At 73.4% G+C, this 44,697-nt stretch carries 43 protein-coding genes; 20 read left to right on the top strand and 23 right to left on the bottom strand.

Going from position 1 to position 44,697, the window contains the following annotated elements; all coding sequences use genetic code 11:
• Positions 1-384 (top strand): oligopeptide/dipeptide ABC transporter ATP-binding protein (locus AB0M03_RS32290; protein WP_363498101.1); only part of this gene is annotated, 384 nt, incomplete at its 5' end.
• The gene (locus tag AB0M03_RS32285; RefSeq protein WP_363498098.1) at positions 374-1,477 is read left to right on the top strand and encodes a dipeptide ABC transporter ATP-binding protein; all 1,104 of its coding nucleotides are present in this window, start codon (positions 374-376) and stop codon (positions 1,475-1,477) included. The genes AB0M03_RS32290 and AB0M03_RS32285, both read left to right, overlap by 11 nt.
• Before the next feature lie 81 nt (positions 1,478-1,558).
• Here AB0M03_RS32285 and AB0M03_RS32280 read toward each other — a convergent pair whose 3' ends face one another.
• The 10 genes from AB0M03_RS32280 to AB0M03_RS32235 form a co-directional block, all read right to left on the bottom strand.
• A complete protein-coding gene (locus AB0M03_RS32280; protein WP_363498095.1) occupies positions 1,559-2,647 on the bottom strand; it encodes a dipeptide ABC transporter ATP-binding protein in 1,089 nt (362 codons plus the stop codon).
• Between the two features lie 19 nt (positions 2,648-2,666).
• Positions 2,667-3,737, bottom strand: a complete 1,071-nt coding sequence (locus AB0M03_RS32275) for an ABC transporter ATP-binding protein (RefSeq protein WP_363498092.1) — start codon at positions 3,735-3,737, stop codon at positions 2,667-2,669.
• Between the two features lie 65 nt (positions 3,738-3,802).
• Complete coding sequence (locus AB0M03_RS32270) at positions 3,803-4,789, bottom strand: ABC transporter permease (protein ID WP_363498089.1); 987 nt, start codon at positions 4,787-4,789, stop codon at positions 3,803-3,805.
• A 140-nt stretch (positions 4,790-4,929) separates the two neighbouring features.
• Positions 4,930-6,699, bottom strand: coding sequence for an ABC transporter substrate-binding protein (locus AB0M03_RS32265; RefSeq protein WP_363498086.1), 1,770 nt, complete (start codon positions 6,697-6,699; stop codon positions 4,930-4,932).
• 103 nt (positions 6,700-6,802) lie between these two features.
• Positions 6,803-7,846: an ABC transporter permease gene (locus tag AB0M03_RS32260; RefSeq protein ID WP_363498083.1), complete on the bottom strand. Its 1,044-nt coding sequence runs from the start codon at positions 7,844-7,846 to the stop codon at positions 6,803-6,805.
• Between the two features lie 488 nt (positions 7,847-8,334).
• Complete coding sequence (locus AB0M03_RS32255) at positions 8,335-10,059, bottom strand: ABC transporter family substrate-binding protein (RefSeq protein WP_363498081.1); 1,725 nt, start codon at positions 10,057-10,059, stop codon at positions 8,335-8,337.
• A gap of 306 nt (positions 10,060-10,365) precedes the next feature.
• Complete coding sequence (locus AB0M03_RS32250) at positions 10,366-12,792, bottom strand: peptidoglycan binding domain-containing protein (RefSeq protein ID WP_363498078.1); 2,427 nt, start codon at positions 12,790-12,792, stop codon at positions 10,366-10,368.
• Positions 12,793-13,112: 320 nt separating this feature from the next.
• On the bottom strand, positions 13,113-13,568 hold the full coding sequence (locus AB0M03_RS32245) for a DUF6113 family protein (protein WP_363498075.1): 456 nt from the start codon (positions 13,566-13,568) through the stop codon (positions 13,113-13,115).
• The gene (gene mshB / locus AB0M03_RS32240) at positions 13,565-14,452 is read right to left on the bottom strand and encodes an N-acetyl-1-D-myo-inositol-2-amino-2-deoxy-alpha-D-glucopyranoside deacetylase (protein WP_363498072.1); all 888 of its coding nucleotides are present in this window, start codon (positions 14,450-14,452) and stop codon (positions 13,565-13,567) included. The genes AB0M03_RS32245 and mshB overlap by 4 nt, the downstream gene beginning before the upstream one ends.
• Before the next feature lie 65 nt (positions 14,453-14,517).
• Positions 14,518-14,712 carry a DUF2304 family protein gene (locus AB0M03_RS32235; RefSeq protein ID WP_030275935.1) on the bottom strand — a complete coding sequence of 65 codons (195 nt, stop codon included), beginning with the start codon at positions 14,710-14,712 and terminating at the stop codon, positions 14,518-14,520.
• A 299-nt stretch (positions 14,713-15,011) separates the two neighbouring features.
• Here AB0M03_RS32235 and AB0M03_RS32230 point away from each other — a divergent pair, with 299 nt between their 5' ends.
• From AB0M03_RS32230 to AB0M03_RS32210, 5 genes are all read left to right on the top strand, one after another.
• Positions 15,012-17,138: a prolyl oligopeptidase family serine peptidase gene (locus AB0M03_RS32230; protein ID WP_363498069.1), complete on the top strand. Its 2,127-nt coding sequence runs from the start codon at positions 15,012-15,014 to the stop codon at positions 17,136-17,138.
• A 126-nt stretch (positions 17,139-17,264) separates the two neighbouring features.
• Positions 17,265-18,230 carry an ABC transporter ATP-binding protein gene (locus tag AB0M03_RS32225; protein WP_363498067.1) on the top strand — a complete coding sequence of 322 codons (966 nt, stop codon included), beginning with the start codon at positions 17,265-17,267 and terminating at the stop codon, positions 18,228-18,230.
• On the top strand, positions 18,227-18,949 hold the full coding sequence (locus AB0M03_RS32220; RefSeq protein WP_363498064.1) for an ABC transporter permease: 723 nt from the start codon (positions 18,227-18,229) through the stop codon (positions 18,947-18,949). Before AB0M03_RS32225 ends, AB0M03_RS32220 begins: the two co-directional genes overlap by 4 nt.
• An 8-nt stretch (positions 18,950-18,957) precedes the next feature.
• The gene (locus AB0M03_RS32215) at positions 18,958-20,199 is read left to right on the top strand and encodes a histidine kinase (protein WP_363498061.1); all 1,242 of its coding nucleotides are present in this window, start codon (positions 18,958-18,960) and stop codon (positions 20,197-20,199) included.
• Positions 20,196-20,801 carry a response regulator transcription factor gene (locus AB0M03_RS32210; protein WP_363498058.1) on the top strand — a complete coding sequence of 202 codons (606 nt, stop codon included), beginning with the start codon at positions 20,196-20,198 and terminating at the stop codon, positions 20,799-20,801. Before AB0M03_RS32215 ends, AB0M03_RS32210 begins: the two co-directional genes overlap by 4 nt.
• 18 nt (positions 20,802-20,819) lie before the next feature.
• On the opposite strand, the gene AB0M03_RS32205 is transcribed toward AB0M03_RS32210, so the two are convergent.
• Entirely contained in the window at positions 20,820-21,692 is an 873-nt protein-coding gene (locus tag AB0M03_RS32205) for a transglutaminase-like domain-containing protein (protein WP_363498055.1), read from the bottom strand.
• Between the two features lie 37 nt (positions 21,693-21,729).
• On the bottom strand, positions 21,730-22,659 hold the full coding sequence (locus AB0M03_RS32200; RefSeq protein ID WP_363498052.1) for a GNAT family N-acetyltransferase: 930 nt from the start codon (positions 22,657-22,659) through the stop codon (positions 21,730-21,732).
• A 214-nt stretch (positions 22,660-22,873) separates the two neighbouring features.
• Between AB0M03_RS32200 and fdxA the strand changes: the two genes are divergently transcribed.
• Positions 22,874-23,200 (top strand): ferredoxin, encoded by a 327-nt coding sequence (fdxA, locus tag AB0M03_RS32195; RefSeq protein ID WP_030275917.1) that lies wholly within the window; start codon positions 22,874-22,876, stop codon positions 23,198-23,200.
• Positions 23,201-23,226: 26 nt separating this feature from the next.
• A complete protein-coding gene (gene dapC / locus AB0M03_RS32190) occupies positions 23,227-24,372 on the top strand; it encodes a succinyldiaminopimelate transaminase (RefSeq protein ID WP_363498049.1) in 1,146 nt (381 codons plus the stop codon).
• A gap of 69 nt (positions 24,373-24,441) precedes the next feature.
• On the opposite strand, the gene AB0M03_RS32185 is transcribed toward dapC, so the two are convergent.
• Both AB0M03_RS32185 and AB0M03_RS32180 read right to left on the bottom strand, forming a co-directional pair.
• Positions 24,442-25,182, bottom strand: coding sequence for a hypothetical protein (locus AB0M03_RS32185; protein WP_363498046.1), 741 nt, complete (start codon positions 25,180-25,182; stop codon positions 24,442-24,444).
• 312 nt (positions 25,183-25,494) lie between these two features.
• Complete coding sequence (locus AB0M03_RS32180; protein ID WP_363498043.1) at positions 25,495-26,508, bottom strand: hypothetical protein; 1,014 nt, start codon at positions 26,506-26,508, stop codon at positions 25,495-25,497.
• Positions 26,509-26,630: 122 nt separating this feature from the next.
• Here AB0M03_RS32180 and dapE point away from each other — a divergent pair, with 122 nt between their 5' ends.
• Together dapE and AB0M03_RS32170 are read left to right on the top strand one after the other, a co-directional pair.
• Positions 26,631-27,707, top strand: coding sequence for a succinyl-diaminopimelate desuccinylase (gene dapE, locus AB0M03_RS32175; RefSeq protein ID WP_363498040.1), 1,077 nt, complete (start codon positions 26,631-26,633; stop codon positions 27,705-27,707).
• A 63-nt stretch (positions 27,708-27,770) separates the two neighbouring features.
• Positions 27,771-28,583: a TIGR00730 family Rossman fold protein gene (locus AB0M03_RS32170; protein ID WP_363498037.1), complete on the top strand. Its 813-nt coding sequence runs from the start codon at positions 27,771-27,773 to the stop codon at positions 28,581-28,583.
• A gap of 10 nt (positions 28,584-28,593) precedes the next feature.
• On the opposite strand, the gene folP is transcribed toward AB0M03_RS32170, so the two are convergent.
• Positions 28,594-29,406 (bottom strand): dihydropteroate synthase, encoded by an 813-nt coding sequence (gene folP / locus AB0M03_RS32165; protein WP_363498113.1) that lies wholly within the window; start codon positions 29,404-29,406, stop codon positions 28,594-28,596.
• Between the two features lie 159 nt (positions 29,407-29,565).
• On the opposite strand from folP, the gene AB0M03_RS32160 reads away from it, so the two are divergent.
• Together AB0M03_RS32160 and AB0M03_RS32155 are read left to right on the top strand one after the other, a co-directional pair.
• Positions 29,566-30,045, top strand: a complete 480-nt coding sequence (locus AB0M03_RS32160) for a DivIVA domain-containing protein (protein WP_363498034.1) — start codon at positions 29,566-29,568, stop codon at positions 30,043-30,045.
• Positions 30,042-30,635, top strand: coding sequence for a DNA-3-methyladenine glycosylase I (locus AB0M03_RS32155; protein WP_363498031.1), 594 nt, complete (start codon positions 30,042-30,044; stop codon positions 30,633-30,635). Before AB0M03_RS32160 ends, AB0M03_RS32155 begins: the two co-directional genes overlap by 4 nt.
• Here the strand turns inward: AB0M03_RS32155 and AB0M03_RS32150 are convergent.
• Positions 30,620-31,420, bottom strand: a complete 801-nt coding sequence (locus AB0M03_RS32150; protein WP_363498028.1) for an enoyl-CoA hydratase-related protein — start codon at positions 31,418-31,420, stop codon at positions 30,620-30,622. The two genes, AB0M03_RS32155 and AB0M03_RS32150, sit on opposite strands and share 16 nt — an antisense overlap.
• A 320-nt stretch (positions 31,421-31,740) precedes the next feature.
• Here AB0M03_RS32150 and AB0M03_RS32145 point away from each other — a divergent pair, with 320 nt between their 5' ends.
• Positions 31,741-31,908: a DUF3117 domain-containing protein gene (locus AB0M03_RS32145; protein ID WP_014137929.1), complete on the top strand. Its 168-nt coding sequence runs from the start codon at positions 31,741-31,743 to the stop codon at positions 31,906-31,908.
• A 121-nt stretch (positions 31,909-32,029) separates the two neighbouring features.
• On the opposite strand, the gene AB0M03_RS32140 is transcribed toward AB0M03_RS32145, so the two are convergent.
• On the bottom strand, positions 32,030-32,686 hold the full coding sequence (locus AB0M03_RS32140; protein ID WP_363498110.1) for an O-methyltransferase: 657 nt from the start codon (positions 32,684-32,686) through the stop codon (positions 32,030-32,032).
• 186 nt (positions 32,687-32,872) lie between these two features.
• Here AB0M03_RS32140 and sigE point away from each other — a divergent pair, with 186 nt between their 5' ends.
• The 4 genes from sigE to AB0M03_RS32120 all read left to right on the top strand — a co-directional run bounded on the left by sigE (position 32,873) and on the right by AB0M03_RS32120 (position 36,200).
• Positions 32,873-33,706, top strand: a complete 834-nt coding sequence (sigE, locus tag AB0M03_RS32135) for an RNA polymerase sigma factor SigE (protein WP_363498025.1) — start codon at positions 32,873-32,875, stop codon at positions 33,704-33,706.
• The gene (locus AB0M03_RS32130) at positions 33,703-34,737 is read left to right on the top strand and encodes a zf-HC2 domain-containing protein (RefSeq protein WP_363498023.1); all 1,035 of its coding nucleotides are present in this window, start codon (positions 33,703-33,705) and stop codon (positions 34,735-34,737) included. Before sigE ends, AB0M03_RS32130 begins: the two co-directional genes overlap by 4 nt.
• Before the next feature lie 140 nt (positions 34,738-34,877).
• Positions 34,878-35,297: a sec-independent translocase gene (locus AB0M03_RS32125; protein WP_363498020.1), complete on the top strand. Its 420-nt coding sequence runs from the start codon at positions 34,878-34,880 to the stop codon at positions 35,295-35,297.
• 225 nt (positions 35,298-35,522) lie between these two features.
• Positions 35,523-36,200: a hypothetical protein gene (locus tag AB0M03_RS32120; RefSeq protein ID WP_363498017.1), complete on the top strand. Its 678-nt coding sequence runs from the start codon at positions 35,523-35,525 to the stop codon at positions 36,198-36,200.
• A gap of 114 nt (positions 36,201-36,314) precedes the next feature.
• On the opposite strand, the gene AB0M03_RS32115 is transcribed toward AB0M03_RS32120, so the two are convergent.
• The 4 genes from AB0M03_RS32115 to AB0M03_RS32100 form a co-directional block, all read right to left on the bottom strand.
• Positions 36,315-37,475 (bottom strand): P-loop NTPase, encoded by a 1,161-nt coding sequence (locus AB0M03_RS32115; RefSeq protein ID WP_363498014.1) that lies wholly within the window; start codon positions 37,473-37,475, stop codon positions 36,315-36,317.
• Between the two features lie 98 nt (positions 37,476-37,573).
• Positions 37,574-38,194, bottom strand: a complete 621-nt coding sequence (locus AB0M03_RS32110) for a DUF1003 domain-containing protein (RefSeq protein ID WP_363498011.1) — start codon at positions 38,192-38,194, stop codon at positions 37,574-37,576.
• Positions 38,187-39,461, bottom strand: coding sequence for a CBS domain-containing protein (locus tag AB0M03_RS32105; protein ID WP_363498008.1), 1,275 nt, complete (start codon positions 39,459-39,461; stop codon positions 38,187-38,189). The genes AB0M03_RS32110 and AB0M03_RS32105 overlap by 8 nt, the downstream gene beginning before the upstream one ends.
• Before the next feature lie 276 nt (positions 39,462-39,737).
• On the bottom strand, positions 39,738-40,277 hold the full coding sequence (locus AB0M03_RS32100) for a hypothetical protein (protein WP_363498005.1): 540 nt from the start codon (positions 40,275-40,277) through the stop codon (positions 39,738-39,740).
• A 178-nt stretch (positions 40,278-40,455) separates the two neighbouring features.
• On the opposite strand from AB0M03_RS32100, the gene AB0M03_RS32095 reads away from it, so the two are divergent.
• Positions 40,456-41,358, top strand: a complete 903-nt coding sequence (locus tag AB0M03_RS32095; protein WP_363498107.1) for a DMT family transporter — start codon at positions 40,456-40,458, stop codon at positions 41,356-41,358.
• A gap of 7 nt (positions 41,359-41,365) precedes the next feature.
• On the opposite strand, the gene corA is transcribed toward AB0M03_RS32095, so the two are convergent.
• The gene (corA, locus tag AB0M03_RS32090; protein WP_363498002.1) at positions 41,366-42,478 is read right to left on the bottom strand and encodes a magnesium/cobalt transporter CorA; all 1,113 of its coding nucleotides are present in this window, start codon (positions 42,476-42,478) and stop codon (positions 41,366-41,368) included.
• A gap of 426 nt (positions 42,479-42,904) precedes the next feature.
• Between corA and AB0M03_RS32085 the strand changes: the two genes are divergently transcribed.
• On the top strand, positions 42,905-43,534 hold the full coding sequence (locus AB0M03_RS32085; protein ID WP_363498104.1) for a suppressor of fused domain protein: 630 nt from the start codon (positions 42,905-42,907) through the stop codon (positions 43,532-43,534).
• A gap of 173 nt (positions 43,535-43,707) precedes the next feature.
• On the opposite strand, the gene AB0M03_RS32080 is transcribed toward AB0M03_RS32085, so the two are convergent.
• Positions 43,708-44,556, bottom strand: a complete 849-nt coding sequence (locus AB0M03_RS32080; RefSeq protein ID WP_363497999.1) for a PHP domain-containing protein — start codon at positions 44,554-44,556, stop codon at positions 43,708-43,710.
• Positions 44,557-44,697 lie beyond the last annotated feature (141 nt).

The following is a 44,697-nucleotide window of genomic DNA, read 5'->3' as shown; positions in this document are numbered from 1 at the left end:
GGCCTGATCCTGATCACCCACGACCTCGGCGTGGTCGCCGACGTGGCCGACAAGATCGCCGTGATGTACGCGGGCCGGATCGTCGAGACCGCCCCGGTCGACCAGCTCTACAAGAGCCCGGCGCACCCCTACAGCCGCGGCCTGCTCGACTCCATCCCGCGCCTGGACCAGAAGGGCCAGGAGCTGTACGCGATCAAGGGGCTCCCGCCCAACCTGCTGCGGATCCCCAAGGGCTGCGCCTTCAACCCGCGCTGCCCCCGGGCCCAGGACATCTGCCGGCGGGAGGAACCCGAGCTGTTCGATGTCACCGCCGACGACGGCACGCCCCTGCCGGGGCGGGGCAGCGCCTGCTTCTTCTGGAAGGAGACCCTCCATGACGTCTGACGGGGCCGGCGCGGTGGACGCCGCGGTGCCGCAGGAGGCCGCCTTCGCGAAGGACGTGCCCCGCGGCGAGCCGATCCTGCAGGTCCGGGACCTGGTCAAGCACTTCCCGCTGACGCAGGGCATCCTCTTCAAGAAACTGGTCGGCGCGGTGAAGGCGGTCGACGGCGTCTCCTTCGACCTGATGCAGGGCGAGACGCTGGGCATCGTCGGCGAGTCCGGCTGCGGCAAGTCGACCCTCGCCAAGGTCCTGATGAACCTGGAGCCCGCCACCAGCGGCTCGGTGCGGTTCAAGGGCGAGGAGATCTCCCACCTCACGGGCGCCGCCCTCCATCGCGTGCGGCGCAACATCCAGATGGTGTTCCAGGACCCGTACACCTCGCTGAACCCCCGCATGACGGTCGGCGACATCATCGGCGAGCCCTTCGAGATCCACCCCCAGGTGGCGCCGAAGGGCGACCGCCGCAAGGCGGTGCAGGACCTGCTGGACGTGGTGGGCCTCAACCCGGAGTACATCAACCGCTACCCGCACCAGTTCTCCGGCGGCCAGCGCCAGCGCATCGGCATCGCCCGCGGCCTCGCGCTCAAGCCCGAGGTCATCATCTGCGACGAGCCGGTCTCCGCCCTCGACGTCTCCGTCCAGGCGCAGGTGATCAACCTGCTGGAGCAGCTGCAGAACGACTTCAACCTGTCGTACATGTTCATCGCCCACGACCTCTCGATCGTCCGGCACATCTCCGACCGGGTCGGCGTGATGTACCTCGGCAAGATGGTCGAGATCGGCTCCGACGAGGAGATCTACGAGCACGCCACCCACCCGTACACCCAGGCGCTGCTCTCCGCCGTCCCCGTCCCCGACCCGGCCGCGCGGGAGGACCGGGACCGCATCGTGCTGACCGGCGACGTGCCCTCCCCGGCCAACCCGCCCTCCGGCTGCCGCTTCCGCACCCGCTGCTGGAAGGCGCAGGAGAAGTGCGCCATGGAGATCCCGCTGCTCACCGTCCGCCCGTGGCTGGAGGGATGGGCCGCGCACGAGTCCGCCTGCCACTTCGCGGCGGAGCGGGAGGCCGAGGAGAAGCCGGGCGGCACACCCTAGGGCGGACGCGGAAACGGCGGCGGGCCCCCTCCACCACGGGTGGGAAGGGGGCCCGCCGCCGCTGTACCGGCCCTGCGGCCGTCAGAGCTGCTTGGTGTCCCGCTGCTCCGGGACGGCGGCCTTGGCCGGGGCCTCGGGCGCGTCCTCGGGGAAGTGGCAGGCGGTCAGGTGGCCCTCGCGGTTGCCGGAGAGCTGCACCAGCGGCGGCTCCTCGGTCGCGCACTTCTCCTGCGCCTTCCAGCACCGGGTGCGGAACCGGCAGCCGGACGGCGGGTTGATCGGCGACGGCACGTCACCGGTGAGGCGGATGCGCTCGCGGGCGTCGTCCGGGTCCGGCTCGGGGACGGCGGACAGCAGTGCGTGGGTGTACGGGTGCCGCGGGCTCTCGTACAGCGACTGGCGGTCGGCGATCTCCACGATCTTGCCGAGGTACATGACCGCGACCCGCTGCGAGAAGTGCCGGACGACCGCGAGGTCGTGCGCGATGAAGAGGAACGCGATGCCGAGGTCCTTCTGCAGCTGCTGCAGCAGGTTGACGACCTGCGCCTGGATGGAGACGTCCAGGGCGGAGACCGGCTCGTCGGCGACGATCAGCTTCGGGTTGAGCGACAGCGCCCGGGCCACGCCGATGCGCTGGCGCTGGCCGCCGGAGAACTCGTGCGGGAAGCGGTTGTAGTGCTCCGGGTTGAGGCCGACGGTCTCCAGCAGCTCCTGGACCCGCCGCTGGACGCCGCCGGGCGGGTTGATCCCGTTGATCTCCATCGGCGCGCTGATGATCGAGCCGACGGTGTGCCGCGGGTTCAGCGAGGAGTACGGGTCCTGGAAGATCATCTGGATCTCGGACCGGATCGGCGCGAGCTCCTTGCGGGAGGCGTGCGTGATGTCGCGGCCCGCGTAGCTGATGGAACCGGCGGTGGGCTCCAGCAGGCGGGTGACCAGACGGCCGGTGGTCGACTTGCCGCAGCCGGACTCGCCGACCAGGCCGACCGACTCGCCGGAGTGCACGGTCAGGTCGATGCCGTCGACGGCGTGGACGGCGCCGACCTTGCGCTTGAACAGGAAGCCGTCCATCACCGGGAAGTGCTTCTGCAGGCCGGAGATGCTCAGCAGCGGGTCGGCGGAGGCCGGTGCGGCCGGCGCGGACTTGTCGAGGGTCAGCTCGTTGCTCATGGTGTTCTGCCCGTCCCTGTCAGCCGAGCCGCGGCTGGATCTGATCGATGAAGATGTCCTGCTTCTGGGCCGCCGTCAGGTGGCAGGCGGTGGCGTGACCGGCCTCCGGCAGGAGGGCCGGGCGCTCGGTGGTGCAGCCTCCGCCGACGACCTTCTCGCGGTGGTCGCAGCGCGGGTTGAACGGGCAGCCGGACGGCAGGTGGATCAGGCTCGGCGGCGTGCCGCGCACCGGCCGCAGCGGGACGTCGACCGGGCCGGTCAGGTTCGGCATCGAGGAGAGCAGGCCCCAGGTGTACGGGTGCTGCGGGGTCTTGAGCACCTCGCGCACCGTGCCCCGCTCCACCGCGCGGCCCGCGTACATCACCATGATGTTCTGCGCGGTGCTGGCGACCACGCCGAGGTCGTGGGTGATCAGGATGATGGCGGTGCCCATCTCCTGCTGCAGGTCCTTGAGCAGGTCGAGGATCTGCGCCTGCACGGTGACGTCCAGCGCGGTGGTCGGCTCGTCCGCGATGACCAGCTTGGGGTTGCAGACCAGCGACATCGCGATCATCGCGCGCTGGCGCATGCCGCCGGAGAACTGGTGCGGGTAGTCGTCCACGCGCACGTTCGGCTGCGGGATGCCGACCTTGGTCAGCATCTCGATGGCGCGGTCCCGGGCCTCCTTCTTGGAGGCGCCGGTGTGCTTGCGGTAGGTCTCGCCGATCTGCTTGCCGATGGTGTGGAACGGCGACAGCGCGGTCAGCGGGTCCTGGAAGATCATCGACATCGTCTTGCCGCGGAGCTTCTCCAGCTCCTTGGTGGACGCGCCGACCAGCTCCTGGCCGGCCAGCTTGATCGAGCCGTCGATCTCGGTCTTCTCCGGGTTGTGGAGACCGAGGATCGCCAGGTTGGTGACGGACTTGCCGGACCCGGACTCGCCGACGATGCCGAGCGTGGTGCCCGGTTCCACCTCGAAGGAGAGGTTGTCCACGGCCCGGACCACGCCGTCCTCGGTGCTGAATCGGACCGAGAGGTCGCGGACTGAGAGGAAGGCGGTGCTGCCGCCGCTGCCGGCGGCCGCCTCCTCGGGCTTGGCCTGGGTGGTCATGGACTGGGCTCCTCGGTGCGGTACGTGAGGTCGGGAACGGCTGGTTCGGCCAGGGGTGCGGCCGGTCAGGCCAGGCGGATGCGCGGGTCGATCAGGGCGTACACGGCGTCGACCACGATGTTGAAGATCACGATGAAGGTGGCGGCCACCATGGTCACACCGACCAGCATCGACAGGTCGGAGTCGATGAACGACCGGATGGCCAGCTCGCCCAGGCCGTGCAGGCCGAACGTGCTTTCCGTGATGATCGCACCGCCGAGCAGCACGCCCAGGTCGATGCCGAAGACGGTGACGATGGTGCCCATCGCGCCGCGCCACGCGTAGCGCATGAAGACCGAGGTGCCCGACATGCCCTTGGCGCGGGCGGTGCGGACGTAGTCCTCGGTGAGCTGCTCGACCATCGAGGAGCGCGTCATACGGGTGTAGTTGGCCGTCCAGATCAGCGAGAGCACGATCCACGGCACGAGCAGGCCGCTGAACCAGCCGATCGGGTCCTCGGTGATCGGCACGTAGGTGGGCAGGTCCAGCAGGTCGGTGCTGTAGACGAGCGCCCAGAGCGCGAGCGGGCCGGCGACGTAGATCTGCATCGACGTGGCGACCAGCGAGGCGGCACTGGCGATCTTGTCCGCCGCCTTGCCCTGCTTGTGGGCGGCCAGCATGCCGGTGCCGATGCCGAAGATCAGGAAGACCACGGCCGAGCCGACGGTCAGCGACAGCGTGGTCGGGAAGCGGTCCATCAGGGTGTCGAGGACCATGTCCTTCTTGACGAAGGACCAGCCGAAGCACGGCGCGTCGCAGTGCGGGACGTCGCCGCCCGGGTACGTGTGGCCGACGAAGATGCCTGACAGCCAGTTCCAGTACTGCATGGGGACGGACTGGTCCAGCCCCATGCTGTGCTTGATCAGGGTGAGGTTCTCGGGCGAACAGACCTTGCCGCAGAACAGCCGCGCCGGATCCGCCGGGATGGCGAAGAAGAGCGCGAAGGTGACCATGCTGATGATCAGCAGGATGACGAGGGCGCCGAGGGATCGGCGGACTAGGAATCGGAGCATGGGGTCGGGCTCTCCTGATCGGGGCGCCGGCTGCGGGTGCGGTGGCTTGCAGGGGCGGGGTAGGGCTGAGGGGGGCCGGACCGGTGGGGCACCGGCCGTTCGGCCGATGCCCCACCGCGGCTACTGCATTGTGCCGATGACTACTTGACGTAGATGTTCAGCGGCGACTGCAGACCGAACAGCGTGTCGTACTTCACGCCGCCCAGGCCGGAGCCGTACAGGCTCAGCGAGCGCTGGTACACGTCCGGGATGGAGACGGCCTTCTGCTGGAGCTTCTTGTCCAGGGCCGCCCACGCCTTGCCCTGCTCGACCGGGTCGGCGATCTTGACCGCGGCGTCGATCGCGGCGTTGACCTCCGGGTCGTTCAGGTGCGCGTAGTTGGAGGCACCGTCCGCGATCGCGCGGCCGTCCCACACCGGCTGCAGCGAGGTGTAGCCGGTCGGCCAGTCGGCGCCCCAGCCGCCCCAGTACAGGTCGTACTCGTTGTTCACGAGGCCGATGGCGTCGTAGTAGGTCTTGGCGTCGAGCGGCTTCGGGACGAACTTGAAGCCGGCCGCCTCCAGGCCGACGCGGATCGCCTCGGTGACCTTCTGCTGCAGCGGGGTGTTGTTGTAGGCGTAGACGATGGTCTGGCCCATCGCGTTGGCCTCGGTGAGCAGCTTCTTGGCCGCCTCCGGGTCACCCTGCGGCTTCTTGAGCGTGTCGAAGACGTCGCTCTTCTCGTAGCCCAGGACGGTCGGGCTCATGTAGGTGGTGGCGTAGTCGCCGTAGCTGGTGCCGCCCTGGAGCTGACGGGTCTGCTGGTGCGGGAACGCCCGGATCAGTGCTTCGCGGACCTTCTGGTCCTTGATGCGGGTGTTGTTGATGTAGTAGTAGTCCACGTACGGCGACAGGCCCTCGAGCGTGCGGGGCTTGAGCTTCTCGTCGGCCTTGACCTGGTCGATGAAGCTGGGGTGGACCTGGTTGTGGAAGCTGAAGGCGAGCTTGTCGGCACCGTTGTCCGCCATGAAGCGCTCGGTGGACTGCTGCGACTGGACGCCGAACTCCATGTGCCACTTGTCCGGGTAGGCGTTCCGGATCGGGTCGGTGGCCGGGTCCCAGTTGGGGTTGCGGACCAGGTCGAGCGACTTGTCGGTGACGTGCTCGGCGATCTGGTACGGACCGGACGAGAACGGCTTCTTGTCGTAGGCGTCCTTGGTGTCCTGGGCCTTCGGCACGACACCGTAACCCGTCATCGCCAGGGTGAAGTTGGCGTCCGGGTGGGCGTCCTTGAAGGTGAAGACGACGGTCTTGGCGTCGGGCGCCTGCACGGCGTCCAGGCTCTTGCCCTCGTACGGACCGGGGTACGCCTCGCGGTACTTGTCACCGGCGAGCCAGGTCTGGACGTAGGTCGGGCCCGACTTCACGAAGGAGGCGAAGGTGCGCTCGATCGAGTACTTGACGTCGGCCGAGGTGATCGGGGTGCCGTCCTGCCACTTCACGCCGTCCTTCAGCGTGAACTTCCAGGTCTTGCCGCCGTCGGTGGTGGTGCCGGTGTCGGTGGCGAGGTCGCCGACCAGCTTCTGGGTGCCGTCCGGCAGGTACTTGTAGCCCGTCAGCTGACGGGTGAACAGCAGCGAGACCTCGCTGTTGTAGTTCATGTAGATCTGGGCCGGGTCCAGGTGCGAGAAGTCGTCGCGGTCGATCATGTTGACCGTGCCGCCCTTCTTCGCGTTCGGCTCCGCGGCCGCCGGGCCCTTGGAGTCCTCGGCGGTGCCGACCGAAATGCTGGCGGCCTTCACCGGCTCCTTCGAGGCACCGGAGGCGGCGCCGTCGCCGTTGGTGTGGCCGCTGGAGCACGCGGTGGTGACGGTCAGGGCCCCGGCCACCATGATGGCGGCGGCGAGCCGCCGCGACTTGCGAGCGTTCATCTTCATCCTGCCTTGGAAGGTGTCTGCGATTTCAGTTGGGTGCCCGGGGCTGGGGTGCCCATCCCCCCGGAGTCTGTGGGGCTGCTCGGCGCCGCCGGTGGGGTCAGCGGTTGGCCTTCGGGTCGAACGCGTCCCGGACGGAGTCGCCGAGCAGGTTGAACGCGAGGACGAACAGCACCATCGCCAGACCGGGGAAGATCAGGAAGGTGATGTCGGTTCGCAGGTACTGGGCCGCGTCGGCGATCATGCGGCCCCAGTCGGGGGTGGGCTCGGTGACACCGACACCCAGGTAGGACAGGCCGGCCTCGGCGGTGACGAAGGCGGGGAGCGCCAGCGTCGACTGCACCAGGATCGGCGTCCACAGGTTGGGGAGCAGCTCCTTGAAGATGATCCGCGCCGGCGAGGCGCCGGTCACCTTCGCCGCCTCGACGAACTCGCGTTCGCGCAGCGACAGGGTGGTGGCGCGCAGGATGCGGGCCAGCGACATCCAGCCGAGCAGCGAGAGGACGATCGTCACCGCGGTGAAGGACAGCCAGGTCGGCTGCGCCTCGTTGTTGGCGACCAGCAGGCCGGTGACCACCGGCATGGTGGCGATCAGGAAGATCTGCGACGGGAAGGACATCAGGATGTCGATGACCCGACCGATGAGGTAGTCCGTCTTGCCGCCGAGGTAGCCGGCCGCGATGCCCAGCGCCACGCCGATGACGGTGGTGAGCAGGGAGACCGCGAAGGCGATCAGCAGCGAGGTGCGGATGCCGTAGATCAGCAGGATGAACAGGTCGCGGCCCAGGCCCGGCTCGAGGCCGAACCAGAAGTCACCGCTCATACCGCCGTTGGGGCCCATCGGCAGACCGGAGTCGGTCAGCAGGTCGGGTGCGTTCTGGCCGTAGTGGGTGACCGGGTCCTTGCCGTAGACCATCGAGATCACCGGGGCGAGGAGGGCGACCACGACGAAGGTCAGCACGATCACGCCGCTGACCACACCGGTGCGGTCACGCATGAAACGACGCCACATCAGCTTCCCCGGGGAGAGCCCCCGGAAGCCCGGATCTGACGGAGCGTCGGCCGAGGTGTTGGCGGCGAGGTCCGACGTGGACCCGACCAGAACGCTGTCGTCGTCCGTCGTGGCCCCGGTAGGCGTCGTCATGGTGCTAAAGCTCCCGACCGTGGTCTGTGTGCAGCAAGGAGAAAAAGTTGGATGCACGGACTCTTGCAAGTCGTTAATCGAACGTCAAGAGTTCCTCACTCCGCGGATGCCCATTTCTTGCTTCGTGCTGCAATATCAACCACTTCGTAGTGCGAAATGCCTTGACATGGCTCGGATGAGACGGTCATATTCGGACATACGCCATCAAAATCTGTTCACGCGTCCGTAACGTGCTGGATGGGCATCCGATATGTGGACGCAGCGGCGGCGCCGGCCAGTTGTCGATGCGCGTAGACGTGCTGTCCGTTTTGGGCATTCTTTGGCGAAATGCGGCCCGCGTTGAACCGTCCGATAATCGGACACTACCGTTTTACGGTAGCCGGGTCGAATTTTCGGGCATGTCCGTGGTGTGCCGCAGAGCAATTCGCCCCCGCTCTTGGATGGCAAATTCACGCCACTGGCGAGTATTCGCCGTGCATTCTTCTGCGCTACTTCTGGAAGCCGATGTCCTCGTACACCGGATCGGACAGTCCGGGCGCGCCCAGGTTGGCGACCGTCCGCCGGGCCGCGAGGATCGCGGGCCGCTGGTACAGGGGTATCAGGCCGGCGACCCGCCACGCCTCCGCATCGGCACGGTTGATCGCCTCGTAGCCCTCCTTCGCCGTCGCGCTCGACGCTGCGTCAGCGATGGCCCGGTCCAGTGCCTCGCTCCCCACCTGGGAGACGTTCCCGCCGGCCCCCTGCTGGAAGGTACTGGCCAACGACGTCGCCGGGAAGGGGGTACCGGAGATGCTGATCAGCGTCAGGTCGAAGTCGTGCCGGTTCACGTACCGGTCGAGGAACTCCGCGTTGGGCACCTTCTGCACGTCCACCTGGATCCCGGCCAGCGCCAGCATCTCCAGGACCTGCGTGCTCTCCGCCGCGGCCACCGGGCTCGCGTCCGGCACGACCAGACGGAGCGTCAGCGGCTCGCCGCCCCGGCTGCGCATCGCGAAGCCCGGCCGGGGCCAGCCCGCCTGCTCCAGGGCGTCGTCGGCCGCGTCCACGTCGTACTGGCTCAGCCCGCCCGAGTTGTCCCGGTAGCCGTTCTGGCCGGGCACCAGGAAGTGGTTGTTCATCGGCGTGTAGGGCCAGTTGATGCCCTTGAGCCCGGAGCGGGCGATCGCCTCCCGGTCGATCGCCTGCAGCACCGCCCGCCGCACGGCCGGGTCGGACAGCTTCTCGCTGCGCCCGTTCAGCACCAGGGCGCGGATGTTGGGGCCGCCGGCCTGGCGGATCTCCCCGTCGGCGACGGCCGAGGCCTGCTTGTAGGCGGCGGCGTCCGGCCCGATGTCGGCGTAGTCGACGCCGCCCCGGGCGAAGGCGTCGGCCGTGGCGGCCGGATCGGTCACCCGGAAGACGATCCGGTCCAGCATCGGCTTCTGGCCCCACCAGCCGGGGTCGGCCTCCAGGGTCACCGTCCCCTTGGCGCGGTCGATCCCGACCGGCCGGAAGGGGCCCGCGGTGGCCGGGATGCGGTCGGTGTAGGCGGTGTTGAACTCCTCGGCGGTGCCGGTGTACTTCGCCGGCAGCAGCGGGCAGTCCGCGGCGTTGTTGAACATCGCCTGCCACTCGGAGAAGCGGGTCCGGAAGACCATCACCGCCTGGTGGTCGTCACGGCCGCGGACGACCGACTCGACCCGGTCGAAGCCGGTCGTGGAGGCCGTCCGGTAGTCCGGGTCGGAGCCGTTCAGGGCCCGCCAGGTGGCCGCCAGGTCGCGCCAGGTGATCGGGGTGCCGTCGGACCAGTGCGCCTTGGGGTTGAGCGTCCAGGTGACCGTCTGGCGGCCGTCGCGCATCTCGCTGACGGCGCTCAGCAGGTAGGCCTGGTTGGGGGTCTGGGTGCCGCCGGCGTCGGAGCGCCAGAAGGTCGGCAGCAGCGCCTTCATGACCGCGGTGGTGGCCGGCTCGGTGCCGTCGACGTGCAGCGGGTTCCACTGGGTGGGCAGCCGGTCGACGGCCCACTGCAGGGTGCCGCCCTGGCGGAGCGCGGAGCGCGGCCTGGGGTTGACCGAGGTCTGCGTCATCCGCTGGACGCCGCCGTCCGCCACGCGGGCGGTGCCGGCGTCGAGCGCGGACGGGTCCGGATCGCCGCTGCCCGAGCACGCGCACAGCGCGAGCGCCAGGGCGGCCGCCGACGCGGTCAGGGCGAGCGGGAACCGGGGTCTGGTCACGAGGGTCTCCCAGCTGGGCGGTGCGGCGGGGGTGGCCGTCTGCGCGGGATGGGGCGGCTCGGCTGGGGCGACATCCTGCTGACCGGGCGCGCGGATTGTCGACCTGGTCCCGATCAAGGATTGGTAACGCGGGGCGGCAGGGGGTCGTGGCGCGGAGCTTGCCCCGTTTTGCCCCGCCACTGGCGAGTAACCGCCAGGGAACGCCGCGGAGGCCGGGCCCGGACCGGCGGGTGCCGGCGGGCCCGGCCTCCGCGGCCGTGCTCTGCTGGGTCCGGCCAGGATCCGGGCCGGCGGTCGGGGCGGTGGTCAGGCCGGGAAGGTGAAGACCCGCTCCTTGCCGCTCTTGCCGATCACGGTGGCGATGCCGTCCGCGACGTCCTGCGGGGTGATCGGGACCAGGGCGCCGTTCTTGCGGGTCTTGGACTTGTCGAAGACGCCGCCGAGGGCGGCGTCCAGCTTGTCCAGGTCCCAGGTGAGGACGACCTTGCCGGAGGCGTCCGGGGCGAGGGTCAGCGCCTTGCTGGCCGTCACCTTGCCGAAGTCCCACTTCTTGGCGCCGGCCTTCAGCGTCACGTTGCCGGCCAGCACCTGCTTGCCGAGCTCGGCCGCGGCCGCCTTGAGGACGTCCTCGCCGACCTTGGGCTGGGCCGCGGTCAGGGCCAGGGCGACCTCGCCGCCGTCCTGCCCGGCGGCGCGGCTGCGGTACGCGGCCTCGACCGCCTCGGCCGCGGCGGCGGAGTCCAGGGCCTGCCCGGCCTTGCCCGGCACGACCTCGGTCTGGCCCGTCTCGGTGAACCGGACGTAGCCCTCCTTCAGGCCCTGCCCGGACTTGGCGGCCAGCTCGTCCAGCGCGGCCTTGAGCTTCGCCCGGTCGACCTTGACCTCCGGCGCGACCGCCTTGGTGCCGCCGGCCAGCGAGCCGATCACGTCGACCGGGTTGTAGCTGTGCTTGGTCAGGCCGTCGACCGTCGCCGTGGTGTCGAAGCTCAGGCCGGCGGTGGCCGGGTCCAGGCTCAGCGACTGCCCGCCGAGCTTCAGTTTGATCGGCTCCTTGCCGGTCTTGGCCACCGACTCGTCGAGGGCGCTCACCGCCTGGTCGCGGGTGTCGCCGCCGATGTCGGTGCCGAGGACCGTGGTGCCCTTGGGGATGTCGGCCTGGTTGAGCATCAGCCCGGTGCCGTACGCGGCGGCGCCGGCGAACAGCAGGCCGCCGACCGCGTAGCCGGCCAGCTTGCCGCCGCGGCCGCGCCGCCTGGGCGCCGACTCGGAGGAGGCCTTCGGGGCCGGCTCGGAGGCGGGCTCGGGCGTCCGCTCGGCCGCGGGCGCCGGACGGTTCCGGGCGGCGTCCGGGAAGCCCTCGGTGCCGTCGAATCCGCCGCCGAAGCCGTTGCCCGGCCCGCCGGCGGTGAACGGATCGCCCTGCTGCGGCGCTCCGCCGAACGGGTCGCCGGCCGCGGCGGCCGGGTTGCCGGCGAACGGGTCGCCGGCCGGGGCGGTGCCGAACGGGTCCGCGGCCGGGGAGGTGGCGAACGGATCGGTCGCGGGGGAGGTGGCGAACGGGTCCGCCGCCGGGCCGGTGGCCGGCGGGGCGGAACCGAACAGGTTGGCGGTCGGCAGGCCCGGTATCGAGCCGCCCGGACGCGCGTCGTCGCGGATCGGCTCGAAACCGCCGATCTGGGTGTCCTCGGGCTCCTGCGCGGCGGCGCCGGCCGCGCGGCCGGCCGCGAACGGGTCGGCCGGGCCGGAGCGGAACGGGTTCTCCGGCGCCTGGGCGGCGAACGGGTCCGCCGGTGCGCTGCGCGGTGCACCGGCGGCGGGCGCGGCGAACGGGTCCGGCGCGAAGCGGCCGGCCGGGCGCGGGCCCACGGCACCCTCCGGACGGCCCTGCTGCGGGGCTGCGAACGGGTCCTGGGGAGCCGCGAACGGGTCCTGCGGGGCACCGTCGGGCCCGCCGGCGAACGGCGAGGCCGGAGCGCCGGTCGGCCGCGGCGCCGGCCGCTGCTCGCCCGGCTGCGGCGCGCGCGGGCCGGGGGCGGTGGCGCGCTGAGCGGCCTGCGGGGCACCGGACGCCGCCGCGGGCTGCGGGGCCGCGCCCGGGCCGGGCTGGGGGGTCGGGTTCGGACGGCCTGCCGGTGCGCCGGCCGGAGCGCCCGTGGGCGCCGGGGCGGGCCCGGCGTCCTGACGGCCCCTCTGCCGGGGACGGAACCAGGCGCCGGTCGACTCGGACTCGCTCGGGCCGCCCTGCGGCCCCTGACCGCCCTGACCGCCGGGCGCGCCCTCCTGCCACTCCGGCGGGAGCTTCGGCGGGGCCGAGGCGGTGCCGGCCTCCATCACGCCGAGGACGGGCGAACCGCCGCCGCCTTCCGAGCGGTGCCGGGGAGCGCCCGCGTCCGCCGGGGCCGCCGGGGGCTCCTCGTTCTTGACGGGGCTGCGCACCACGATCGGCGGGATCGGCCGGGAGCCGGGGATGTTGATCCGCATCCGGGTGGTGAGGGTGGTCTCGGTCTTCGGGACGTCGTCGGCCGGGGCCTCCTGGCCGCCGACCGCGGCGGCCTGGGAAGCCGTGCCGAAGGGGTCGTCGCTGCGGCCGTGCGCGAAGGCGGCGGCGCCCGGCAGGCCGGTGCCGTACGGCGGGGTGCCCGAAGGGTAGGCGTCCGCCCCGTCCGCCGGGCGGCGGCCGGGGTTGCCCCCGCGGGACTGCGGGTACGCGCTGTCAGATTCGCGGCTGCTCAATGCTGCTCTGCTCCGGGTTCGCGGCCTCGCCGTGGGCGGGGCCGCGGGTTGTGGGGCGTCCCGCCGCGCGCACGGAAGCCACCGCGCTGCGGGCCGGACGAACCCTCCGACACCAGCTTCTTCACGTGTTGGCTGAGACGGCGCCGCCGCCACGCGATTGGGCCGAAGGTACTCTCCCGCCCGGCATCCGCGGCGTCCGGGGCCGTCGTTCCCCGGTCGCACGACCGGAGGCACCCGCACCGGCACCACCTTACTGGGAAGCGCAGAGCGGCGGCCGGGATCAGAAGAACCCGATCTGTCCGATTATTCCGCTATGCGACTTATGCGTGCGGGTCCCTGACAGGCCGTTTCCGATCGTCCGCCGGGGCCCCGAGGCCGAAGCCCGTCCGGGTCGGCAGCGTCGCGCAGACCACCCCGGCCACCGCGCCCGCGAAGATGTAGAGGTACGAGGTCAGCCCGGCCGCGAGCACGAAGTCGCCCTCCGGCCGCGGGGCCATCATGACCATCAGCACGGCGAACCAGCCCGCCAGCGGGATGCCCGCGCCGAGCTTCGTCCCGGTCAGCCGGAGCCCGCCGTAGAAGACGCCGAGCGTCCCGGCGAGGGCCAGCAGCACGCCGAAGGGCGGCCACAGGGCCTGCACGAAGGTTCCGCACAATGCCACCGCCGCCCCCAGCAGGAACAGCACCACGTAGGCGGCCACCCGGAAGCCGCGCGGCGGCAGCGGCTCGGCCAGCCGCTGCGACCGCGTCCCGAGGAGGACCTGCTGCGGCTTCACCCGGCCACCCCGGCGAAGAGGTCCGTCTCCGGCAGCGGCCCGCCGGGCTCGCCGTGCACCAGCTGGTAGTACTCGGTCGCCAGCAGCGGCTGCCCCAGGTCGTTGCTGAGTGCGAAGTGGCTGCCCGCCACGGTGATCTGGGTCTCGTGCGCCCGCATCGCGGCCGCCTTCGCGCCGGCGTACGCGGTGCCGTCGACCACCGCGGTCACCGCCCCGTCGTCCACCACGCCCGGAATGTCGCCGACCGAGGCGGTGCCGGGGAAGGCCGCGGCCTGCGCCGTCTCCTTCAGGGCCCGCTCGATCACCGAGCGCGGCATCCGGTTGTAGTACACCTTGGCGATCCGCCAGGCCCCGCCCAGCTCCGGCCGGTACGCCGGGTCGGCCGCCAGCTCGTAGGCGCGCAGCGCCACCCGGTGCGCCTGGATGTGGTCCGGGTGCCCGTAGCCGCCGCGCTCGTCGTAGGTGACCAGCACCTGCGGCCGCACCTCGCGGACCACCGCGACCAGGTGGCCGGCCGCCTCGTCCACGTCGGCCTGCCAGAAGCAGCCGGGGTGCTCGTTGTCGGCGACGCCCATCATCCCGGAGTCGCGGTAGCGGCCGGGGCCGCCGAGGAAGCGGAAGTCGGCGACACCGACCGCGCGCATCGCCGCGGCCAGCTCGCCGATCCGGTGTTCGCCCAGGGTGTCGTCCCGATCGGCCGTCAGGCGGGCCAGCCCGGGCGGGATCACCTCACCGCCCTCGCCGAGGGTGCAGGTCACCAGCGTGACCTGGGCGCCCTCGGCGGCGTACCGCGCCATGGTGGCTCCGTTCACGATCGACTCGTCGTCGGGGTGCGCGTGCACCAGGAGCAGGCGGCGGGGCGGTCGGTCGGAGGCTGCGGTCATGGCCGCCAGCCTAGTGCCGCATCAGGCGGAGGTTGCCTGACGCGGCACCGGCGACCGGAGGTCCGTCAGAGCTTCAGGCCATTGATCATCCCTGCCACGTTGCTGGTGACCTCCTGGATCGACGGCGCGATCGAGGTGGAGGCCAGGTAGAAGCCGAGGAGCGCACAGATGATCGCATGGGCCAGTTTCAGGCCGGACCGGCGGACCAGGACCACCACGATGACCAGCATCAGCACGGCTGCGGAGACGGACAAAGCCATGACGGCTCACACCCCTTCTCGGGTGCGCCGCCCGGGGCGGGCGGCGGGTCGTGCGGGACGGGCTCTCGATCCGGGGCCGGGAGGGAACGGGACGGTCCGGCTCCGTATCGCGATGAGCAACACATACCCGATCGGTGATGCCGGTATTACGTACCGTGAGGTCTCGAACGGCGGCGCGAGGGTGCTCCGGACGGCCGAACGGCCGGTGGGACGGGGTGTTCCGGGCTTTCCGGAGCGATCGGCGGCCGCTGCTCCGAACGAGTGATCACCGCCCCGGACAGGCCGTAGGGTCAGGTGCCATGACCACCGAGACCCCTGCGGACACCTTCCCGCGGCAGTACGCGCGCACCCAGCGCTACACCGTCGGCGCCCCCCGCTCGTTCGCCGTCGCACCCGACGGCGGACGGGTCGTCTTCCTCCGCTCCGGCTCCGGCCGCGACCGCGCCAACCGGCTCTGGACCCTCGACCCCGCCACCGGCGCCGAGCAGGTCGCCGCCGACCCCGCCGAGCTGCTCGGCGGCGGCGAGGAGCACCTCTCCGCGGCCGAGCGGGCCCGCCGCGAGCGCAGCCGCGAGGGCTCCGCCGGGATCGTCGGCTACGCCCTGGACGCCTCCGGCGCACTCGCCGCCTTCGCGCTCTCCGGCCGGCTGTTCGCCGCCGACCTCGCCGCCGGCACCGCCCGCGAACTGCCCGCCGAGGGCCCGCTGCTGGACCCCCGCCCGGCACCGGACGGCACCCTCGTCGCGTACGCCACCACCGCCGGGGCCCTGCGGGTCACCCGCACCGACGGCGGCGGCGACCGCGCCCTCGCCGAGCCCGGGCCCGGGGCCGACGGGGTGACCTGGGGTCAGGCCGAGTTCGCCGCCCAGGAGGAGATGGGCCGCGACCGCGGCTTCTGGTGGTCGCCCGACAGCCGCCGGCTGCTCGCCGCCCGGGTCGAGGACACCCCCGTTCGCCGCTGGTGGATCGCCGACCCGGCCAACCCCGCCACCGCCCCCGCCGAGGTCGCCTACCCGGCCGCCGGCACCCCCAACGCCGAGGTCGGCCTGTGGCTGGTCGACCTGGACGGCACCCGCACCGAGGTGGTCTGGGACCGCGAGGCCTTCCCGTACCTCGCCCGGGTGCACTGGTCGGCCGGCGGCCCGCCGCTGCTGCTCGTCCAGGCCCGCGACCAGCGCAGCCAGCAGATCCGCACCGTCGACACCGCCGACGGCAGCACCGCCCTGCTGGTCGCCGAGGAGGACGACGCCTGGCTGGAGCTCCACGACGGCGTGCCCGCCTGGACCCCGGACGGCCGGCTGGTGCGGATCTCCGACGCCGGCGGCGTCCGCACCCTGCTGATCGGCGAACAGCCCGTCACCGATGCCGCACTGCACGTCCGTTCGGTCTTCGCCGTCACCGCCGACGCGGTGCTGTTCACCGCCTCCGAGGGCGCCGCCGGCAGCGGCCGCCCGCCGGGCTGGACCGGCCTGTTCCGGGCCGGTGGGGACGGCACCGCCCCGTTCGGCCCGGACGGCGACGGCGCCTCGGCCGCCGTCCACGCCGGCGGCACCACCGTGCTCTCCACCGCCTCCCCGGACCGCCCGGGCACCCTCGTCCAGGTGCTGGTGGACGGCAAGGCCGTCGCCACCGTCGGCTCGCACGCCGAGGCACCGCTGCTCACGGCCACCCCCGCCTTCCGGTTCGCCGGCGAGCGGCGCATCCCGGCCGCCGTCCTGCTGCCCACCGGCTACGACCGCGCCCGCGACGGGCTGCTGCCCGTGCTGATGGACCCGTACGGCGGCCCGCACGGGCAGCGCGTCGTGCAGGCGCACAACCCGTTCCTCACCTCGCAGTGGTTCGCCGACCAGGGCTTCGCCGTGGTCGTCGCGGACGGCCGCGGCACCCCCGGGCGCAGCCCCGCCTGGGAGAAGGCGATCCGCCACGACTTCGCCGGGATCACCCTGGACGACCAGGTGCACGCGCTGCACGCACTCGCCGAGGAGTTCCCGCTCGACCTCGCCCGGGTCGCGATCCGCGGGTGGTCGTACGGCGGCTACCTGTCCGCCCTCGCGGTGCTGCGCCGCCCGGACGTCTTCCACGCGGCCGTCGCCGGCGCCCCGGTCACCGACTGGCGGCTGTACGACACCCACTACACCGAGCGCTACCTCGGCCACCCCGAGGAGCACCCGGAGGTGTACGACGCCAACTCGCTGATCGAGGACGCGCCGAAGCTGGAGCGGCCGCTGATGGTCGTCCACGGCCTGGCCGACGACAACGTGGTGGCCGCGCACACCCTGCGGCTGTCCTCCGCGCTGCTGGCCGCCGGCCGGCCGCACACCGTGCTGCCGCTCTCCGGGGTCACCCACATGACCCCGCAGGAGCAGGTCGCGGAGAACCTGCTGCTGCTCCAGGTCGACTTCCTGAAGCGCTCGCTCGGGCTCTGAGCTGCACCCGTGTCCTCGGCGTGACATCCGTCATGCCGAGGACACGACGGCCCGCACTGCCGCCCGCACCCCGGCCCGCGCGAGCCTGGGGACGTCGGAGCGAAGGCGTCGAGAGGACGGCAGGTCATGGGTACGGGCACGGGGGAGGTCGCGGCCTTCCGGAACGCGAGCAAGAGCTACGGCCGGGTCAGGGCGGTGGACGGGCTGGACCTCGTCCTGCGGCCGGGCGAAACGGTCGCACTGCTCGGGCCGAACGGCGCGGGCAAGTCCAGCAGCCTCGACCTGCTGCTCGGCCTGCGCGAGCCCGACAGCGGCAGCGTCGAGCTCTTCGGCGGCCCACCGCGCGCCGCGATCGAGGCCGGCCGGGTCGGCGCGATGCTGCAGAGCGGCGGCCTGATGACCGAGGTGAAGGTCCGCGAACTGGTCGCCCTCGCCTGCCGCATCCACCCGCGCGGCCACGCCGTGGACGCCGTGCTGGCCGAGGCCGGCATCGAGGAGATCGCCGACCGCCGGGTCGACAGGCTCTCCGGCGGCCAGGAGCAGCGGGTCCGCTTCGCGCTCGCGGTGGCCGGCGCGGGCGACCTGATCGTCCTGGACGAGCCCACCACCGGCATGGACGTCTCCGTCCGGCAGGCCTTCTGGTCGACCGTGCGGGCCCAGGCCGCGGCCGGCCGCACCGTTCTCTTCGCCACCCACTACCTGGAGGAGGCCGACTCGGTCGCCGACCGGGTGCTGGTGCTGCACAAGGGCCGGCTGATCGCCGACGGCACCTCCGCCGAGATCAAGGCCCGGGCCGGCGCCCGCCGGATCGGCTTCGAACTGCACCCGGAGGACGGCCCCGCCGACGAGTCCCTGCTGCGCGCCCTGCCCGGCGTCGCCGCCCTGGAGCTCGGCGGCCGGACGGGCGGGGTGCGCACCGTGCGCATCCGCGCCACCGATGCCGACGCCTGCGTGGCCGCCGTCTACCGCGCCGGGCTGCACCCGCGCGGTCTGGAGGTCACCGGCCTCGGCCTGGAGCAGGCCTTCCTGACCATCACCGAGCGGGCCGCCCTGGACGAGGCGCCCGCCCCCGCGAAGGAGAGCGCACGATGACCACCCTGATCCGGCTGGAGATCCTGCGCACCCTGCGCAACAAGCGGTACGTGCTGTTCACCGTGCTCTACCCGGCGCTGCTGTACGTCTTCTTCGTCAGCGCGTACGGCGGCGGCGACGTGGCCGGCGGGGTCCCGGCGAAGGCGTACTTCATGGTGTCGATGGCCACCTTCGGGGCGGTCGGCGCGGTGCTGACCGGTTCGGCGCAGCGGATCTCGCTGGAGCGCCGCAGCGGTTGGGTGCGGCAGCTGCGGCTGACCGCGCTGCCCGGCCGGGCCCACACCCTCGGCAAGATCGCCGCGTGTGCGGTGACCACGCTGCCGGCGATCCTGGTGGTCTTCGCGATCGGCGCGGTCGAGGGCGTCCGGCTGTCGGCCGGGCAGTGGCTCGGCCTGGCGGCGGTGCTGTGGCTGGGCAGCTTCGTCTTCGCGGCGCTCGGGGTGGCGCTCGGCTACGCCGCCCCTCCGGACGCCGTCCAGCCCGTGGTCATGATCGTCTACATGCTGATGGCGCTGCTCGGCGGCACCTGGTTCCCGGTCGGCGACTCGCTGGAGGCCGTCGCCCGCTTCGACCCGGTCTACCTGTACAACCGGCTGGCCTCCTTCGTGCAGCCCGGGCACGGGGTGGACACCGCGGCGGTCGGCGGGCTGGCCGCCTTCCTGGTCCTCTTCGTGGCCGCGGCGGCCGTCCTGTACCGCCGCGACACCCGAGCGGCATGATGGCAGGCATGGTCGACCAGGACGTGCGCGGCAGGCCGGCGGAGTCCGGCGTCTCCTTCCGGAACATCCCCGGGGCGAAGGTCGAGAGCCGGCGGCAACTGCTGGTGAAGCTCTGCTGGATGTCGCTCTGGGCGGTCTACCTGGTCTATCCGGTCAAGGACCTGCTGGACGGACACCACGGCACCGCAGCGACCGCGCTCGGCTGGGCGGCGCTCGCCGTCTACCTGACCTGCTACCTGTCGCTGGTGGCCCTCCGCTCGACCAGGCCGGCCGGCTGGCAGGGCCACTACGTGATCGCCGCGGTGATGGTGGTGCTGGCGGTCACCACCTCCTTCGCGCTCGGCGAGGCCTGGCTGACCCTGTTCACCTACGCCTCGGTGTGCATCGCGGTGGTGCTGCCCGCCCGGTTCAGCGTGGCCGGTGTGGCCGCGGCCACCGCGCTGGCCCTGGTGGTCGGCCTGCTGGTGCACGCCGACCACGACACGCTGGTCGCGATCGTGGTGCCGTGCTTCCTCTCCGGGCTCGCGATGACCGGCCTGCAGCGGCTGATCTCCACCATGCAGGAGCTGCGCGAGGCCAGGGCCGCGGTGGCCCACCTGGCCGCCTCCGAGGAGCGGCTGCGGCTCGCCCGCGACCTGCACGACCTGCTCGGCCACTCGCTGTCCCTGATCACCATCAAGAGCGAGCTCGCCGGACGGTTCATGGACGCCGGCAAGCAGGACGAGGCGCGCGGCCAGGTCGCCGACATCGAGAGCGTCGCCCGGCAGTCGCTGATCGACGTCCGGGAGGCGGTCAGCGGCTTCCGCCGACCCACCCTGCCGGTCGAACTCGCCGCCGCCCGCACGGCGCTGACCACCGCGAGGATCACCCTGGAGGCCGCCCCCGGCCTGACCGACGCCCGCCCCGGCCTGGACGGCGAGGAGGCCGGCGCACTCGCCTGGGCGCTGCGCGAGGCCGTCACCAACATCGTCCGGCACGGCACCGACGCCACCGCCTGCACCGTGACCATGGACGAGGTCTGGGAGGACGACGGCCGGCGGTACGCCGTCCTGGAGGTCGCCGACGACGGCCGCGGCCCCGGCAAGTCCGGCCCCGGCAACGGGCTCTCCGGCCTCGCCGAGCGGCTCGCCCTGGTCGGCGGCCGGCTGGAGACCGGCCCCGGCCCGCGCGGCCGCGGCTTCCGGCTCCGGGCGTCCGTGCCGCTGCGGGCCGTCCCGGCGGCGGCCGGGGCCGATAGTGTGCGCGAATGATTCGCGTGCTGCTGGCCGAGGACCAGGGGATGGTGCGGGAGGCGCTCGCCGCCCTGCTGGGCCTCGAAGGGGACATCGAGGTGGTCGCCCAGGTCGGGCGGGGTGACGAGGTCGTGGACGCGGCCGCCGCCCACGAGGTGGACGTCGCCGTGCTGGACATCGAGATGCCCGGGATGACCGGCATCGAGGCCGCCGGGGAGCTGCGCAGACGCCGCCCGGACACCAAGGTGGTGATCGCCACCACCTTCGGCCGCCCGGGCTACCTGCGGCGGGCCATGGAACTCGGCGCGGACGCCTTCCTGGTGAAGGACGCCCCGGCCGCCGAACTGGCCGAGGCGATCCGCCGGGTGCTGCGCGGCGAGCGGGTCATCGACCCGACGCTGGCCGCCGCCGCCCTCGCCGAGGGCGCCAACCCGCTGACCGGGCGGGAGCTCGACGTACTGGCCGCCGCGGCCGACGGCTCGGTCAACGCGGACATCGCCGGGCGGCTGCACCTGTCCGAGGGCACCGTCCGCAACTACCTGTCGATGGCGATCCAGAAGACCGGCGCCCGCAACCGGGCCGAGGCCGTGCGGGTCGCCAGGGAGAAGGGCTGGCTGTGAACGAGCGGCGGACCGGCCTCAGTTGAGCCGGTGCCGGGCCGCCCTCGCGTCCTGCCTGACCTTCGCCGCGGACTCCGGGTCGAAGGCGTCCAGGATCCGCGCGTACTCCTCCATCTCCCGTGCACCGGCCAGGAAGTCGCCGGTGCGGACGAGGAGTTCGGCGCGCTCCAGGCGCAGCTGCGCCGGGTGCCGGGGGAGCAGCAGGGCGAGTTCGGTGGCCCACAGCTGGGTGCGGGCGTGCTCGGGCCGGTCCGCGGCCCAGCTGCGGATGTTGCCGAGCACCCGCAGCACGATGTCCAGCGGCTGTGCGGGGGTGAGGAGTTCGGGCGTGAAGGTGTGCCCGGCGGCGGCGACCAGTGCGGCCGTGTCGTCGAGGTCGAGCAGCCGCCCGCCGTGGAACGGGTCGGCCAGCACGTAGTCGTTCCCGCCGGCCGGGCCGCCGACCGCGACGATGAAGTGGCCCGGCAGCGCGATCCCGTGCACCGTGATGCCGGCCCGCGCGGCGACGCCGATCCAGACCAGCGAGAGCATGATCGGCAGGCCGCGGCGCCGGCGCAGCACCTCGGGCAGCAACGAGGACTCCAGCCGCCGGTAGTCCGCCTTGCGGCCGTGGAAGCGTTCCCGGCCGCCGAGCACCGCGGCCAGCAGCGCCGCCGTCTCCTCCGGCCCGGCCGGCCGGCGCTCGGCCACCGCCTTGCGGACGGCGGCCGCGTGCCGGTCCAGGGCGGCCTGGCAGCCGGTGAGCAGTTCGTCCAGGGTGGGCGGCGGCGCCGGGTCGCCGGGCGTGCTGCCGAGCGGGTGCTCGGCGGCCGCGAGCAGGCACAGCAGCACTGGATCGGGGCGCTCGGCCCGGGCCTCGGTGCGGAAGCGGGTTCTGCTCTGCTCGGTCACAGCGGCCTTCGTCGGTACAGAAGTGGCGAGGTGAACGCTACCGCTCGGGAAGCCGGGCGTAGTGGTAAGTGTGACTTGTGGTGAAGCCCAGCCGGTCGTAGAGGGCGACGGCGCCGCCGTTCTCCGCCTCGACCTGCAGGTACGCGCCGGTCGCCCCCTCCTCGGCGGCCCGTGCGGCCAGGACGGCCATCACCGTGGTGGCCAGCCCCGAGCGACGGGCCTCCGGGTCGACCTCTATGGCGCCGAAGCAGGCCCACGGCCCGTCGACGGCCAGCCGGCCGATCGCCAGCGGGGCGCCGCCCGCCGGGCCGGGCACGGTGGCGAACCAGACCGAGGGGCCGCCGTGCAGCACCCGGGCGGCGGCGCGCTCGACCGCGGTGTCGGCGCTCACCCGGCGGTAGCGGGCCATCCAGCGGGCGTCCGCGGTGCGCGACAGCCGGACCCGCTCGTGGCCGGCGGCGGCCCGGGCGAGCGGGGCCAGCGGCGCGGTGCGCACCAGCGTCTCGGCGTACCCGGCGCCGAGCCGGTCGAGCTCGGCGGCGAGGTCGGCCGGCGAGCCGGGCCGGACCACCTCGACGTAGGCGGGCAGCCCGCGCGCCGCGTACCAGTCGCGGATCTCCTCCAGGGCCTGCGGCAGCGGGCGGCCGGGGTCGCCGAGCGCCTGGACGGAGTTGGCCCGCCGGGTGAAGCCCGCGGAGGCGCGGAGCACCCACTCGCCCATCGGCTCCTGCTCGACGGCGGGCCAGCTGCGGGCGGCGATCCGCTGGAGCGAGACCGGGTCGGCCTCCGGCATCGGGGCCCGCCGCGCCGGGAAGGGCGGCACCGGCTTGCCCGCGACCAGCAGGTCCTCGGCGAACACCACGGGCTCGCCGCTGCGCGGCACCACGGAGATGCCCTCGTCGTCCCAGGATGCGAGCACGCCGATCACATCGCGGAACACCGGACGGCCCCCGACCAGCTCCGACACGCGCCGCACTGACACGCGTCGTCCCACGTCAGAGCGGTCGAGCCGGACCTCCGGACGGTCCGTCGCGGGGGCTCTGTCCGCCATCGAGGGCACCTCCTGTGCATTTGCGGTCTCCGACCCGCGATACTAGGGGCGGGCATCGACGACGCCGCGCTCACCCGCGCACGCAAGCAAACAGTTTGGGCCGCCAGCCCTTCCGAGGAGGAACGACAGCGTGACCTACGTCATCGCGCAGCCTTGTGTCGACGTCAAGGACAAGGCGTGCATCGAAGAGTGCCCGGTTGACTGCATCTACGAGGGGGAGCGCTCCCTCTACATCCACCCGGATGAGTGTGTCGACTGCGGCGCGTGCGAGCCGGTCTGCCCGGTCGAGGCGATCTTCTACGAGGACGACACTCCGGAGGAGTGGAAGGACTACTACAAGGCGAACGTCGAGTTCTTCGACGACCTCGGTTCGCCCGGTGGTGCCTCGAAGCTCGGCCTGATCGAGAAGGACCACCCGTTCATCGCGGCCCTGCCGCCGCAGAACGCCGACCACTGACGACACTGATCGGTGACAACTGAGTCGTGAGCACCCATCACACCGCGCGCGCGCCGTTCCCGGGACACCCGGGGGCGGCGCGCCGCGTATCCGAGCTGCTGCCGGTCTTCCCGTGGGACCGGCTGGAGCCGTACAAGCGGACCGCACTCGCGCACCCCGGCGGGCTGTGCGACTTCTCGGTCGGCACCCCGGTCGACCCGGTGCCCGAGCTGATCCAGAAGGCGCTGGCCGCCAGCACCGACACCCCGGGCTATCCGACCGTCTGGGGCCCGCCGGAGCTGCGCGAGGCGATCGCCGGCTGGCTGAACCGCCGCTGCGGCGCGCAGATCGGCCCGCAGGCGGTGCTGCCGACCGTCGGCTCCAAGGAGCTGGTGGCCTGGCTGCCCGGCCAGCTCGGCCTCGGCCCCGGCGACCAGGTCGCCTACCCGCGCCTGGCGTATCCGACGTACGAGGTGGGGGCGCGGCTCTGCGGCTCCGAGCCGGTGGCCTACGACGACGTCGCCGAGCTCGACGGCTCCCGGGTGCGGCTGCTCTGGCTGAACTCGCCGTCCAACCCGACCGGCCGGGTGCTCGGCGCGGACGCGCTGCGCCGCGCGGTCGCATGGGCCCGCGAGCACGGCGCGCTGCTGGTCAGCGACGAGTGCTACCTGGAGCTCGGCTGGGAGGCCGAGCCGGTGTCGGTGCTGCACCCCGAGGTGTGCGGCGGCTCGTACGAGGGCCTGCTGGCCGTCCACTCGCTCTCCAAGCGGTCCAACCTGGCCGGCTACCGCGCCTCCTTCGTGGCGGGCGACGAGGTGGTCGTCCGGGAGCTGCTGGAGATCCGCAAGCACGGCGGCATGATCGTGCCCGCGCCGGTGCAGGCGGCCACCGCGGCCGCGCTCGCCGACGACGCGCACGTGGCCGAGCAGCGGGCCCGGTACGCGGCCCGGCGCGCCGCACTGCGCGGCGCCCTGGAGGCGTACGGCTTCACCATCGAGCACTCCGAGGCCAGCCTCTACCTGTGGGCGACCCGGGGCCGGCCGTGCTGGGAGACGGTGGCCGAGCTCGCGGAGCTGGGCATCCTGGTGGCGCCCGGGGACTTCTACGGGCCGGCCGGCGAGCAGCACGTGCGGGTGGCGTTCACCGCCACCGACGAGCGGGTCGCCGCCGCCGTGGAGCGCCTCGGCGGCTGACGCCCCTGCGACGTACGAAGGGCCGGCCCCCGAGCGGGGCCGGCCCTTCTGCGTGCGGCGGGGCCGCGGTCAGCCGATGCCGCCGCCGATGCCGCCGAGCAGACCGCCGAGCGGGGTGCCGCCGAGGACGCCGCCGAGCGGGGTGCTGCCGAGCAGGTCGGCCGGGTTGGAGCCCAGCGAGGGCACGCCGCCGAGGCGGTTGGCCGCGGCCGGGGAGCCGGTCAGGGTGCCCAGGGTGTCCGAGCCGTGCAGCGCCTGCGGGATGCCGCCGGTGGGCAGGGCGCCGGTCAGGGTGCTGGTGGGCAGGCCGCCGGTGGGCAGGGCGCCGGTGACGGTGGAGAGCGGCGAGGAGCCGGCGCGGGTGCTGCGGGTGCCGGGCACCGCGGGCAGCACCTTCTCGGCCACCGTCGGGCCCGCCTTGTCGACCACGGCGGGCGCCATCCGGCCGGCCACGGTGGTGAGGGTGCCGGTGACGGCGGCGGTCTTGCCGGCCGTGTTGCTGACCGGGCCGAGGGCCTTGTCGGCGTCGGGCAGGGCGGAGGCCGCGGTGTGGCCGGCGGCGTCGCTCGCGGCCGGGACGCCGGTGGCGACGGTGGCGGCACCGGTGGCGCCGGCGGACTGGCCGAGCTCGTGGGCGGCGCCCTGCACGGTGTCGGAGGGGGAGTCGAGCTGGGTCAGGCCGGATCCCAGGTCGGTCCCCTGCGGCACCAGGTCGGCGGCCGAGGCGGAGCCGGCCGCGATCAGGGGGGTCGCGCCGGCCGCGACGAGCAGTGCGGCCTGGGCGATCCGGCGCGTGAGGGGGTGAGACATGGTGCTCCTAAGGCGAGAGGACATGGCCGTCCGGCGGGCGGACGACGTGAATACCGCTCGGGAGCCGGGAAGGTTTCGCCCCGCGAAGGTAAAGGGCAGGCAAAGATCGGACGATCCTCTTTCCGGCATTCCGGACATCGCTTCCCTCGCCGGGGTGGCCCGGGAACCGTCGCTCCCCTTGCCGTGCCGGGCCGAAGCCGCACTCCGGCCGGCGCGGGCGGCGCGCCCGCCCGGATGTGTACGGAGTCCACCCGGGGTTGACCGGTGTCACCCGCCGGGCCGACGCCCGCTCACGGGTTCGTCAACGCGCCGTCACTTCGCGCGGCGGGCACCGAGGGTGACCATCACCTGCGCCGAGGAGGAGCCCTCCGCCTTCGCCTGCCAGCCGTCCGAGGGCCGGTCGAAGCGCCACACCCGGCCGTCGTACGCCACCGCGCCGATCCCGAGCTCCTGCGCGTGCGCCACCGCCCACTGGGCCACCGCCCAGCCGGACTGCCGCTGCCCCTCCGCGCCGGAGTCGGTCGACGCGGACGCCTGCGGACCCAGCGCCAGCACCGTGCGCTCGTCCTCGGGCGCCTTCGCCGCCGGGGTCACCGACACCATCCGGCCGAACTCCCGGCGGACCCGCTCCGCGACGTCCACCGGGCGCTGTGCGGCACCCGAGGGCGAGGCGGACGGCGACGGCGAGGCCGAACCGGAGGCGGCGGCCGCCGCCGCGGGCTCCGCGAGGTCGTGCACCACGCAGTTCAGCGCGGCCGGCTCTCGGCCGGTCAGCGCGGAGGAGACCAGGGTCGCGTTCGACTCGTGCTTGGCGTACGCCTGCGGGTATCCGCTCTTCTGCACCTGCTGGGCGGCGTCCGTCAGCGGCATCCGGGCGTACCCCTGGACCTTCACCAGGCCGTCCAGGAACTTGTTGGTGGCGTACACCGGGTCCTTGATCTGCTCGACCGTGCCCCAGCCCTGCGACGGGCGCTGCTGGAACAGGCCCACCGAGTCGCGGTCGCCGCCGTCCAGGTTGTGGATCTTGGACTCCTGCATGGCCGTCGCCAGCGCGATCGTCACCGCCCGCTCGGGCAGGCCGCGGGACATCGCCACCGCGGTGATCGTCGAGGCGTTGGCGGCCTGCGCGAGGTCCAGCGTGCCGGTGCCGGCCGCCGTGGTGATCCGGCAGCCCTCCGGCGGCACGACCAGCTTCTCCCGGTTCAGGTACAGCACCAGCCCGGCGACCAGCGCCAGGGCCACCAGGCCGATCAGCATCCGGCGCAGCAGCCGCGGCCGCCGCCGGCGCGCCGACACCGCGGAGCCGACCGGTCCGCCCTCCCCCATCCCGGCCACCGCCGCCCCTCTCGCTCGCGTTCGCGCACACCGTACCCACTCGGACGGCCGTGCGGCACCGGTGGTTGCGTCACCCGCAGGAGCGGTGCGCCGCACCGATACGCTAAACCACCATGAGCAGCCCGAACACGTCCCTCGACCTGGCCCTCGACGGCGGCGCACTGACCGCCCGGCTGGTCGACATCCCGTCCGTCAGCGGAGACGAGCAGGTCCTCGCGGACGCCGTCGAGACCGCGCTGCGGGCCCTGCCCCACCTCACCGTCGACCGGTACGGGAACAACGTCGTCGCCCGGACGAACCTCGGCCGCGCCGAGCGGGTGCTGCTCGCCGGTCACCTGGACACCGTGCCGATCGCCGACAACGTCCCGTCCTACGTCGAGGGCGACCTGCTCTACGGCTGCGGCACCTCCGACATGAAGGCCGGCGTCGCCGTCCAACTGCGGCTCGCCGCCACCCTCGCCGAGCCCAACCGCGACCTGACCTTCGTCTTCTACGACTGCGAGGAGATCGAGGCCTCCCGCAACGGCCTCGGCCACCTCGCCGCGGAGCGCCCCGACTGGCTGGCCGCCGACTTCGCGGTGCTCATGGAGCCCAGCGGCGCGGTCGTCGAGGGCGGCTGCCAGGGCACCCTGCGCGCCGAGATCGTGCTCACCGGCACCCGCGCCCACTCCGCCCGCAGCTGGCTCGGCGACAACGCCATCCACAAGGCCGTCGAGGTGCTGGCCCGGCTCTCCGCCTACGAGCCGCGGCGGGTGCTGATCGACGGTCTGGAGTACCGCGAGGGCCTGAACGCCACCCGGATCGACGGCGGCGTCGCGGGCAACGTCATCCCCGACGAGTGCACCGTCCAGGTCAACTTCCGCTACGCGCCGGACCGCAGCGAGCAGCAGGCCGCCGACCACGTCCGCGAGGTGTTCGAGGGCTTCGGTATCCGCGTCACCGACACCGCCCCCGGCGCGCTGCCCGGCCTCGACCGGCCCGCCGCCCGGGCCTTCCTGGCGGCGGTCGGCGGCGAGCCGCGGGCCAAGTTCGGCTGGACGGACGTCGCCCGCTTCAGCGCGCTCGGCGTGCCCGCCGTCAACTACGGGCCGGGCGACCCCAACCTCGCCCACAAGCGCGACGAGCACTGCTCGCTGAGCGCGATCGCCGAGGTCGAGGAGCGGCTGCGCGCCTGGCTGACCGGCGCCTGACGTCCGCCCTGCAGTCACCCGCCGTTCGCCGGATTCGGTGGACGGCGGGCGTAGGGTTTCGTCATGACAGGCACTGGAGACGTAAAGCACTACGGGCACGGTCCCGAAGAGGTCGACGCGCCCGCACCCAAGAAGCCCTGGCCCGAGAAGCAGAAGGGTCCGGTCCTGCTCCGCCGCGACCAGGTCGGCACGAGCACCACCGACCAGCGTCTGCTGGACACCACAGGCCCGACCGACTGGCTGCACACCGATCCGTGGCGGGTCCTGCGGATCACCTCGGAGTTCGTCGAGGGCTTCGGCGCACTCGCCGAACTCCCGGCCGCCATCAGCGTCTTCGGTTCCGCCCGGACACCGGTCGACTCCACCGAGTACGCGACCGGCGTGGCCATCGGCCGGGCGCTGGCCGAGGCCGGCTACGCGGTCATCACCGGCGGCGGCCCCGGCGCCATGGAGGCCGCCAACCGGGGCGCCTCCGAGGCCGGCGGCCTCTCGGTCGGGCTCGGCATCGAGCTGCCCTTCGAGCAGGGCCTCAACGAGTTCGTCGACCTGGGCCTGAACTTCCGCTACTTCTTCGTCCGCAAGACGATGTTCGTGAAGTACGCCCAGGGCTTCGTGGTCCTCCCCGGCGGCCTCGGCACCCTGGACGAGCTGTTCGAGGCGCTCACCCTGGTGCAGACCCGCAAGGTCACCAGGTTCCCGGTGATCCTCTTCGGTTCCTCCTACTGGGGCGGCCTGGTGGAGTGGCTGAAGAACACCCTGATCGCCGAGGGCAAGGCCTCCCCGCAGGACCTCGACCTCTTCCACGTGGTGGACGAGGTGGACGAGGTGCTGAAGATCCTCGCGGAGACCCGCCGGCCGAACGGCAACCGGATCTGATCCGGGGCCGTCAGGCGAGCCCCCGGCGGGCGACCGCCGGGGGCCGGACGCCGCGGATCGAGGCGACCATGTCCAGCACCTGGCGGGTCTCGGCGACCTGGTGCACCCGGTACACCTGCGCACCGAGCCAGGCGGACACCGCGGTGGTGGCCAGGGTGCCGAGCAGCCGCTCGTCGACCGGGCGGTCCAGCGTCTCGCCGACGAAGTCCTTGTTGGAGAGCGAGACCAGCACCGGGAAGCCGGTCGCGGTCATCTCCGGCAGCCGCCGGGTGGCCTCCAGCGAGTGCCGGGTGTTCTTGCCGAAGTCGTGGCCCGGGTCGATGACCACCGCGTCCCGCCGCACCCCCAGCGCCACCGCCCGCTCGGCGAGGCCGAGGGTGACCTGCAGGATGTCGGCCATCACGTCCTCGTACCCGACCCGGTGCGGGCGGGTACGCGGCTCGGCGCCGCCCGCGTGGGTGCAGACCAGCCCCGCGTCGTACCGGGCGGCCACCTCGGCGAGCTTCGGGTCCACGCCGCCCCAGGCGTCGTTCAGCAGGTCGGCGCCGGCCTCGCAGACCGCCTCGCCGACCTCGTGCCGCCAGGTGTCCACGCTGATCACCGCGTCCGGGTGGCGCTTGCGCAGCTCCGCCACGAACGGCACCGTGCGGCGCAGCTCCTCCTCGACGGTGACCTCCTCGCCCGGGCCGGCCTTGACCCCGCCGATGTCGAGGATCGCCGCGCCTTCGGCCATCGCGCGGTCCGCCGCGGCGAAGGCGGCCTCGTCGGCGAAGGTGGCGCCGCGGTCGAAGAAGGAGTCCGGAGTGCGGTTGACGATCGCCATGATCACCAGCTCGTCGTCGCCGAACTCACGCGGGCCAAGGCGCAGTGCCACCGCAATCTCCTCCACAGCTCGCCCGGGTGCAATGATGGGCCCCGGCCTGTCCGGGGACCATGATCCCACCATTGCCGGAGGCGGGCCGGGGACTGACGGAGGCGGCTCGTGTTCTGGGTGATCGTGGCGGCGATGGCCGTGGTGGTCGGCGGTGCGGCGCTGGTGGCGCTCGGCGGTGGCGGCACGCTCCCCGAGGCGCTGCCCGACCGGATCGCCGCCCGGCTCCCGCAGGACCGGCCGCTCGGCCGGCACGACGTGGACGAGCTGCGGCTGCCGATGGCGCTGCGCGGCTACCGGATGGACGAGGTCGACAACGTGCTCGACCGGCTCGGCGTGGAGCTCGCCCTGCGCGACGCCCGGATCGCCGAGCTGGAGGCGGCCGCCGTGGTGCAGGGCGCCGTCGAGGCGGGCCCGGGGCAGCCGCACGACGAGCCGCTGCCAGGCCTGGAGGAGTTCGCCGCCGTGGTCGGGCCGGACACCGCCGCGCCGGCTGCCGAGGAGCGGCCCGCCGGCGAGCAGGCCCCGGACGAGCGGCCCGCGGACCCGCGCGCCGACCTGTTCAAGAAGCCCGGCGAGGAGCAGTCGTGAGCGGCGCCGTCCCCGGCCCGGACGGGCTGCTGCGCTGCGGCTGGGGCGATTCCGCGGACGACTACCGGGTCTACCACGACACCGAGTGGGGCCGCCCGGTCCACGGTGACGACGCGCTGTTCGAGCGGGTCAGCCTGGAGGCCTTCCAGTCCGGCCTGTCCTGGATCACCATCCTGCGCCGCCGGGAGGGCTTCCGGGCGGCGTTCGCCGGCTTCGGGATCGAGGCGGTGGCCGCGTTCGGTCCGGCCGACACCGAGCGGCTGCTGCAGGACACCGGCATCATCCGCAACCGGGCCAAGATCGAGGCGACCGTCGCCAACGCCCGCGCCGCCCTCGAACTGGACGGCTCGCTGGACGAGCTGATCTGGCGGTTCGCCCCCGAGCCGGGCCGGCCGGCCCCCCGCACACTGGCCGAGGTGCCGGCCGTGACCACTGAATCCACCGCGCTCGCCAAGGAGCTCAAGAAGCGGGGCTTCCGCTTCGTCGGCCCGACCACCGCCTATGCGCTGATGCAGGCCTGCGGCCTGGTCGACGACCACCTGGCGGACTGTCACGCGCGCGGTGCGGCCGCCGGTCAGCGTCCGACGTAGTCCGGCTTCTCCTTGGCGACGAAGGCGCGCACCGCGATCCGGTGGTCCTCGCTCTCGCCCGCCCGGGTCTGCAGCTCGTCCTCCTTCTCCAGCAGCTCGGTGAAGGAGCGCGAGGCGCCGTACGCCAGCGACTCCTTGACGGCGGCGTAGGCCACGGTCGGGCCGGCCGCCAGCTCGGCGGCGAAGGCCCGCGCGGTGGCGGCGAGTTCGGCGGTGGGCACGACCCGGGTGGCCAGGCCGAGGCCGAGCGCCTCGTCCGACTTCACCGTGCGGGGCAGCATCAGCAGCTCGGTGGCGCGGGCGTGGCCGACCAGCCGCGGCAGCGTCCAGGAGACGCCCGAGTCGGCGGTCAGCGCGACGCCGACGAAGGAGGTGTTGAAGCCGGCGGTGTCGGCGACGATCCGGAAGTCGCAGGCGAAGGCCAGCCCGGCGCCCGCGCCGGCCGCCACGCCGTTCACCGCGGCCACCGTCGGCTTGGCCATCCCGGCGAGCGCCCGCAGCAGCGGGTTGTAGTGCTCGGAGACGGTCTTCAGCGCGCCCTCGCCGGTCTCCTCGGCCCGCTTGAGCAGGCCCAGGTGCTCCTTGAGGTCCTGCCCGACGCAGAACGCCTTGTCACCCGCGCCGGTGAGCAGCACCGCCCGCACCGCCGGGTCCTCGGCCGCCTGCACGACGGTGTCCCGCAGCGCCACCTTGGTGGCCACGTCGAGGGCGTTCATCGCCTCCGGACGGTTGATGGTGATGACGGCCAGGCCGCCGTCGATCTCGTACAGCACGGAGTCGGACATCGGGTGAGGGCTCCCTGGTCGTGGTGGGTGGCGGGGTGCCGCAGCCCGCGGCTGCGGCGGTGGACTCAGCATGACGGAGCACGGGGCCGGCTGGGGAGTGTGAGGTACCGCACCTTCGAATGTTGCGCCGAACGCCGTCGAAATGGGGTTTTGGGCAGGTGATCGGACGGTTTGGGCGGGTGCGGCCACGGTTGCGCGGAGAGTGATGTTGGTCATCGGGGTGCGGGATGCGGGATAATGGCTTCCGATCAATGCGTTCGATACCGGTGGTGGACGGACCTCCGGTACGTAGCTGAGCGGTTGCAGGAAGGGGAACGAGCATGGCGGCCATGAAGCCGCGGACGGGTGACGGCCCGCTCGAGGTCACCAAAGAGGGGCGGGGCATCATCATGCGAGTTCCGCTCGAGGGCGGCGGTCGCCTGGTGGTGGAGCTGACGCCCGATGAGGCGGATGCCCTGGGCGAGGCCCTGAAGAAGGCCTGCGGCTGACGCAGCGGGTGCTCCCCTCATCTCCTGGAGATGCCGACAGGGCCCGGATTCGAGTGAGAATCCGGGCCCTGTGCCGTACCCGGACGGCGCCGCGCGCCCGGACGGCCCGTCAGTGCCCGGCTCAGCGCTTGACGGCGCAGAGCAGGCCGTCGCTGACCGGCAGCAGCGCGGGCAGCAGCCGGTCGCTCTCCCGGACGTCCCGGACGAGCTCGCGCACCGCATGGGTCTGCGGGTCGTCCAGGTCGGGCTCGGCCAGCCGGCCCTCCTGGAAGACGCCCTCGAAGCAGACGATGCCGCCCGGTCGCAGCAGCCGCAACGATTCTGCGAGGTAGGCGCGGGACTCGGTCGGATCGCCGTCGCAGAACACCAGGTCGTACTGGCCGTCCGCGAGCCTCGGCAGCACGTCCAGCGCCCGGCCCGGGATGAACCGGGCCCGGTTGGGCGCGAACCCCGCGGCCAGGTACGCCTCCCGCGCGCACTGCTGGCGGACCGGCTCGGTGTCGACGGTCGTCAGTACGCCGTCCGGCCGCATCCCGCGCAGCAGGTAGACCCCCGAGACGCCGGTGCCGGTGCCGATCTCGGCCACCGACTTGGCGTCCAGCGCCGCCGCGAGCAGCCGCAGGAAGGCGCCGCCGCTCGGCCCGATCGCGCGTATCCCGGCGCGCGCCGACTGCGCCCGGGCGTAGGTCAGCACCGCGTCCTCGCCGACATAGGTGTCGGCGAGAGCCGCCCGCTCGGGCCCGAACTCGGTGATGGCTGCCTCTCCGGAGCGCCTGATGCCGACCCGATGTCGACATTTTTCAGCCACAGATTACTGGCCGACCGGGAACCGCGTTCGGCGGCGGGCCGTTGATGGGAACAGGACTTGGCGATCGGGGTACGCACGACGCCCCCGCAGCGGCCCGGCCGGGCAGCGGGCGGAGGGGGGAGTGCACTTTATCCGGATCTGACGGGCGAGGTGGATATGGTGGTGGCCCTGCTGGGCAGAAGAGCCGACCGAGGAGGTGTGGCCGAGGGCGACGTCCCCGTGCAGCGCGATCCCCGCGATCCCCGCGGCACCTCGTCGGCCCGTACGCCGAAGCCCGTGATGAACCAGCCCGCGCACTCCCCCCTGGACGCAAACACCGCGGCGGACGAGACGGCCGAGCCGGCCGCGCTCGCCACCTTCGCCGAGGGCCCCGACGCGCAGAGCTGGACGCCGCCGACCTGGGAGGAGATCGTCGAGGCGCACAGCGCCCGCGTCTACCGCCTGGCCTACCGGCTGACGGGCAATCAGCACGACGCCGAGGACCTCACGCAGGAGGTCTTCGTCCGGGTCTTCCGCTCGCTCTCCACCTACACCCCCGGCACCTTCGAGGGCTGGCTGCACCGCATCACCACCAACCTCTTCCTGGACATGGTGCGCCGACGCCAGCGGATCCGCTTCGACGCCCTCGCCGAGGACGCCGCCGAGCGCCTGCCCAGCCGCGAGCCCAGCCCCGCCCAGCACTTCAGCGACACCCACTTCGACGCCGACGTCCAGCAGGCGCTCGACACCCTCGCCCCCGAGTTCCGCGCCGCCGTGGTGCTGTGCGACATCGAGGGCCTCTCCTACGAGGAGATCGCGGCCACCCTCGGGGTCAAGCTCGGCACCGTGCGCAGCCGCATCCACCGCGGCCGCTCGCACCTGCGCGCCGCCCTCAAGCACCGCGCGCCCAATGCCGCCCCCGGGCGGCTGCGCCGCGGCGGCTCCGCGGAGCCCGTCGTGGTCGGCGCCGACCCCGGCCCGGCCGGCGGCCTCGACCGGAGGGGCTCATGACCGGCGGCGGGCCCGTGGGCGGGCACTCCGACGAAGGCCGCTCCCGGCGCGGGCCCTCCTGGGCACAGCTCGGCCGGCGCGGCGGCGACCACACCCAGGGCCAGGACAGGCCGGCGGAGCGGGCCGCCGCCGAGGCACCCGGAATGCGCGCCGTCGCCGTCCGCCCCGCCGAGCCCGCGGACGAGCACCATCTCGGCGACCGCCTCTCCGCCTACCTCGACGGCGAGCTCGGCCACGACTCGCGCGAACGCGTCCAGGCCCACCTCGCCACCTGCGCCGACTGCCTCGCCGAGGCCGACGAGGGCCGCGCGGTCAAGCACCTGCTGACCCGCACCGACACCCCCGGGCCGTCCTCGATGCTGATGGCGCGGCTGCTCGCGGTCGCCGCCCACCCCGACGACGAGCAGGACGGCGGCCCCGGCACCGGCCCGGCCGTGCAGGCCTCGCCGGGCACCTTCGGCGGCAGCCGGCTCACCGGCGGCTCCTTCGGCCGCGGTGCGGGCTCCCTGTTCGGCACCGGCGCACTCGGCGCCGACTCCCCGATCCCCGGCGTCGACCCGCGGGCCGGCCGCCCGTCGCTGCCCACCCCCGGCAACAGGCTGTCCCTGGTGCCGTCCGCGGCACGCCCCGCCGCCGCCCTGCGCGGCCTCACCGAGCCCCGCGGCCGCCGCCCTGCTGCGCCCTCCCGGGGCCGCCCGGCCGCCATGCCCGAGCCGGTCGCCGCCGCGGCCCGCGCGGCCGCGCCGTTCGGCCGCCGCTTCGTGTTCGCCGCGGCCGGCGCCTTCTCGGTGGCCGCCGTCACCCTGGCCGGTGTGGGCAGCCCCTCGGCCGTCGGCGGCGAGGAGCAGCACGGCACCCGGGTCAGCCCGGTCAGCGGCCCCGGCGGCGGTGCCGTCCCGGTCAACGCCCAGCTCCCCGCGGACTTCCCGGTGGTCCCGATGGTGGCCTCGGCCCCGCCCGACACCGTGCCCCGGCCGGACGCCTCCGCCCACGGGGTGACCCCGCTCGGCCCGCACAACCTGCTCCGTTAGGACGCAAGCGCCCGGCCGCCGGGTGGTCTGGACCGCATTCCGCAGGTGGCGGGGTCACAGACCGGCCGGCGGCCATTACCCTGGTGGCGACGGCTGCCGCCGAGCTCGTCGGGTTGGTCCATCAGGAGCTGGGAGCGTACGTGTTCAGTGACATAGGCCCACTGGAGGTCGTCGCGCTGGCCGTCATGGCCATCGTGATCTTCGGGCCGGACAAGCTTCCGAAGCTCATCCAGGACACCATGGGCTTCATCCGCAAGGTCCGGTCGTTCGCGGACAGCGCCAAGGAGGACATCCGCAGCGAGCTCGGCCCGGAGTTCAAGGACTTCGAGTTCACCGACCTGCACCCGAAGACGTTCGTCCGCAAGCAGCTGATGGGCGGCGACGAGGACCCGCTGGGCTTCAAGGAGCTCAAGGACGGCCTCGACATCAAGTCCGTCCTCAACGACGAGCCCCCGGCCCGGGTGGCCGGCGCCGCGAACCTCACCAAGACCGCGCCCGCCGAGGCCGGTGCGCCGCTCGCCGCCGACGAGCGCCCGCCGTTCGACCTGGACGCCACCTGAGGCGGCCGAGCGCCGCCGCGATCCCCCTGCGCCCCGCCCGGTCCGCTCACCGGGCGGGGCGCAGCCGCGTCCGCCGCTATGGTGTTCAGGTTGACCGCACGGCAGTTCCGTTGTGCCGTCGGTCACGCCGCGACGTGTCGGAGGCCCGACCGCACCCGGCCGACGCGCCCGGTGCGCCACCATGGAACGCCGCCGCAGGACACAGGTGAACGGAGGAGGCCGGCGATGGACGTGACGAGCCGAGCGGGTGAGACGGTCGCCCCGGGCGGCCGTGCGGCGCCCGTGGTGGGCGCCCAGGCCGGCCCCGCCGACCCGCTGGCGCCCTACCTGGAGGCGGACTTCCCCTGGTACGGCCTCGACGACGGCTGGACGGGCCGCCGCTGGCTCTCCCCGGCCGGCGCCGGCCGCGCGGGCCAGGGCGCAGGCACCGACTACGGCTCGCTCGGCCACGGCGACGAGCCGGCCAGACCGTACGAGTCCCGCGAGGCCGGCCGTTTCGCCGTGGTGGTGACCGTGGCCCGCCGCCCCGGCCGCCGCAGCGCCGACAACACCGGCATGCTGGAGGCCACCTCGGCCTCCTCCGCCGCCTGGCTGGCCGGCTCCGGTCTGATCGCCACCGTGCCCCCGGGCCAGCTCGACCGCTCGCTCCGCCAGGACTGGCTGGACCAGCAGACGGCCCTCGCCTGGGACCTCGCCGACGACCTGGAGGGCCCCGGCTGGTCCCCGCTCACCCTCCCGGTGAACGGCCTCCCGCAGCCCTTCCGCTACCGAGAGTCCGAGTACGGCTGGGTCCTGGCAGGCGAGGCCCCCGGCGTCCTCCTCGGCGCCTACGGCCGCGGCGTGAGCGCCTACGGCGTCGGCTTCACCGCCCTCTCCGACCTCACCGCCTACAACGGCCGCTGAAGCCGGCCCGGCAAGCCGCAGAAGGGGCGCGAGGAACCGCGCGCAGCGGGAGGGCACACGCCGTGCCCTGCCGTCCCGCGCAGTTCCCCGCGCCCCTTCGTGGCTCGCGGTTCGCTAGAACTTGTTCTTCGGGGTGAGGCCCAGGGAGAGGCCGGAGAGGCCGCGCTGGCGGCCGCCGAGCTTGCCGGCGACGGCGCGGAGGGCGGCGCCCGCGGGGGACTCGGGTGCGGCCAGGACGACGGGGCGGCCGTCGTCGCCGCCCTCGCGGAGCCGGACGTCGATCGGGATCGAGCCCAGCACCGGCACGGTGGCGCCGACGGTCCGGGTGAGGGCGTCCGCGACGGTCTGGCCGCCGCCGGTGCCGAAGACGTCGATCATCTCGTCGCAGTGCGGGCAGGGCATGCCCGACATGTTCTCGATGACGCCGACGATCTTCTGGTGGGTCTGCAGCGCGATGGTGCCGGCCCGCTCGGCGACCTCGGCGGCCGCCATCTGCGGGGTGGTGACGATGAGGATCTCGGCGTTGGGGACGAGCTGCGCGACCGAGATGGCGATGTCGCCGGTGCCGGGCGGCAGGTCCAGCAGCAGGACGTCGAGGTCGCCCCAGTAGACGTCCGCGAGGAACTGCTGCAGGGCGCGGTGCAGCATGGGCCCGCGCCAGACGACCGGCGTGTTGCCGGGGGTGAACATGCCGATGGAGATGACCTTCACGCCGTTCGCCGACGGCGGCATGATCATGTCCTGGACCTGGGTGGGCCGGCCCTCGACGCCCAGCATCCGCGGCACGCTGTGGCCGTAGATGTCGGCGTCGACGACGGCGACCTTGAGGCCGTCCGCGGCCATCGCGGCCGCCAGGTTGACGGTGACCGAGGACTTGCCGACGCCGCCCTTGCCGGAGGCGACCGCGTAGACGCGGGTCAGCGTGCCGGGCTTGGCGAACGGGATCTCGCGCTCGGGTGCGCCGCCGCGCAGCAGCTGGGAGAGCTCCTTGCGCTGCTCGTCGCTCATGACGTCGAGCTCGACCTCGACACCGGTCACGCCGGGGACCTTGGAGACGGCGCCGACGACCCGCTGGGTGATCGTCTCGCGCATGGGACAGCCGGAGACGGTGAGGTACACGCCGACCCTCACCGCGCCGCCCTCGGCGATCTCGACGGATTTCACCATGCCGATCTCGGTGATCGGGCGGTTGATCTCCGGGTCGTGGACGGTCGCCAGCGCCTTGCGGACGGACTCCTCCGTCACCCCGGCGGCAATCTCGGTCTCGTTGGCCATGCCTTGATGGTACGGCGCCGCGGGCGGCCCCCGACTCGCCGGTAGCGTGCCGCCGGTCACACGGGGCCGCGGCCGGTCCGGCGCCCCGCGGCCCACGGTCACACCAGGTCGCGGCTCTCCCACCGGTCGTCCAGCTCCTTGAGCAGCGCGACGAGCTCGGAGCGCACGAAGTCGCGGGTGGCGACCTCGCCGAGGCCCTGCCGGAGCGCGGCGACCTCGCGGGTCAGGTACTCGGTGTCGGCGATGTTGCGGTCGCTGCGGGCGCGGTCCTGCTCCATGTTGACGCGGTCCCGGTCGTCCTGCCGGTTCTGGGCGAGCAGGATCAGCGGCGCCGCGTACGAGGCCTGCAGGGAGAGCATCAGGGTGAGGAAGATGAAGGGGTACTCGTCGAAGCGGAAGGACGCGGGCAGCAGGGTGTTCCACACCACCCAGGCGACGATGACGAAGGACATCCAGACGATGAACCGTCCGGTGCCGAGGAAGCGGGCGATCCGCTCGGAGAGCTTGCCGAAGGCCTCCGGGTCGTAGGTCGGCATCGGGATGAGGGCGCGGCGGCCGGTGCGCGGCTGGTCCAGCCGGCTGCGTCCGGCGGTGCCCTCGGGCCGCTGCGGGCGGACGCCCTCGCGGGCGCGCAGCTCGCGCAGCTGCCGCAGCTCCCGCAGTTCGCCCTGGATGCGCAGGCGAGGGGAGTCGTCGCGGCGGCTCTTGCGGTCATCCATGGACGGTCTCGCTCTCGGCGCCCTGCAGGGAGGCGTCGCGCCAGTCGTCCGGCAGCAGGTGGTCGAGGACGTCGTCGACGGTGACGGCGCCCAGCAGGTGGTCGGCCTCGTCGACGACCGCGGCGGCCACCAGGTTGTAGGCGGCCAGGTAGCTGGTGACCAGCGGCAGCGGGGTGTCCGGCGGCAGCGGGTCGAGGTCGTCGTCGACCAGCGAGCCGACGAGCGTGAACGGGGGCTCGCGCAGCAGCCGCTGGAAGTGCACGGTGCCCAGGTACTTGCCGGTCGGGGTCTCGTTGGGCGGGCGGCAGACGTAGACCTGGGCGGCGAGGGCGGGCTTGTTCTCGGCGATCCGGACGCGGGCCAGCGCCTCGGCGACGGTGGCGTCCGGCTCCAGCACGATCGGCTCGGTGGTCATCAGGCCGCCGGCGGTGTCCTCCTCGTAGGACAGCAGGCGGCGCACCGAGGCGGCGTCCTCGGGCTCCATCAGGCGCAGCAGCCGCTCGGCGTCCTCCTCGGGCAGGTCGGAGAGCAGGTCGGCGGCGTCGTCCGGGTCCATCGCCTCCAGGACGTCGGCGGCGCGCTCCTCCTTGAGCTTGCCGATGATCTCGACCTGGTCGTCCTCGGGGAGCTCCTCCAGCACGTCGGCGAGCCGGTCGTCGTCGAGGGCGGCGGCGACCTCGGCGCGGCGCTTGGCGGAGAGGTGGTGCATGACGTTGGCGAGGTCGGCGGGGCGCAGCTGCTCGAAGGTGGCGAGCAGGTTGGCGGCGCCCTGCCCCTCCTCGGCGAGCGAGAAGCCGGTGAGCTCGGACCAGTCGAGGGTGAGCGTCTCGCCGCGGGCCTTGCGCAGCCGCGAGACCCGGCCGGTCTGGACGAAGACCTTGCGGACCTCCCACTCGCGGACCCGGGTCTGCACCATGGCGACGTCGAGGACGGTGACCTCCTCGGCGGTCTTCGTCCGGACGACGGTGCGGTCGAGGAGCTCGGCGAGGACGAGGGTCTCGGAGGGACGCTGCTCGAAGCGGCGCAGGTTGATCACGCCGGTGGTGAGCACCTGGCCGGACTCCAGGCTGGTGACCCGGGTCATCGGCAGGAAGATCCGGCGGCGGCCGATCACCTCGACGACCAGGCCGAGCACCCGGGGCGGGCGGCCGCCGATGCGCAGCGAGACGACCACGTCGCGGACGCGGCCCACCTGGTCGCCGTTGGGGTCGAAGACGGCGACGCCGGAGAGGTGCGAGATGAAGACCCGGCTGCCTGCGCCTGCCATCGGGCTCCCCTTCTCTCTCCGGGCGGCCCGCTGGGTGCCGGGCCGGCGTTCGCGAGGGGCCGCGGTGGTTCCGGCGGCCGTTCGCGCCGTCGCCTGCACGGGCACGCCCCGCGTGCGCGGGTGCGTCCGGCGCGTCCTCCGGCGCCAAGGCTACCTGCGGCAGTGGGCCGCAGCCCGCCGGTGGCCGGCCCGCGGGCCCGGCGCGGCGCGGCGGACACGTCTTCGAGGCACACGGGTGCCGAGTCAAGGGCGCATGGGTGCCATCAGGGGCGCGGGTCAGCCCTTGCGGCGCTTCAGGAGGAGCCTGGGGAGGCCGGCCGGGATCGGGCGGCGGGTGGTGGCGGCGGTGGGCATCGGCTCGGCGGCGTGCGAGCCGTCCGGCATGGCGCCGGGGCGTTCGGCGAGCGGGCCGGTCGGCTCCAGCCGCAGGACGCGGCACTCGCGGGCCCAGCGGTCGCCGATGGTGTCGGTGTCGGGGGCGTTCAGGCGCTTGCCCTTGAGCTCCTCGACGGCGCCCTGCCAGGCCTCGCCGTGCGGAGGGAGCTCGGTCACGGAGGCCGTCCAGCCGGTGAGCCGGCCGCCCTTGTCCTTGCTGCGGACGGTGACCACCGCGGTCGAGCCGGCCGCCAGGCCGTGCAGCGGCTGCTCGGCGCCGTCGCCGACCACCACCACCGCGCCGTCGTGCCAGGCGTGCCACAGCGCCCGGCCGTGCGGGCTGCCGTCCGCCCGGACCCAGAGCAGGCCGGACTTCTTCGCCGCCTCCTCCAGCAGGGCGCGGTCCAGGAAGTCCTCGGCGGTGGTCGTCGTACGCTCCATGGTCCACAGCGTACGGCCTGGCGGCCCGTCGGCCGGAGGGCCGTCCGCCCTTCGTCCCACAGCCCGGGACGACAGTGCCATGGTGGCATTTGAGGCCTTACGGTAGTGCGGTCCGGACCATCGACCGTCCCGAAGGAGAACCGTGCCCGCCCGGCCCGCCGCCACCGCCCCCACGGAGCTGCACCCCGCTCCCGCACCGGGTCGGTTCGCCCTGCCCCGGACGGACCTGTTCCTGCTCGCCGTCTCCATCGCGGGCATCTCGCTCTCCGCCCCGCTGATCAGCGCCACCGCCGCCCCGCCGCTGGCCATCGCCTTCTGGCGGAACGCCATGTCGGTGGGCGTGCTCGGCCCGTACGCGCTGTTGCGGCACCGTGCGGAGCTGCGCGGCATCGGCCGGCGGGCACTGCTGCTGGCGGTGGCGGCCGGCCTGCTGCTCGCGGTGCACTTCGCGCTGTGGATGCCCAGCCTGCGGATGACCTCGGTGGCCTCGGCGACCGCGCTGGTCACCACCACCCCGCTGTGGACGATCCTGCTGCTGCGGCTGACGGGGGAGCGGGCGCCGCGGCCGGTGCGGATCGGCGTGGCGGTCGCCTTCGCGGGGGTGCTGGTGCTCACCGGCGTCGACCTGTCGCTCTCCCCGCGGGCACTGCTCGGGGACGCGCTGGCGCTCGGCGCGGGCGCGGCGGCCGCCGGGTACGTGCTGCTCGGCGCAGAGGTCCGGCGGACCGTCAGCACCACCGCCTACACCCTGGTCTGCTACACCACCACGGCGGTCGCCCTGCTGGGCGTCTGCCTGGCGGCCGGCACGCCGCTGTCCGGCTGGCCGACCGGGGTGTGGTGGCAGATCGTGCTGCTGATGGTGGCCGCCCAGCTGCTCGGGCACTCGCTGAGCAACCGGGTGGTCCGCACCCTGGGCCCCTCGGTCACCTCGACGGCGATCCTGCTGGAGACCCCGGGTGCGGCACTGATCGCGGCCGTCTGGCTCGGCCAGTGGCCGCCGGCGGCCGCGTACCCGGCGGTCGGCCTGATCCTGCTGGGGCTGGTGCTGGTCGCCCGGGGCGGCCGGGACGACCGCGGCTGACCGGGCGTCAGAGCCACCCGTTGCGCCGGAAGCCCCGGTACATGGCGACGCAGATCACCACGACGCTGCCCAGCACCAGGGGGTAGCCGTACTTGTGGTGCAGCTCCGGCATGTAGTCGAAGTTCATGCCGTAGATGCCGGTGATCATGGTCGGCACCGCGAAGATCGCCGCCCAGGCGGTGATCTTGCGCATGTCCTCGTTCTGCGCGACCGACACCTGCGCCAGGTTGGCCTGGAGCAGCGAGTTCAGCAGCTCGTCGAAGCCGTGCACCTGCTCGGTGACCCGGGCCAGGTGGTCGGCGACGTCCCGGAAGTACTTCTGGATGTCCGGGTCGATCAGCCGCTGGATCGGCTCGGAGAGCAGCTGCATCGGACGCAGCAGCGGCGCCACCGCGCGCTTGAACTCCAGCACCTCGCGCTTGAGCTGGTACACCCGGCCGACGTCGGCGCCGCGGCCGGCCTTGCCGGCGAAGACGTCGAACTCGACCTCGTCCACGTCGGTCTGCAGCCGCTCGGCGACCAGCAGGTAGTTGTCCACCACGTGGTCGGCGATGGCGTGCAGCACCGCGGACGGGCCCTTGGCGAGCAGGCCGGAGCCGTCCGCGTCGGCCTCCAGCCGGTGCCGCAGCTCCTTCAGCGAGCTGTGGCCGCCGTGCCGGACGGTGATGACGAAGTCCTGGCCGACGAAGACCATGAGCTCGCCCGTCTCCACGACCTCGCTGGTGGGGGTGAGCTGGTCGTGCTCCACGTAGCGGATGGTCTTGAAGACCGCGAACAGCACGTCGTCGTACCGCTCGACCTTGGGCCGCTGGTGCGCGTGCACCGCGTCCTCGACGGCCAGCGGGTGCAGGCCGAAGCGCTGGGCGATGCCCTCGAACTCGGCCTCGGTGGGCTCGTGCAGGCCGATCCAGCTGAACGAGCCGGCGTCCTGCTGGCGGCACAGCTTGACCCGGGCGACGGCCTCGCGCGGGCTGCAGCTCTCGCCGACCCGCTTGCCGTCCTGGTAGACGGCGCAGTCGACCACGGCCGACGGGGCGTGGCCCGGGCGGAGGGAGTCGAAGGAGGTGTCGCGGCGGCGGTGCGGACGGACGGCCGCACGCAGGTTGTTGATCATCGACATGGCAGGCTCCTGGGGCAGGAACCGCCGCACGGCAGGCGGTGGTGGCCGTGGTGCGACGGCGAGGAACACCGATGGACGTGCCGGGCTGCAACAGGCGCTCACCAAGAACCCGCCAAGAAACGGGAAAGACTTCGGTTTGGGCGCCTCGGCTCCCGGGAAGGTGCTCTCCCGGCCGGGTGTGACGCCGCCTCAACTACCTCGTCAGGGGTGGGTGCGGCGGAGAAGGACAGGCCGGGCAGAGCTGCCGGTACTGCATGGTCGGCTGGTATCCACCACAACCACCTCCTTCATGCCGCGGCCCCGGGGCTTAGCATCCCCGGTAGCCAGCCGCCCACACTAACAGTTATCGGTGTGCCGCCGCTGGGGTGTGCGCGAAGCGACGACGCCCCGGGCGCTAAGGTCGCGTGCATGGCCCATGAATTCCCGATGTTCGGCGACTTCTCCGACCACTCCGGCGGCTCCGCGGAACTCTCCCGCACGGCCGTGCTGGCGGCCGTCGAGGCGCGGCTGCTCACCACCTTCGGCGAGAGCACCGGCCGGGCCTCGGTCACCTTCCTCGGCACCGAGCGGATCGAGGTGCTGCGCTTCGGTCCGGACGCCGAAGGACTCGTCCGCTACGCCACCCTCGGCATGGCCGCGAGCCCGATGGCGGACCCCACCGCGGCGGTCGCCGACCCGGTCCGCGGGCCGCGCGCCGAACTGGTGCTCACCGTCCGCGGAGGGCGCGACGACGTGCTCCGCGCGCTGGCCACCTTCGCCGCGACGCCGCAGGTCGAGGGCCTGGTGGTGGCCCCAGGCGGCTCGCTCGACCTGGGCTCGCCGCTGTGGGAGGGCGCGCCCTTCACCTCCGTCCTGGTGGCCGAACCGGGCGGCCTGGTCGAGGACGTGGAACTCGCCGAACCGGCCGAGCCGGTCCGCTTCCTGCCGCTGCTGCCGATGACCCCGAACGAGGCCGGGCACAAGCGCGTGCACGGCGCCGCCGAGCTCCAGGAGCGGTGGCTGCGGCACGGCACCGACCTGCGTGACCCGAACCGCCGGGCCGTCCCGCTCGACTGACCTGGGCCCGGCCGACGGGCGGTCAGGTGCAGGGCCCGACGAACGCGAGGACGCCTTCCGCCGACGGCAGCGGGCCCGGCCGGCGTGTGATGAGAACCACACCGCCGCCCTTGGGCGTGTCCTGCGTCCGGGCCGGATCCCGATCTTGGAATCGGCCCCCGGCGGGTGCCGCGTCAGCCCTTGATCGGGACCGCGCCGGTCGCCTGGCCGACCAGCTGCTCGTACGCGGCCGGGTCGGTGGTGTACTCGCCGAGCCGGACGGTCTTGCGGTGCCCGTGGTAGTCGCTGGACCCGGTGGTGAACAGCCCGAGTTCGCCCGCCAGGCCGCGCAGGTGGGCCCGGGCCTCCTCGTCGTGGTCGGTGTGGTCGACCTCCAGGCCGCCCAGCCCCGCCGCCGCCAGGTCGGCGATCACCTGGTCGGAGACCGTGCGGCCGCGCTTGACCGCGCCCGGGTGCGCGAACACCGGCACGCCGCCCGCCGCGCGGACCAGCCGCACGGCGGTGACCGGGTCGGTCTCGTGCTTGCGGACGTCCGCCCGGCCGCCGTTCGCCAGCCACTCGGCGGTGAACGCGTCGGAGACGGTCTCCACCACACCCGCCTCGACCAGGGCGCTGGCGATGTGCGGGCGGCCCACCGAGCCGGCCCCCGCGATCCGCTCCACCTGCTCCCAGCCGATCGGCGCACCCAGCTCGCGGCAGCGCTCGACGATCGCCCGGCCGCGCCGGAAGCGGTCGGTGCGGACCAGCTCCCGCTCGGCGGCGAAGGCGGGCTCGGCCGGGTCGAAGAGGTACGCCAGCAGGTGCATGCTGATGCCGTCGACGTGGCAGGAGAGTTCGGCCCCCGGGACCAGGGTCAGGCCGGTGCCGTGCACGGCCTCCGCCGCCTCGGCGTGCCCGGAGACCGTGTCGTGGTCGGTCAGCGCGACGACGTCCAGGCCGGCCGCGACGGCTGCCGCGACCAGCTCGGCCGGGCTGTCGGTGCCGTCGGAGGCGTTGCTGTGGGCGTGCAGGTCGATGCGCACGGGAGGGGCTCCAGGGGCCGGTGGGGGCTGCTGCTGGCCCGACCCAGCCTAGATGGTTGATTCCAAGGTCAGTGGTCGTAGGCGGTGAGTGACCGCAGTGTTGGCTGGCCGGTCTTGTGGTTGTGCCAGATCGCTGCGGTG

Source organism: Kitasatospora sp. NPDC051914 (assembly GCF_040680995.1).
GTDB lineage: Bacteria > Actinomycetota > Actinomycetes > Streptomycetales > Streptomycetaceae > Kitasatospora.
This window is presented reverse-complemented; position numbering and strand designations above follow the sequence as displayed.

What these genes read in the sequence shown, in the direction of transcription:
- AB0M03_RS32280 (WP_363498095.1), bottom strand. Translation starts at nt 2,647, where the DNA reads ATGAGCAACGAGCTGACCCTCGACAAGTCCGCGCCGGCCGCACCGGCC.
- AB0M03_RS32235 (WP_030275935.1), bottom strand. Translation starts at nt 14,712, where the DNA reads ATGGCTTTGTCCGTCTCCGCAGCCGTGCTGATGCTGGTCATCGTGGTG.
- AB0M03_RS32115 (WP_363498014.1), bottom strand. Translation starts at nt 37,475, where the DNA reads ATGGCCAACGAGACCGAGATTGCCGCCGGGGTGACGGAGGAGTCCGTC.
- AB0M03_RS32265 (WP_363498086.1), bottom strand. Translation starts at nt 6,699, where the DNA reads ATGAACGCTCGCAAGTCGCGGCGGCTCGCCGCCGCCATCATGGTGGCC.
- AB0M03_RS32185 (WP_363498046.1), bottom strand. Translation starts at nt 25,182, where the DNA reads ATGTCTCACCCCCTCACGCGCCGGATCGCCCAGGCCGCACTGCTCGTC.
- mshB (WP_363498072.1), bottom strand. Translation starts at nt 14,452, where the DNA reads ATGACCGCAGCCTCCGACCGACCGCCCCGCCGCCTGCTCCTGGTGCAC.
- AB0M03_RS32210 (WP_363498058.1), top strand. Translation starts at nt 20,196, where the DNA reads ATGATTCGCGTGCTGCTGGCCGAGGACCAGGGGATGGTGCGGGAGGCG.
- AB0M03_RS32230 (WP_363498069.1), top strand. Translation starts at nt 15,012, where the DNA reads ATGACCACCGAGACCCCTGCGGACACCTTCCCGCGGCAGTACGCGCGC.
- sigE (WP_363498025.1), top strand. Translation starts at nt 32,873, where the DNA reads ATGGTGGTGGCCCTGCTGGGCAGAAGAGCCGACCGAGGAGGTGTGGCC.
- corA (WP_363498002.1), bottom strand. Translation starts at nt 42,478, where the DNA reads ATGTCGATGATCAACAACCTGCGTGCGGCCGTCCGTCCGCACCGCCGC.
- AB0M03_RS32145 (WP_014137929.1), top strand. Translation starts at nt 31,741, where the DNA reads ATGGCGGCCATGAAGCCGCGGACGGGTGACGGCCCGCTCGAGGTCACC.
- AB0M03_RS32120 (WP_363498017.1), top strand. Translation starts at nt 35,523, where the DNA reads ATGGACGTGACGAGCCGAGCGGGTGAGACGGTCGCCCCGGGCGGCCGT.
- AB0M03_RS32220 (WP_363498064.1), top strand. Translation starts at nt 18,227, where the DNA reads ATGACCACCCTGATCCGGCTGGAGATCCTGCGCACCCTGCGCAACAAG.
- folP (WP_363498113.1), bottom strand. Translation starts at nt 29,406, where the DNA reads ATGGCGATCGTCAACCGCACTCCGGACTCCTTCTTCGACCGCGGCGCC.
- AB0M03_RS32105 (WP_363498008.1), bottom strand. Translation starts at nt 39,461, where the DNA reads ATGGCAGGCGCAGGCAGCCGGGTCTTCATCTCGCACCTCTCCGGCGTC.
- AB0M03_RS32100 (WP_363498005.1), bottom strand. Translation starts at nt 40,277, where the DNA reads ATGGAGCGTACGACGACCACCGCCGAGGACTTCCTGGACCGCGCCCTG.
- AB0M03_RS32215 (WP_363498061.1), top strand. Translation starts at nt 18,958, where the DNA reads ATGGTCGACCAGGACGTGCGCGGCAGGCCGGCGGAGTCCGGCGTCTCC.
- AB0M03_RS32260 (WP_363498083.1), bottom strand. Translation starts at nt 7,846, where the DNA reads ATGACGACGCCTACCGGGGCCACGACGGACGACGACAGCGTTCTGGTC.
- AB0M03_RS32170 (WP_363498037.1), top strand. Translation starts at nt 27,771, where the DNA reads ATGACAGGCACTGGAGACGTAAAGCACTACGGGCACGGTCCCGAAGAG.
- dapE (WP_363498040.1), top strand. Translation starts at nt 26,631, where the DNA reads ATGAGCAGCCCGAACACGTCCCTCGACCTGGCCCTCGACGGCGGCGCA.
- AB0M03_RS32130 (WP_363498023.1), top strand. Translation starts at nt 33,703, where the DNA reads ATGACCGGCGGCGGGCCCGTGGGCGGGCACTCCGACGAAGGCCGCTCC.
- AB0M03_RS32180 (WP_363498043.1), bottom strand. Translation starts at nt 26,508, where the DNA reads ATGGGGGAGGGCGGACCGGTCGGCTCCGCGGTGTCGGCGCGCCGGCGG.
- AB0M03_RS32285 (WP_363498098.1), top strand. Translation starts at nt 374, where the DNA reads ATGACGTCTGACGGGGCCGGCGCGGTGGACGCCGCGGTGCCGCAGGAG.
- AB0M03_RS32150 (WP_363498028.1), bottom strand. Translation starts at nt 31,420, where the DNA reads ATGTCCGACTCCGTGCTGTACGAGATCGACGGCGGCCTGGCCGTCATC.
- AB0M03_RS32275 (WP_363498092.1), bottom strand. Translation starts at nt 3,737, where the DNA reads ATGACCACCCAGGCCAAGCCCGAGGAGGCGGCCGCCGGCAGCGGCGGC.
- AB0M03_RS32085 (WP_363498104.1), top strand. Translation starts at nt 42,905, where the DNA reads ATGTTCGGCGACTTCTCCGACCACTCCGGCGGCTCCGCGGAACTCTCC.
- AB0M03_RS32270 (WP_363498089.1), bottom strand. Translation starts at nt 4,789, where the DNA reads ATGCTCCGATTCCTAGTCCGCCGATCCCTCGGCGCCCTCGTCATCCTG.
- AB0M03_RS32110 (WP_363498011.1), bottom strand. Translation starts at nt 38,194, where the DNA reads ATGGATGACCGCAAGAGCCGCCGCGACGACTCCCCTCGCCTGCGCATC.
- AB0M03_RS32225 (WP_363498067.1), top strand. Translation starts at nt 17,265, where the DNA reads ATGGGTACGGGCACGGGGGAGGTCGCGGCCTTCCGGAACGCGAGCAAG.